At 65.3% G+C, this 55,898-nt stretch carries 52 protein-coding genes, 1 tRNA gene and 1 pseudogene (1 of these 54 running past the window's edge); 23 read left to right on the forward strand and 31 right to left on the reverse strand.

Annotation, left to right across the window (positions count from 1 at the left end; genetic code table 11):
* Window positions 1-364: 364 nt before the first annotated feature.
* The 4 genes from AR540_RS24100 to speB form a co-directional block, all read right to left on the reverse strand.
* Window positions 365-1,969, reverse strand: coding sequence for a 5-guanidino-2-oxopentanoate decarboxylase (locus AR540_RS24100; RefSeq protein ID WP_059232483.1), 1,605 nt, complete (start codon window positions 1,967-1,969; stop codon window positions 365-367).
* Between the two features lie 24 nt (window positions 1,970-1,993).
* Window positions 1,994-3,373 carry a sodium:solute symporter gene (locus AR540_RS24105; protein ID WP_059232484.1) on the reverse strand — a complete coding sequence of 460 codons (1,380 nt, stop codon included), beginning with the start codon at window positions 3,371-3,373 and terminating at the stop codon, window positions 1,994-1,996.
* A gap of 63 nt (window positions 3,374-3,436) precedes the next feature.
* Window positions 3,437-4,939: a purine-cytosine permease family protein gene (locus tag AR540_RS24110; RefSeq protein WP_059232485.1), complete on the reverse strand. Its 1,503-nt coding sequence runs from the start codon at window positions 4,937-4,939 to the stop codon at window positions 3,437-3,439.
* Between the two features lie 182 nt (window positions 4,940-5,121).
* Window positions 5,122-6,072, reverse strand: coding sequence for an agmatinase (gene speB / locus AR540_RS24115; RefSeq protein ID WP_059232486.1), 951 nt, complete (start codon window positions 6,070-6,072; stop codon window positions 5,122-5,124).
* 136 nt (window positions 6,073-6,208) lie between these two features.
* Here speB and AR540_RS24120 point away from each other — a divergent pair, with 136 nt between their 5' ends.
* The 4 genes from AR540_RS24120 to AR540_RS25825 all read left to right on the forward strand — a co-directional run bounded on the left by AR540_RS24120 (window position 6,209) and on the right by AR540_RS25825 (window position 9,690).
* Window positions 6,209-7,108 (forward strand): LysR family transcriptional regulator, encoded by a 900-nt coding sequence (locus tag AR540_RS24120; protein WP_059232487.1) that lies wholly within the window; start codon window positions 6,209-6,211, stop codon window positions 7,106-7,108.
* Between the two features lie 108 nt (window positions 7,109-7,216).
* Window positions 7,217-8,782 (forward strand): methyl-accepting chemotaxis protein, encoded by a 1,566-nt coding sequence (locus AR540_RS24125; RefSeq protein WP_059232488.1) that lies wholly within the window; start codon window positions 7,217-7,219, stop codon window positions 8,780-8,782.
* Window positions 8,783-8,844: 62 nt separating this feature from the next.
* A complete protein-coding gene (locus AR540_RS24130; RefSeq protein WP_059232489.1) occupies window positions 8,845-9,456 on the forward strand; it encodes a tRNA-uridine aminocarboxypropyltransferase in 612 nt (203 codons plus the stop codon).
* 57 nt (window positions 9,457-9,513) lie between these two features.
* Window positions 9,514-9,690, forward strand: coding sequence for a hypothetical protein (locus AR540_RS25825; RefSeq protein ID WP_177339280.1), 177 nt, complete (start codon window positions 9,514-9,516; stop codon window positions 9,688-9,690).
* Between the two features lie 70 nt (window positions 9,691-9,760).
* Here AR540_RS25825 and AR540_RS24135 read toward each other — a convergent pair whose 3' ends face one another.
* Together AR540_RS24135 and AR540_RS24140 are read right to left on the reverse strand one after the other, a co-directional pair.
* A complete protein-coding gene (locus tag AR540_RS24135; protein ID WP_059232490.1) occupies window positions 9,761-10,159 on the reverse strand; it encodes a YbaN family protein in 399 nt (132 codons plus the stop codon).
* Between the two features lie 3 nt (window positions 10,160-10,162).
* A complete protein-coding gene (locus AR540_RS24140) occupies window positions 10,163-10,747 on the reverse strand; it encodes a UPF0149 family protein (RefSeq protein ID WP_059232491.1) in 585 nt (194 codons plus the stop codon).
* A gap of 162 nt (window positions 10,748-10,909) precedes the next feature.
* Here AR540_RS24140 and recQ point away from each other — a divergent pair, with 162 nt between their 5' ends.
* From recQ to AR540_RS24155, 3 genes are all read left to right on the forward strand, one after another.
* A complete protein-coding gene (gene recQ / locus AR540_RS24145) occupies window positions 10,910-13,048 on the forward strand; it encodes a DNA helicase RecQ (protein WP_059232492.1) in 2,139 nt (712 codons plus the stop codon).
* Between the two features lie 73 nt (window positions 13,049-13,121).
* Window positions 13,122-13,556: a MarR family transcriptional regulator gene (locus tag AR540_RS24150; protein WP_017641756.1), complete on the forward strand. Its 435-nt coding sequence runs from the start codon at window positions 13,122-13,124 to the stop codon at window positions 13,554-13,556.
* Window positions 13,557-13,794: 238 nt separating this feature from the next.
* Complete coding sequence (locus tag AR540_RS24155) at window positions 13,795-15,966, forward strand: FimV/HubP family polar landmark protein (protein ID WP_059232493.1); 2,172 nt, start codon at window positions 13,795-13,797, stop codon at window positions 15,964-15,966.
* Between the two features lie 108 nt (window positions 15,967-16,074).
* On the opposite strand, the gene AR540_RS24160 is transcribed toward AR540_RS24155, so the two are convergent.
* A complete protein-coding gene (locus AR540_RS24160; protein ID WP_059232494.1) occupies window positions 16,075-18,273 on the reverse strand; it encodes a patatin-like phospholipase family protein in 2,199 nt (732 codons plus the stop codon).
* A 70-nt stretch (window positions 18,274-18,343) separates the two neighbouring features.
* On the opposite strand from AR540_RS24160, the gene AR540_RS24165 reads away from it, so the two are divergent.
* A complete protein-coding gene (locus AR540_RS24165; RefSeq protein ID WP_059232495.1) occupies window positions 18,344-18,640 on the forward strand; it encodes a SelT/SelW/SelH family protein in 297 nt (98 codons plus the stop codon).
* 29 nt (window positions 18,641-18,669) lie between these two features.
* Here AR540_RS24165 and cspD read toward each other — a convergent pair whose 3' ends face one another.
* Window positions 18,670-18,939 carry a cold shock domain-containing protein CspD gene (gene cspD, locus AR540_RS24170; RefSeq protein ID WP_059232496.1) on the reverse strand — a complete coding sequence of 90 codons (270 nt, stop codon included), beginning with the start codon at window positions 18,937-18,939 and terminating at the stop codon, window positions 18,670-18,672.
* A gap of 222 nt (window positions 18,940-19,161) precedes the next feature.
* Here cspD and clpS point away from each other — a divergent pair, with 222 nt between their 5' ends.
* On the forward strand, window positions 19,162-19,518 hold the full coding sequence (gene clpS / locus AR540_RS24175; protein WP_059232497.1) for an ATP-dependent Clp protease adapter ClpS: 357 nt from the start codon (window positions 19,162-19,164) through the stop codon (window positions 19,516-19,518).
* 47 nt (window positions 19,519-19,565) lie between these two features.
* A complete protein-coding gene (gene clpA / locus AR540_RS24180) occupies window positions 19,566-21,836 on the forward strand; it encodes an ATP-dependent Clp protease ATP-binding subunit ClpA (RefSeq protein ID WP_059232498.1) in 2,271 nt (756 codons plus the stop codon).
* Between the two features lie 68 nt (window positions 21,837-21,904).
* On the opposite strand, the gene infA is transcribed toward clpA, so the two are convergent.
* From infA to aat, 3 genes are all read right to left on the reverse strand, one after another.
* The gene (gene infA, locus AR540_RS24185) at window positions 21,905-22,123 is read right to left on the reverse strand and encodes a translation initiation factor IF-1 (RefSeq protein ID WP_002553999.1); all 219 of its coding nucleotides are present in this window, start codon (window positions 22,121-22,123) and stop codon (window positions 21,905-21,907) included.
* 96 nt (window positions 22,124-22,219) lie between these two features.
* Window positions 22,220-22,927, reverse strand: coding sequence for an arginyltransferase (locus AR540_RS24190; protein ID WP_059232499.1), 708 nt, complete (start codon window positions 22,925-22,927; stop codon window positions 22,220-22,222).
* Window positions 22,928-22,962: 35 nt separating this feature from the next.
* Window positions 22,963-23,652, reverse strand: coding sequence for a leucyl/phenylalanyl-tRNA--protein transferase (gene aat / locus AR540_RS24195; RefSeq protein ID WP_059232500.1), 690 nt, complete (start codon window positions 23,650-23,652; stop codon window positions 22,963-22,965).
* A 257-nt stretch (window positions 23,653-23,909) separates the two neighbouring features.
* Here aat and AR540_RS24200 point away from each other — a divergent pair, with 257 nt between their 5' ends.
* From AR540_RS24200 to cysG, 5 genes are read left to right on the forward strand one after another with little or no spacing between them, the layout of a single operon-like run.
* On the forward strand, window positions 23,910-26,384 hold the full coding sequence (locus AR540_RS24200) for a DNA translocase FtsK (protein WP_059232501.1): 2,475 nt from the start codon (window positions 23,910-23,912) through the stop codon (window positions 26,382-26,384).
* A gap of 18 nt (window positions 26,385-26,402) precedes the next feature.
* Window positions 26,403-27,026 (forward strand): outer membrane lipoprotein chaperone LolA, encoded by a 624-nt coding sequence (gene lolA, locus AR540_RS24205; RefSeq protein WP_059232502.1) that lies wholly within the window; start codon window positions 26,403-26,405, stop codon window positions 27,024-27,026.
* 9 nt (window positions 27,027-27,035) lie between these two features.
* On the forward strand, window positions 27,036-28,364 hold the full coding sequence (locus tag AR540_RS24210) for a replication-associated recombination protein A (RefSeq protein ID WP_059232503.1): 1,329 nt from the start codon (window positions 27,036-27,038) through the stop codon (window positions 28,362-28,364).
* A 47-nt stretch (window positions 28,365-28,411) separates the two neighbouring features.
* Window positions 28,412-29,689, forward strand: a complete 1,278-nt coding sequence (gene serS / locus AR540_RS24215) for a serine--tRNA ligase (RefSeq protein WP_059232504.1) — start codon at window positions 28,412-28,414, stop codon at window positions 29,687-29,689.
* Window positions 29,689-31,083 carry a siroheme synthase CysG gene (cysG, locus tag AR540_RS24220; RefSeq protein WP_059232505.1) on the forward strand — a complete coding sequence of 465 codons (1,395 nt, stop codon included), beginning with the start codon at window positions 29,689-29,691 and terminating at the stop codon, window positions 31,081-31,083. The genes serS and cysG overlap by 1 nt, the downstream gene beginning before the upstream one ends.
* Before the next feature lie 4 nt (window positions 31,084-31,087).
* Here cysG and AR540_RS24225 read toward each other — a convergent pair whose 3' ends face one another.
* The 7 genes from AR540_RS24225 to AR540_RS24255 form a co-directional block, all read right to left on the reverse strand.
* Window positions 31,088-32,089 carry a glutathione S-transferase family protein gene (locus AR540_RS24225; RefSeq protein WP_059232506.1) on the reverse strand — a complete coding sequence of 334 codons (1,002 nt, stop codon included), beginning with the start codon at window positions 32,087-32,089 and terminating at the stop codon, window positions 31,088-31,090.
* Window positions 32,090-32,153: 64 nt separating this feature from the next.
* Window positions 32,154-33,137 (reverse strand): glycosyl transferase family protein, encoded by a 984-nt coding sequence (locus AR540_RS24230; protein WP_059232507.1) that lies wholly within the window; start codon window positions 33,135-33,137, stop codon window positions 32,154-32,156.
* Window positions 33,134-33,448, reverse strand: a complete 315-nt coding sequence (locus AR540_RS24235; protein ID WP_059232508.1) for a TusE/DsrC/DsvC family sulfur relay protein — start codon at window positions 33,446-33,448, stop codon at window positions 33,134-33,136. Before AR540_RS24235 ends, AR540_RS24230 begins: the two co-directional genes overlap by 4 nt.
* A 2-nt stretch (window positions 33,449-33,450) precedes the next feature.
* The gene (gene tusB, locus AR540_RS24240; protein WP_059232509.1) at window positions 33,451-33,750 is read right to left on the reverse strand and encodes a sulfurtransferase complex subunit TusB; all 300 of its coding nucleotides are present in this window, start codon (window positions 33,748-33,750) and stop codon (window positions 33,451-33,453) included.
* Window positions 33,747-34,103, reverse strand: a complete 357-nt coding sequence (gene tusC / locus AR540_RS24245) for a sulfurtransferase complex subunit TusC (RefSeq protein WP_059232510.1) — start codon at window positions 34,101-34,103, stop codon at window positions 33,747-33,749. Before tusC ends, tusB begins: the two co-directional genes overlap by 4 nt.
* A 1-nt stretch (window position 34,104) precedes the next feature.
* Window positions 34,105-34,500 carry a sulfurtransferase complex subunit TusD gene (gene tusD, locus AR540_RS24250; RefSeq protein ID WP_059232511.1) on the reverse strand — a complete coding sequence of 132 codons (396 nt, stop codon included), beginning with the start codon at window positions 34,498-34,500 and terminating at the stop codon, window positions 34,105-34,107.
* Window positions 34,501-34,549: 49 nt separating this feature from the next.
* Window positions 34,550-35,218, reverse strand: a complete 669-nt coding sequence (locus tag AR540_RS24255) for a Bax inhibitor-1/YccA family protein (RefSeq protein WP_007162313.1) — start codon at window positions 35,216-35,218, stop codon at window positions 34,550-34,552.
* Window positions 35,219-35,345: 127 nt separating this feature from the next.
* Between AR540_RS24255 and AR540_RS24260 the strand changes: the two genes are divergently transcribed.
* A tRNA-Ser gene (locus tag AR540_RS24260) sits at window positions 35,346-35,433 on the forward strand.
* Window positions 35,434-35,938: 505 nt separating this feature from the next.
* Here AR540_RS24260 and AR540_RS25605 read toward each other — a convergent pair.
* From AR540_RS25605 to AR540_RS24270, 3 genes and pseudogenes are all read right to left on the reverse strand, one after another.
* Window positions 35,939-36,352 carry a hypothetical protein gene (locus AR540_RS25605; protein ID WP_153014307.1) on the reverse strand — a complete coding sequence of 138 codons (414 nt, stop codon included), beginning with the start codon at window positions 36,350-36,352 and terminating at the stop codon, window positions 35,939-35,941.
* A 399-nt stretch (window positions 36,353-36,751) separates the two neighbouring features.
* Complete coding sequence (locus tag AR540_RS24265; protein ID WP_059232512.1) at window positions 36,752-36,991, reverse strand: hypothetical protein; 240 nt, start codon at window positions 36,989-36,991, stop codon at window positions 36,752-36,754.
* A 38-nt stretch (window positions 36,992-37,029) separates the two neighbouring features.
* Window positions 37,030-38,175, reverse strand: a pseudogene (locus tag AR540_RS24270) (MFS transporter).
* A 173-nt stretch (window positions 38,176-38,348) separates the two neighbouring features.
* Here AR540_RS24270 and AR540_RS24275 point away from each other — a divergent pair.
* Window positions 38,349-38,984, forward strand: a complete 636-nt coding sequence (locus AR540_RS24275) for a TetR/AcrR family transcriptional regulator (protein ID WP_059232513.1) — start codon at window positions 38,349-38,351, stop codon at window positions 38,982-38,984.
* A gap of 135 nt (window positions 38,985-39,119) precedes the next feature.
* Here AR540_RS24275 and AR540_RS24280 read toward each other — a convergent pair whose 3' ends face one another.
* The 5 genes from AR540_RS24280 to AR540_RS24300 all read right to left on the reverse strand — a co-directional run bounded on the left by AR540_RS24280 (window position 39,120) and on the right by AR540_RS24300 (window position 43,842).
* Window positions 39,120-39,350, reverse strand: coding sequence for a hypothetical protein (locus AR540_RS24280; RefSeq protein WP_059232514.1), 231 nt, complete (start codon window positions 39,348-39,350; stop codon window positions 39,120-39,122).
* Between the two features lie 116 nt (window positions 39,351-39,466).
* Window positions 39,467-40,570 carry a transporter substrate-binding domain-containing protein gene (locus AR540_RS24285; RefSeq protein ID WP_153014308.1) on the reverse strand — a complete coding sequence of 368 codons (1,104 nt, stop codon included), beginning with the start codon at window positions 40,568-40,570 and terminating at the stop codon, window positions 39,467-39,469.
* A gap of 192 nt (window positions 40,571-40,762) precedes the next feature.
* On the reverse strand, window positions 40,763-41,662 hold the full coding sequence (folE2, locus tag AR540_RS24290) for a GTP cyclohydrolase FolE2 (protein WP_059232516.1): 900 nt from the start codon (window positions 41,660-41,662) through the stop codon (window positions 40,763-40,765).
* 14 nt (window positions 41,663-41,676) lie between these two features.
* Window positions 41,677-42,906, reverse strand: coding sequence for a zinc metallochaperone GTPase ZigA (gene zigA, locus AR540_RS24295; protein WP_059232517.1), 1,230 nt, complete (start codon window positions 42,904-42,906; stop codon window positions 41,677-41,679).
* 201 nt (window positions 42,907-43,107) lie between these two features.
* Entirely contained in the window at window positions 43,108-43,842 is a 735-nt protein-coding gene (locus tag AR540_RS24300) for an SDR family NAD(P)-dependent oxidoreductase (RefSeq protein ID WP_059232518.1), read from the reverse strand.
* Window positions 43,843-44,053: 211 nt separating this feature from the next.
* Between AR540_RS24300 and AR540_RS24305 the strand changes: the two genes are divergently transcribed.
* The 5 genes from AR540_RS24305 (at window position 44,054) to AR540_RS24325 (ending at window position 48,983) form a co-directional block, all read left to right on the forward strand.
* The gene (locus AR540_RS24305) at window positions 44,054-45,301 is read left to right on the forward strand and encodes a dienelactone hydrolase family protein (RefSeq protein ID WP_059232519.1); all 1,248 of its coding nucleotides are present in this window, start codon (window positions 44,054-44,056) and stop codon (window positions 45,299-45,301) included.
* Between the two features lie 4 nt (window positions 45,302-45,305).
* Window positions 45,306-46,100: an SDR family oxidoreductase gene (locus AR540_RS24310; RefSeq protein ID WP_059232520.1), complete on the forward strand. Its 795-nt coding sequence runs from the start codon at window positions 45,306-45,308 to the stop codon at window positions 46,098-46,100.
* A gap of 76 nt (window positions 46,101-46,176) precedes the next feature.
* A complete protein-coding gene (locus tag AR540_RS24315; protein ID WP_059232521.1) occupies window positions 46,177-47,415 on the forward strand; it encodes a styrene monooxygenase/indole monooxygenase family protein in 1,239 nt (412 codons plus the stop codon).
* 10 nt (window positions 47,416-47,425) lie between these two features.
* Window positions 47,426-47,953 (forward strand): flavin reductase family protein, encoded by a 528-nt coding sequence (locus AR540_RS24320; RefSeq protein ID WP_059232522.1) that lies wholly within the window; start codon window positions 47,426-47,428, stop codon window positions 47,951-47,953.
* Between the two features lie 97 nt (window positions 47,954-48,050).
* Window positions 48,051-48,983: a SphA family protein gene (locus AR540_RS24325; protein ID WP_059232523.1), complete on the forward strand. Its 933-nt coding sequence runs from the start codon at window positions 48,051-48,053 to the stop codon at window positions 48,981-48,983.
* A 932-nt stretch (window positions 48,984-49,915) separates the two neighbouring features.
* Here the strand turns inward: AR540_RS24325 and antC are convergent.
* The 3 genes from antC to antA are packed head-to-tail and all read right to left on the reverse strand — an operon-like array spanning window position 49,916 to window position 52,837.
* Complete coding sequence (gene antC / locus AR540_RS24330) at window positions 49,916-50,950, reverse strand: anthranilate 1,2-dioxygenase electron transfer component AntC (protein ID WP_059232524.1); 1,035 nt, start codon at window positions 50,948-50,950, stop codon at window positions 49,916-49,918.
* 10 nt (window positions 50,951-50,960) lie between these two features.
* A complete protein-coding gene (gene antB, locus AR540_RS24335; protein ID WP_059232525.1) occupies window positions 50,961-51,452 on the reverse strand; it encodes an anthranilate 1,2-dioxygenase small subunit in 492 nt (163 codons plus the stop codon).
* The gene (gene antA / locus AR540_RS24340; protein WP_059232526.1) at window positions 51,449-52,837 is read right to left on the reverse strand and encodes an anthranilate 1,2-dioxygenase large subunit; all 1,389 of its coding nucleotides are present in this window, start codon (window positions 52,835-52,837) and stop codon (window positions 51,449-51,451) included. The genes antB and antA overlap by 4 nt, the downstream gene beginning before the upstream one ends.
* A gap of 180 nt (window positions 52,838-53,017) precedes the next feature.
* Here antA and AR540_RS24345 point away from each other — a divergent pair, with 180 nt between their 5' ends.
* Entirely contained in the window at window positions 53,018-53,995 is a 978-nt protein-coding gene (locus AR540_RS24345; RefSeq protein ID WP_059232527.1) for an AraC family transcriptional regulator, read from the forward strand.
* Here the strand turns inward: AR540_RS24345 and AR540_RS24350 are convergent.
* Together AR540_RS24350 and AR540_RS24355 are read right to left on the reverse strand one after the other, a co-directional pair.
* Entirely contained in the window at window positions 53,988-55,022 is a 1,035-nt protein-coding gene (locus AR540_RS24350) for an AraC family transcriptional regulator (protein ID WP_059232528.1), read from the reverse strand. The two genes, AR540_RS24345 and AR540_RS24350, sit on opposite strands and share 8 nt — an antisense overlap.
* Window positions 55,023-55,376: 354 nt before the next feature.
* Window positions 55,377-55,898: the end of a UvrD-helicase domain-containing protein gene (locus AR540_RS24355; RefSeq protein WP_059232529.1), read on the reverse strand. Its footprint extends 1,374 nt past the window's final position; 522 of the gene's 1,896 nt are visible here — the last part of the coding sequence; the start codon falls outside the window, past its right edge; the stop codon is at window positions 55,377-55,379.

Raw genomic sequence — 55,898 nt, forward strand, 5'->3', positions numbered from 1 at the left:
ACGGCAGGAGCCGTACCGGTGAAAAGGCAGCTGGCCGCTGCAGCGACCTAGCCTGGATGGACCGGCCGGAGCCGAGCCGCGTTCGAGCGCAGCGGGTGCGGTGTCGCCCCGGGAAAAACCCAGTGCAGCGGTGGCACCGGCGCCGTTTGCCGGCAGTTCACCGGCAGGTCTTCCATCCCTTCTGGAGACCGCCGCTGTCCATCCTGCCGCGGTTGCCGGCCTTCGATTCGAGCCTACCAGGTGCCGACCCAGGACCTGCGCATCGACCTGGCGCGGATGCCGATGCGTCCCGCCAGTGGCCTGATCCTGAGCGATGTCCAGCAGGTGCAGCGCACCCATGGTCCGCTCGGCTAGGCCGAATCCGTCAGGCCGGGACGAAGGGTGGCTCTTCGCAAATCTCGATCAGCAGCGGCCGGTCGTCCGGAGCGTCGGTGAGCAGCGCCTGCAGATGATCCAGGTCGCGGGCGCGCTCGGCCAGGCAGCCGAAGGCCCGCGCCAGGGCGAGGAAATCCGGGGTGACCAGATCGACCCCCAGCGGGGTGATGTCCCGGCGCTCCATGTAGCGGCGGATCTCGCCATAGCCTTGGTTGTTCCACAGCAGGATGACGACGCCGATCCGCGCCTCCACGGCGCTCGCCAGTTCGCTCAGGGTGAACAGCAGCCCGCCGTCGCCCACCAGGCACACCACCGGCCTCGTCGGTTCGGCCAACCGGGCGCCCAGGGCAGCCGGCAGGCCATAACCCAGGGTACCGTAGCCGGTGGAGGCGTTGAACCAGCGCCGTGGCCCGTCCAGCTCCACCAGGTGGTTGCCGGCGTAGACGGTCTGGGTCGAGTCGCCGACGTAGCGGGCGTCGGGGAGGGCGCTTCGCACGCGGTCGAACAGCGCGCGGAAGTGCGTCCAGTTGGCTAGTTCTTCCGCCAAGGCCGCCTGGGCCGCAGCGGTGCGTTGGGCGCCCGGACTGGTCGGATCAAGTCCACGGGCCGGCAGGCGCGCGAGCAGACCGCGCAGCGCGGCCTGGGCATCGCCCACCAGCCCCAGCCAGGGCTGGTGGTTGGCCACCAGCATGCGTGGGTCCAGGTCGATGCGGATCAGGTCGCCGGTCAGGCGGAAGCCGCCGTCGAAGACCACGTCGTAATCGGTCTCGCCCAGTTCGGTACCCACCGCCAGGATGACGTCCGCCTGCTGGGCCAGCTCCCGTATCGGCGGCAGCGCCTGGTTGCTGCCCAGCGCCAGGGGGTGGCCGGGTGGCAACAGGCCCTTGGCATTGATGGTGGTGGCGGTGGGGGAGTCCAGGGCGGCGGCCAGGTCGCGTACTTCGGTAGCCGCCCGCTGGCAGCCGCCGCCGATCAGTAACAGGGGACGCTCGGCGCTTCGCAGGCGCCCGGCGGCGCGGTCGAGCAGGGTGGCGGCCGGTTCCGGTCGCGCCAGTGTGGGCTTGGGCAGCACCCTCAGGTGTTCGGCCGGCGCGGTGATGATGTCCAGCGGCATTTCCAGATGGACCGGCCGCGGCCGCTCGCCCTCGAACACCGCGAAGGCCCGGGCCAGCACCGCGGGCAGGCCGTCGACGTCCAGCAGGGTATGGCTGAAGACGGTCACCCCGGCGGTCAGGTTGCGCTGGTTGGGCAGTTCATGGAGATAGCCGGCGCCATGGCCGAGGCGGGCACGCTCGTTGACGCTGGAGATCACCAGCATGGGGACCGAATCGGCGTAGGCCTGGGCCATGGCGGTGAGGATGTTGGTCAGCCCCGGTCCGCTGATGACGAAGCACACTCCGGGCCGGCCACTGGCGCGGGCATAGCCGTCGGCCATGAAACCGGCGCCCTGCTCATGGCGCGGGGTGATGTGGCGGATGCCGCTGCCGGGCAGGCCGCGGTAGAGCTCCACGGTGTGCACCCCGGGGATGCCGAAGACGGTATCCACGCCCCAGGCGGCCAGTTGGTGGACCAGGTATTCGCCACAGGTGGTCATGCGTTCGTTCTCCTTGGGCGTCGATCAGACGGGCCGGACGGCCACGCGGGCTCTGGGGGCGAGCAGGCTCACCAGGACGAAGCTGGCCAGGCTCAGCCCCAGGCTGAAATAGATGGGCGTATTGGCTTCCAGGCCATCCTTGAGCATGAAGACGATGGCCGCACCGGAGCCCAGCAGCATGCTCGCCAGGGCGCCGGTCGTGGTCGCGCGCTTCCAGAGGATGGCACCGAGCAGCGGCACCAGGATGCCACCGACCAGCAGGTTGTAGGCCAGGGTCAAGGCGCCGATCACGTCGTTCACCAGCAGGGCGATGGCCAGCACCGCGAGGCCGGTGAGCCCGGTGAAGAGGCGCGCCATACCCAGCGTCGAGGCCTTGCCGCCGCGCAGTCGGGGCAGCAGGTCCTCGGTCAGGGTGGTGGAGGCGGCCAGCAGACCGGCGCTGGCGGTGGACATCATGGCGGCCAGGGCGGCGGCGATCACCAGGCCGCGGATACCATCCGGCAGCGCGGCGCGGACGATGGCGGCGAAGGCGTTGTTGGCATCGGCGAGATCCGGCAGCAGGATGCGCGCGCACATGCCGATCAGGGCGCCGACCAGGCCATAGAGGACGCAGTAGACGCCGGCCAGGCTGCCGGCCACCCGTGCCACTCGCTCGCTGCGCGCGGTGAAGACGCGCTGCCAGATGTCCTGGCCGATGAGGATGCCGAAGAAGTAGATCAGGAAGTAGGTGAGGATAGTGTCGTAGCCGATGGTGGTCAGGGCGAAGGCGCTGGCCGGCAGCTTGGCCACCAGGGCGTCCCAGCCGCCGACCCGGGTCAGGCAGAGTGGCAGCAGGACGAACATCAGGCCCACCGTCTTGATGATGAACTGGACGATGTCGGTCAGCGTCAGCGACCACATGCCACCGATGCTGGAATAGACCACCACCACGCCGCCGCCCAGCAGGATGGCGCTCCAGAACTGCAACTCGAACAGCACCTGGATCACCGTGCCGATGGCCAGGATCGATACCACGCTGATCATCAGCGCATAGACGAACATGATGGCGGCGCTGGCCTGGCGCGCCAGGGGCGTGTAGCGCCGTTCCAGCACCTGGGTCACGGTGAAGATGCGCAGCTTGAGCAGCGGCTTGGCAAGGAACAGGTTGAGCACCAGGATGCCGCCGCCGAGCATGGCGCACAGCCAGAAGCCCGACAAACCGTGGACATAGCCCAGGCGTACGGTGCCGACGGTGGCCGCACCGCCCAGCACCGTGGCGGCCATGGTACCCAGGTAGCAGGCCGGACCGAGATTGCGGCCGGCGACGAGGAATTCTTCCTGGTTGCGGGCGCGGCGCATGCCGTACCAGCCGAGCAGGAGCATGGCCAGGGCATAGGCCAGGACGACGGAAATATCCAGGATCATCGAAGGGATCTCTTGTCGGTGTGAGGAGCCGGCTCGGCCAGCCCCGGGTTGGACTGGGCGTGTTCAGGCGATGCCGGCGCGCTCCAGCGGATGATCGGCCACCCGCCGTGGCCGCCGTGCCCCGGCCGGGCCGTAGACGCTGGCGGGCTCGGGGAACGCGAGCAGTAGCGCCAGGTAGAGCAGGGCGGCGCTGCCCAGGCTGAGCGGCAGGCTCAGGTCGATGCCGCCGGCCAGTTCCCCCAGCGGCCCGACGAACTGGCCGGGCAGGTTGACGAAGGCCAGGCCGAGCAGGGCGCTGGGAATCCAGGCGCCCATGCCCCGCCAGTTCCAGCCGTGGTGAAACCAGTAGCGACCGCCGCGTTCGCCGCGGGTGAACACCTGGAGATCGTCCGGGCAGTAGAAGCCGCGGCGCACCAGCAGGCCGAGGATCATGATCACCATCCAGGGCGTGGTGCAGGTCACGATCAGCACGGCGAAGGTGGAGACGCTTTGCACCAGGTTGAAGGCGAAGCGCCCGATGAAGATGAAGGCGATGGCCGCCAGGCCGATCAGCAGGGTGGCCCGCACCCGAGTCAGCAGCCGTGGCAGCACGCTGGAGAGATCCAGCCCGGTGCCATAGAGCGCCGTGGTCCCGGTGGAGAGGCCGCCGATCACCGCCAGCAGGCACACCGGCAGGAAGTACCAGGTGGGCGCGATGGCCAGCAGGCCACCGACATAGTTGTTCTGGGCGATGTAGTCGGGGGCACGCACCGCCACCAGGGAGGCGGTGGCCAGGCCGAACAGGAAGGGGATCAGGGTGGCGGCCTGGGCGGCGATCACCGCCAGCAGGATGCGCAGGCGGGGCGTCTGTCGCGGGATATAGCGCGACCAGTCGCCGAGAAAGGCACCGAAGGATACCGGGTTGCTCATGGCCACCAGGGCGGCGCCGACGAAGGCTGCCCAGAACCCCGGCTGGCCCAGCTGCAGGTTGCCGGCGTAGGCGGCGTCGAAGCCCCCGGCGAAGGCCGGGATACCCAGCAGGAACAGCAGGCTGGCGCTGACCACGGCGATCTTGTTCACCCACAGCATGAAGCGGAAGCCGTAGAGGCAGACCGTCAGCACCAGCACGGCGAACAGGCCGTAGGCCAGGCCCAGGCTCAGGGCGTTCTCCGGCAGCCCGACCAGGCGCTGGGCACCACCTACCAGGGCATCGCCGGAACTCCACACCGACAGCGAGAAGAAGGCGATGGCGGTGAGCAGCGACAGGAAGGAGCCGACGATACGACCGTGTACGCCGAAATGGGCACCGGACGAGACCGCGTTGTTGGTGCCATTGAGGGCGCCGAACAAGCCCATGGGCGCCAGGATTAGGGCACCGCAGGCGACCCCGGCGACGATGGCCAGCACCCCGGCCTGGAACGACAGTCCGAACAGGATCGGAAAGCTCCCCAGTACGGCGGTGGCGAAGGTGTTGGCACCGCCGAAGATCAGGCGGAACAGGTCGAAGGGAGTGGCGCTACGTTCGTGGTCGGGAATCTGCTCGACCCCGAAGGTTTCGACACGGGTGATGCCGTCATGATGGTCCATGGATGACGCCTCGACACGGTTATACGCAGGCCAGGGCCGCGCTCTTGTTGTCGACGGACCGGGCGGTCCATCGGGGTGTTCGGCAGTGAAAGGACAGCGGGTGGGCGACCGTCATGGCGGGTCACCTCACCTGGGGGCCTGCTCAACGTCCGCTTGCGAGACGTCGCCTGGGCATTCCGGACTCAGCGGTAGGCCACCCCCGGCAGCACGCAGAGCATCTCGTAGAGCAGGTTGGCACCGAGCAGGGCGGTGTTGCCGGTGGTGTCGTAGGGCGGCGAGACTTCTACCAGATCGCAGCCCACCAGATCGAGGCCGCGGCAGCCGCGGATGATCTCCAGCGCCTGGATGGTGGTCAGGCCGCCGATCTCCGGGGTGCCGGTGCCTGGCGCCCAGGCGGGGTCGATGCTGTCTATGTCGTAGGACAGATACACCGGGCCGCCCCCGACCCGTTCGCGCACCTCGGCCATCAGCGGCGCCAGGGAGTTGTGCCAGCATTCCTCGGCCTGGACCACACGGAAACCCTGCTGGCGGCACCAGTCGAAGTCGTCGGCGGCGTAGCCCTGGGCACGCAGGCCGATCTGCACCACCCGGTCGCAGTCCAGCAGATCCTCCTCCACGGCGCGGCGGAAGGTGGTGCCATGGGCGATCTTCTCGCCGAACATGTGCTCGTTGACGTCGGCGTGGGCATCCACGTGCACCAGGCCGACCTTGCCGTACTTCTTCTTCAGCGCACGCAGGATGGGCAGGGTCAGGGTGTGATCGCCACCCAGGGTGAGGGGGATGACAGCGTGCTCCAGCACCCGGTCGTAGTGCTCCTCGATCAGTCGCACGGTATCCAGCAGGTTGAAGGTGTTGATGGCCACGTCGCCCAGGTCGGCGACGCTCAGCGAATCGAAGGGCGCCGCCCCCGTGGCCATGTTGTACGGACGGATCATCACCGACTCGCTGCGGATCTGCCGCGGGCCGAAGCGGGTTCCCGAGCGCAGCGAGGTGCCGATGTCCAGCGGAATGCCGATGAAGGCGGCGTCCAGGCCGGCGGCGGAGGCGAGATGGGGCAGCCGCAGCATGCTGGCGATGCCACCGAAGCGAGGCATCTCGTTGCCGCCCAGCGGCTGGTGCAGGATCTTTTCCACGGGACATCCTCTTGGTTCTGATGCCTCGATTGTGCAAAGCCCGCAGCAGGCGAAGAATCGCCAAGGGCAAAAAATCACTTCAGAAATTTCTGAACCAATGGCTAGATGGCCAGGGCGTGCCTACCGGGAGTCCTCCATGGCCAATGCTCTCCACGATATCCGCCTGCTCAAGCTGTTCGCCTGCGTGGTGCGCCACCAGGGCTTCGCCGCGGCCCAGCAGGAACTGAATCTCTCCACCTCGGCCATCAGCACCTACATGAGCCAGCTGGAAGGGCAGCTCGGCGTCACCCTCTGCCATCGTGGCCGCGGCGGCTTCGCCCTCACCAGCAAGGGCGAGCTCTTCCACCAGGAAACCTTGCGTATCCTCGGCGAGATCGAAGGCTTCGAGCGCTACGCCACCACCCTTCGGGGCGAGCTCAGCGGCACCCTCAACCTGGGCGTGCTCGACTCCCTTTCCAGCGAGCCGGCGCTGCCGCTGGCCGATGTGATCGGCAGCTACACCCACGACTATCCCGGCGTGCACCTGCACCTGGCGGTGACCAGCCCCTACGAGCTGCAGCTGGGCGTGCTGGAAGGGCGCCTGGACCTGGCCGTGGGCGCCTTCTCCGCGCGCATGAATGGCGTGGTCTACCAGCCGCTGTATCGCGAGCAGCACTGGCTCTACTGCAGCGATCGGCATCCGCTGTTCCTGGAACGGCGCGTGCCCGCCGAGATCATCACCCGCCAGCGCATGGTGCGCCGCGGCTACTGGAGCCAGGCCGAACTCGCCCGCCACGGCTTCAAGGAAAGCGCCGCTACCGTGGAAAGCATGGAAGCCCAGCTGGTGCTCATCCTCTCCGGCGCCTACATCGGCTACCTGCCGGAGCACTACGTCCACGCCTGGGTCGACCAGGGACGCCTCAAGGCACTGCAGCCCGCCACCTTCGGCTACCAGGCGCCGTTCTCGCTGATCACCCGCCGGGGTAGGGGAAAGGAGCCGCTCATCCAGAGTTTTCAGCGAATTCTTAAAGCCCAGATGCAGGACGCCGATAGGTAGTCTGACGATAACCAAGCGGTAGACGTCATCACCTGTGCAGACATTGAGCCCCCATTGAAACGGCCCATCCGCACGGAGTAGATAACCAGACAAATAAGGCACCCCGCGATGCGCACGAATTTGCCGGTCACCCAGCAAGGCCGAACCTTCAAGGAAGAAGAGCGACTCATCTCCACCACCGACCTGCAAGGCAATATCACCTACTGCAACGAGGCGTTCATCGCCATCAGTGGCTATACCCGGGAGGAGTTGATCGGCAGTCCGCACAACCTGGTGCGCCACCCCGACATGCCGCCGCCGGTGTTCGGCCACATGTGGGCGACCCTCAAGGACGGCAAGCCGTGGATGGGCATCGTCAAGAATCGCTGCAAGAACGGCGACTTCTACTGGGTCAGCGCCTATGTGACGCCTATCCTGGAGCATGGCCGAGTGATCGGCTACGAATCCGTCCGCTCGCTACCCAGCGCCGACGAAGTCCGGCGCGCTGGCGTGCTCTATGCCCGCATCAATGCCGGCAAGGCCCCCGTACCCTTGACCCGCCGCCTCGGCAGGGCGATCTCCGCCTGCTGGTCGACGGTGGCGGCCACCGGCGTCATCCTGGGCGGGCACTTCCTGCTGGACGATACCACCCAGGCGGTGCTCATCGTCGCCGCCCTGCTGGGCATCAGCGCCCACCAGCTGTATCGCCAGCGGGCCAGCATCGAGCGCATTCTCGCCGATCATCCGAAGATGTTCTCCAGCAACGTGGTCGCGCCGACCTATAGCGATCAGTGCGGCGCCCCGGCCCGTCTGGATCTGGCCCTGCACAGCGAAGCCGCGCGGCTGCAGACCGCCCTGACCCGACTGGCCGACGTCGGCGACAGCGTGCGCCTGAAGGCCCGTGAATCCTCTCAGTTGGCGCAGTCCGAAGCCGAGCTGCTGGAACAGCAGCGCCACGAGACCGACCAGTCCGCTGCCGCCATCACCCAGATGACCTCCACCATCCATGAGGTCTCGCAGAACGTCCAGGAAACCGCCCAGGCGGCCTCCAACGCCGAGAGCCTGGTGCTCTCCGGCCGGGACAAGGCCGAGGAAAGCCTCAATTCCATGCGCGAACTGGGCACCGCCGTCAGCGACATCGGCCAGGCCGTGGGTGAGCTGGCCAATTCGACCCAGAGCATCGGCAGCGTCGCCGACGTCATCACCGCCATCGCCGAACAGACCAACCTCCTGGCGCTCAACGCGGCCATCGAGGCGGCGCGGGCCGGGGAAGCCGGCCGCGGTTTCGCCGTGGTGGCCGACGAGGTCCGCTCCCTGGCCTCGCGCACCCGGGAATCCACCGAGCAGATCCACCAGATCATCGCCAACCTGCAGGCCAACGCCGACCGCGCCGTTGCCACCGCCAGCCGCGGCGAAGAGACCTCGCGCCAGAGCGAGCGCCACTCCGCCGCCGTGCGCGAGTCCCTGGAAGGCATCAGCGAATCGGTCAGCCGCATCACCGCCATGAGCCAGCAGATGGCCACCGCCGTGGAAGAGCAGAGCCACGTCTCGGAAGACATCAATCGCCAGATCAGCCGCATCGCGGAGTTGTCCGACCACAGCTCGGCCCAGGCCCTACGCGGTTCGGAGCTCAGCCGCGAACTCGAGGGCATGGCCGACTACCTGCACGATCTCACCGCGCGCTTCAATCGCTGATTCGCCGGGCGGACGGCGGCGATCCGGTATGATCGCCGCCGTCTCTCGCCGCGGAAGTACCGATGTCCCGTCCCGCCTGTACCCGCTGCCAGCGCCCCGTGCCGCTGTGCCTCTGTGCGCTGATCCCCCGTCTGCAAAGCCGTACTCGGGTGCTGTTGCTGCAGCATCCCAGTGAGCGGCGCCATCCGCTCAATACCGCGCGGCTGGCCGCACTGGGGCTGGTCAACGCCCGGCTGGAGATCGGCGAAGAGTTTCCGGAGCTGCCGCTCTGGCTGGAAGGCCAGGAGGCTCGCCTGTTGTTCCCGGGGCCGGAGGCGATCCGCCTCGATCTATTGCCTCCGTCTGCCGAGACGTGCCCACCGCGCCTGCTGGTGGTCCCCGACGGCACCTGGCGCAAGGCGCGCCTGCTGCTGCATGCCAATCCGGCCCTGGCGGCGCTGCCGAGGGTGACACTGCCACCTGGCCCACCGTCGCGCTATCGCGTCCGCAAGGCACCGGCGGCGGATGCCGTGTCGACGATCGAGGCGGTGGTGGCGGCGTTGAACATCCTGGACGCCCCGGCGCGCTTCGAGGCGCTGTTGGCCCCTTTCGAGACCCTCATCGAAGGCCAGATCACCGCCATGGGCATGGAAACCTTTGCACGCAATCACGGCATGCCAGAGCAGGACGCCTAGGGAATTCACTGGCGGTCCTGCCACTCTACCTAGGGTAGCCCGCAGAGGAGACTCGCCATGCCCAGTGTCCGCGTCCGCCAGGACCACCAATTCACGACCCTTTCGATCTTCGCCATGCCCCATGCCGGTGGCGAACCTGACCAGCCCGATCCGGCCCCCATCCAGCCCGACGAGCCGGGCGAGCCCACCGTCCCCGACCAACCACCGCCCACCCCCATGGCGGAAGCCGCCTAGAGGTTTTCCCGGCCGGCTAGAAGAAGGGGCGATCATCGCTGATCGCCCCTTCTTCTTATTTCATCGATCATCAGCACCGCGTCTTCTGCCTCAGTAGATAGACGGTCACGGCGGCGCAACTGGTGAAGGCCGCCACCCGCGCCCAGACGTAGGGCACCAGCCAGCAGGAAAAGCCCACGCTGATCCACATGGCGACGATGGCGTAGACCTTGCCCTTGAGCGGTATGCCTTCGCCTTCCAGGTAGGGCTTGACCCAAGGCCCCAGCCATCGGTGGTTGATCAACCACAGATAGAAGCGCTCCGAGCTGCGCATGAAGCAGGCCGCGGCCAGCAGCAGGAAGGGCGTGGTGGGCAGCAGCGGCAAGAAGGCGCCGATGATGCCCAGGGCGACGCTCAGCCAGCCGACGCCCAGCAGCAGGTAGCGAACCCAGCCCTTCTTCTGGCGGGGCCTGGAGCTGGCTCCTTCCATCGCTCAGTGACGCGGCTTGAGCAGCGCCGGCTTTTCTTCCGGGGAATGGCAGAGCAGGAACAGCTGGGTCAGCAGTTCCGGGATCTGCACCATCATGTCGGCGACCAGGCGACGGTCCTGGGCGATCTCGGCGAATTCGGGTTGTTCGTCGAACAGACCCGAGCCAACCATGATCGGCAGCAGCAGCTCGCTGACTTCGTCTTCCGCGTCTTCGAACCACACGGCCTCGCGGAGGAACACGCCTTCCATGAAACCGATGCACCAGCCGCGGAGCTCGGAGTCGTCCGGCTCGGGGCCGAGGTCCAGGTCGCAGGGCAGGTCGAGTTCTTCATCGCTGCCGAGGATGCGCAGGATATGCGCCTTGAGCTGCACCAGGGCCTGCTCGATGTCTGCCTGCTGGGTGGCATCGCGGTACTGCGGCGGCTCGGCGAACAGGGCGTCGATCCACTCGCGCTCGGGGACCTCTTCCGGGCAGATGGACAGGGCGGTCAGGTAGCCGTGGGCGGCTACGTAGTCGAGCGCTTCTTCGTGCAGATCGTCTGCATCGAGAAAATCGCGCAGACGGGTCAATTGTTCGGCGAAGGACATCGGCTACTTACCTCGGAAAGGATTCGAAAGGGCGGAACGGCGGGAATTGTAGACGAGCGACAGGGTAACGTCGAACGCGTCGGCACCTGGTCGGCCGATGGAAAAGGCCAGCCGCAGCGAGCCCGGCATCCGTATAATGCCCCTTCGATTCGAGGAGGTTTCATGTCAGAACCCGCGCTGCGCATCCTAAAAGACGTCTTCGGCTACGATGCCTTCCGGGGCAACCAGGCCCGGATCATCGAGCGCGTGGCGAACGGTGGCGATGCGCTGGTGCTGATGCCCACCGGCGGTGGCAAGTCCCTCTGCTACCAGGTGCCAGCCTTGCTACGACCCGGCGTGGCCGTGGTGGTCTCGCCGCTGATCGCCCTGATGGACGACCAGGTCGCTACCCTCCTGGAACTGGGCGTGTCGGCGACGGCGCTCAACTCCACCATGACCGGCGAACAGCAGCGGTCCGTCGCCGCGCAGCTGGAGCGTGGCGAAATCAAGCTGCTCTACCTCGCGCCGGAACGCCTGGTCCAGCCGCGCATGCTGGACTTCCTCAAGCGCCTGCCGATCGCCCTGTTCGCCATCGACGAAGCCCACTGCGTCTCCCAGTGGGGGCACGACTTCCGCCCCGAATACATGCAGCTCGGCCAACTGGCCGAGCACTTCCCCGGCGTGCCCCGCCTGGCGCTCACCGCCACCGCGGACTCCCGCACCCGGGAGGAGATGGCCACCCGCCTGCACCTGGAGCAGGCCGAGCGCTTTCTTTCCAGCTTCGATCGTCCCAACATCTTCTACCGCATCGTGCCCAAGGAAGCGCCGCGCAAGCAACTGCTGGCCTTTCTCGCCGAACGGCGCGGCGATGCCGGCATCGTCTACTGCATGTCGCGCAAGAAGGTGGAGGAGGTCGCCGAGCAACTCAGCAACCAGGGCTTCCCGGCCTTGCCCTATCACGCCGGCCTGCCCAACGACGTCCGCGCCGCCAACCAGAAGCGTTTCCTCAACGAGGAAGGGCTGATCATGGTCGCCACCATCGCCTTTGGCATGGGCATCGACAAGCCCAACGTGCGCTTCGTCGCCCATCTCGACCTGCCCAAGAGCCTGGAGGCCTACTACCAGGAGACCGGTCGCGCCGGTCGTGATGGCCTGCCCGCCGATGCCTGGATGGCCTACGGCCTGCAGGACGTGCTGCTGCTGCGGCAGATGATGCAGAACTCCGAGGGCGACGAGCGACACAAGCGCATCGAGCGCCACAAGCTCGAAGCCATGCTGGCGCTCTGCGAGGAAACCCGCTGCCGCCGGCAGGTGCTGCTGGCCTACTTCGATGAACACCTGCCGCAGCCCTGCGGCCATTGCGACAACTGCATCGATACGGTCGAAACCTGGGATGCCACCGAACCCGCACGGCAAGCGCTGTCGGCCATCTACCGCAGCGGTCAGCGCTATGGGGTAGGGCACCTGGTCGACATCCTGCTCGGTCGCGAGACCGAGAAGATCGTCAGCCTCGGCCACCAGCGCCTGGCCGTGTTCGGTCTGGGCAAGGCCCGCGGCGAAGACGAGTGGCGCACCCTGTTCCGCCAACTGGTCGCCCGTGGCCTGGCCGAGGTGGACGTCGACGGCTTCGGCGGCCTGCGCCTGACCGAGAGCTGTCGGCCATTGCTGCGTGGCGAGGTCAGCATCGAATTGCGCCGTGATCCCAAACCCCAGCGTGGCCGGGGCGCGAGCAGCGGGTCTTCCGCCAGTGCCGCCAGTCAGCTGGTGCGTGCCGACGAGCGCGAGCAATGGGAGGTGTTGCGTACGCTCCGGCGCAAGCTGGCCGAGGAGCATTCGGTCCCGCCCTATGTCATCTTCCCCGATGCCACCTTGCTGGAGATGCTGCGTAGCCAGCCGCGCTCGCTCGACGAGATGAGCCGGGTCAGCGGCGTCGGGGCGCGCAAGCTCGAACGCTACGGTCAGGCCTTCCTCGATGCCCTGACCGGCGGCGCGGCCGCGCCGGCGCCAGTGGTCGACGTCCGCCACGAGGTCCTGACCCTGGTACGCGCCGGTATGACGCCGGAACAGGCCGCGCGCCAGCTCGATTGCTCGGAAAAGAATGTCTATGCACTATTGGCCGAGGCGATCGCCCAGCAGCAGATCGCCCTGGAGCAGGCGCTGGACTTGCCCGAGGACCTGCTGGCCGAGATCCAGGACGTCTTCCTCGAAGACGACGGCGAATTGCCGCCGGTGGCGCAGATCGCCAGTCGTTTCGAAGGGCGCGTCGCCGTGGGCGCGCTCTACTGCGTGCGGGCCGCCCTGCAGGCGGAATTGGCCGACTAGCGCGGCGCAGCGGTTGCCCCCGCGTGCCTACAACCAGAATAATGAGAAAATCCAAGCACAAGGTTTAGCCTGAATGACTACCGATCCACACCTGTTCGGCCGCCAGATTTTCCATGTCTCCCGTGCCTGGCGGGCAGAGCTCGATCGCCGCCTGAGCCACCTGGGACTGTCCCAGGCGCGCTGGCAGGTGTTGCTGAACCTGGCACGGATGAAAGGCGTCCAGCCCACCCAGCGCGAACTCGCCCAGAGCATCAGCATCGAGGGGCCGACCCTGGCCCGCCTGCTGGATGGCCTGGAGAAGCAGGGCCTGGTGAAGCGGCTGGCAGTCACCGAAGACCGTCGCGCCAAACGCATCATGCTGACCCAGGAAGCCGGTCCGCTGATCGAGAAGATCGAAACCATCGCCGAAGCCCTGCGCAAGGAACTGCTCAGCGGCCTGGACGACGAAGAGATCGCCATCTGCCAGCAGGTACACCAGCGCGTGCTCGCCAACCTGGAGCGTGGCTGACCGCCGCTCGGCGGCACGCCGACCCTCCGCACAACCGCTTATCCCATCCGTCGGTGCGGGACAGGGCGTCTGGCACCGAGTCTGACGCGCTACCCCGGGCGGGACGTCGTTTTTCGTTCACGACCGGCGGTTTGCCGTCTGTCGGTATCGATGCTACGTTCCAGCGTAGCGGGGGCGCTTTTTGTGAGCTGCCGCGCTAAAACACCGGTTTCTTCGAATACCTGACGCAGCGGTATCCATGGTCGCGAAACGCCGTCCCCTTGCCTTGTTCATCCTGTCGGCCGCGATGCTGACCACTACTCCTCAAGCGGCGCTGGCGCTCGGCCTCGGTGGTATCACCCTGCAGTCTTCGCTCAACGAACCCCTGCGCGCACGGATCGAGCTGGTCAATATCGGCGATGCCGAGCCCGGGGACTTCCATATCCATCTGGCGCCCAACGATGCCTTCGCCCGGGCCGGTGTCGATCGTACCCAGTTCATGGACGACCTGGTATTCACCCCCCACCTGCGTACCGCGGCCGGCAGCTACATCGAGGTCACCTCGCGGCGCTCATTGGTCGAACCCTACCTGGGCTTCATCGTTCAGCTGGAGCAACCCGGCGGCAAGCAGTTGCGCGAATTCACCCTGCTGGTCGATCCGCCGCGCAGTGGGGGCGTGCCCACCAGCGTGGCAAGCACCGCACCGGCCCGCGCCGTTGCACCGGCCCGCGCCACGGCGGCACCCGCCACGCCGACGCCGCCCAGGGCGCCGGCCGCGCCCCAGCTATCCGGGCTCGCGCCCACGCCCGGCCTCACTGCCGGTGCGGGCATCTATCAGACGCGTCCCAAGGACACCCTCTGGAGCATCGCCAAGCGGCTGGGGCCCATGGCCAACCGTTCGGCCGAGCAACTGATGGCCGATCTGTTCGCCCTCAACCCCGCATCCTTTTCCAACAACGATCCGCGGCGACTCAAGGCTGGCCAGGTCCTGCGACTACCGGCTGGCGTCAGCGAGCCCGTGGTCGAGCAACCCGTTGCGACCAAGTCCGCCCCCAGACCCGCTCCCGCGCCTGTGGTGACGCCGGCGCTGCCGGCCGCGCCAACCGCGAGTGCGCCCCCGCCTGCATCACCACCGCCCGCGGTACCCGCCCCGGCGGCCTCCAGCGTGCCCAGCACCGCCGCGGCCGCGCCACCGCCTGCGGTAACCGGCGAAGATGCCAAGCCGCTGCTCGTCACCCAGGACCTGGGACGTCAGGTAGGGGACCTGGAAGGCCAGCTCAACCAGCTGCAGTCGCGCTACGACACCCTGCTGGAGCAGAAGGAAGCACTCATCGCCCAACTGCAGGAGGAGCGCGATGGCCTGCAACAGCAGCTCAAGCAGGCGCGTTCGGTAGCCTTGGTGCCGGCGGTCCCAGCCACCGCGCCCGTCACGTCCGCGGCACCGCCGAATCAGGCGACCTCTAGCGCACCTGCGGCGGCGGGTGCTGCCGAAGAGGAGGGACTGTTTTCCCTGCGCACCCTGGTGCTGGCCGGTTCCGCGGCCGTGCTGGCGCTGGCTGGCGTGCTCTGGTGGCGACGTCGGCGCACCGTTGAGGTCGTGGCGGTCGCTGAGGAGGATGAAGTCCAACGTGCCGAGCCGCTTCCCGCGCCGGTGCTGATGGCGACCCAGGCCGACTCCCTGCGACCCAAGGCCGTCGCCGCCCCGGCGCCGGCGCCGGTCGACGACCATGCCGGGCGCGCGGAGATCTACATCGCCTACGGCCGCTACGGTCAGGCGCGGGAGGTGCTGGAAAGCGGTCTCGCCGAAGACGATCGCCGCCAGGACCTGCGTCTGCTGCTGCTGCGCGTCCTCGCCACCCTGGGCGAGGCCCAGGCGTTCAATCAGCACGAACAGCGATTCCTCGCCCTCGGTGGGGCAGCGGCCAGTCTCGCCGTCCTCCACGCCCAGTTTCCTGGAATCTCTGCCGCGCCGGTGGAGGAGCTGGAGGACGAAGACCTGGAACTACCCGACTTCGATGCTCCGGCCAGCGAATGGTCCGCCGAGTTGCAGTTCCAGGAGCCAGCGCATCCGGCACCGGTGAGCGAAGAGCATTACGATCTGGACCTGGCCGATCTCAGCCTGGACGAAGCCATTGCCCTCACCGAAGAGCTGGATGCCGATTCCGGCTGGAAGCCGGTCGGCGCCACCGAGGTGGTGGTGCAGGACGACTTCCCCGATGGCTTGGGGGAATTGCCGGCGGTCTTCGAGCTTGATCTGAGTCTCGACGAGCACTTCATGGACGACGACATCGCCCGTCGCTTCGCCGAGGCGGAAGCCTGCCTCGATCAGGGCAACGTCCATCAGGCGGCCTCGCTGCTGCAGGAAATCGTCAGCGAGGGAACCGATAGCCAGCGCGAGCGTGCCGAGATCCTATTGTCGCGCCTCGCCTGATAGGCTCGCCAACCCTGGCCCCGGTCAGGCGCAATCGAACGTTTCCGGACCGCAGGCGCCCGAGCCCCGGGCACCTAATGGCCTGCTTCTGCGCATTGCCGATCCAGCTCAGAAGCTATTGCCCAGGTTGATGTAGAAGGCGTGCTGGCCCTGGTCGCTCAAGCCATAGGTGAACTTGAGCGGTCCCAATGGCGTGTCCAGGCCCAGGAACAGACTGGCGGCGCTGATGTTGCCGCTGTCATAGTCGTCGTCTCGGTTCCAGATCCGTCCCTGTTCCAGGCTACCGCCCAGGTAGAGCGGCGTATCCAGCGGAAACAGCGAGCGCTGGGTGAGCTGGTGGTAGTAGATCAGGCGCGCCAGGCCGTAGTTCTGCCCCGAGAGCGCGTCCTGCCGATAGCCGGAAAGCTGCCAGGCACCGCCCAGCAGGAAGCTGCTGGTCACCACGTTGGTGTCGTTGTCGGTCGAGAGGGTGCGACCCAGGCCGCCGCCAAGTACGAAGGTGTTGTAGCCGTAGCTGACGGCCTTGTTCAGATGCAGGTCCAGCTGGCGGTAGCGGGAGTCCGAGCCCAAGGTGGGGTCGAACTGCTTGAGCGTCAGCGCCAGGTCCTGGCCTTCACGGGGGAAGTTCACGTCATCCAGGTCGTCGAAGGAATAGCGCAGCTCGTAGAAGCCCTCGGTGAAGGTTTCCTCCGGTGTCTCCCGCGGTCCGACATGGACCTTGGTGCTGCCCCAGTCATGGCCGATGCCCAGCCGCACCTCTCCCTTGTTGCCGATCTGCCGACCCAGATTGAGGCCGAAGCCATAGCGCTCCCGCCGATACTCCGCGATGGGGTCATTACGCTCCAGTTGCTCGATGTTGCGCGCCTCGCCGCCGATGTAGGGGGCGATGAAATAGCGTGAGCCCACGTCGAGCGGCTGATAGAACTCGCTGTAGAGCTCCTGGTGATCGCCGATCTGCATCCGCGTCAGCCATTCGCCACCCAGGCGGTTCAGGCCGTTGATGCGATAGCTGGCGCCGAAGTTGAAGGTACTGTCGCCGCGCAGGTCATCGGAAAGATTGAGGCCGAGTCGCAGGAAGTCCGTGCCGCTGCGCTTGCCCCGGGCGGAGATCACCAATACGTTATCGCCCGGACCGTCGCGGCGTACCCGATACTCCACCTGGTCGAAGTAGTCCAGGCCGTAGAGGGTGCTCATGTCGTCCTGCAGGCGGTCGACATTCAGGGGTTCACCCAGGCGCTGCCGGATATAGTGGCGGATCACCTCATCCTCCACCTTGGAGTCGTTCTCGATGCGAATGGCGTCGATGACCGGGGTGCGGCTGTCGGGCAGGCGGGAGGCCGCGACCGCCGAGGCGCGACCGTCCCGCGGTTCCCGGCGCAGGGTGGCCAGTTCACCTGCCATGGCCATAGTGGCGCGATAGCCCGCATCGATCAGCGCCCGCACCTCGGAGAAGTCGGCGCTGGTATAGGCGGCCAGTGGCGGCTGGATGAGCAGGTCGCCCTTGCCCAGGGTGGCCAGTTGAGCCTCGGAATTGTTGCGGGTCATCAGGGTGGTGGACTGGTTGAGCACGTCCAGTACCGTGGTCAGGTCCTTGCGCTTGAGCAGGGGCGTACCGATGTCGACCACCACGACCCGTTGCGCGCCCATGGCGCGCGCCACATCGATGGGAATATTGTCGACCATGCCGCCATCCACCAGCAGACGCCCGTCGATCTCCACCGGGGCGAACACCGCCGGGATCGACATGCTGGCGCGAATGGCGCGCGGCAGATGACCATGGTCGAAGACCACCTTCTCGCCGGTGGTGATGTCCGTCGCCACGGCGCGGAAGGGTATGGCCAGCTGGTTGAAATCCCGGGTATCGCTGGTATGGACGAACAGCTTCTCCAGCGTCATCCCCAGGTTCTGCCCCTGGATTACCCCGATGGGCAGGCCCAGGGTCCCGTCATCACGGAAACTGAGCTTCTGCTTGACCAGGAAGTCGCGATCGTCCTGCTTGCGTCGGAAGGGCACGTCCTTGCGCGGCGGCTGGTCCGACAGCACCTGCGCCCAGTCCATCTCCAGGGCGATGCGTTCCAGTTCCTCGGCGCTGTAGCCGGCGGCATAGAGCCCGCCGATCACCGCGCCCATGCTGGTGCCCGCGATGGCGTCGACCTGGATGCCTTGCTCTTCCAGCGCCTTGAGCACGCCGATATGTGCCAGCCCCCGCGCCGCGCCGCCGGACAGCACCAGACCCACCTTCGGCGGTTCGGCACTCCAGCACAGGGCGGGCAGGAGAAGACAGGCTACCAGCAGCAACAGGCGCATAGGTCGGACCACATGGCGGACGGAATCGAGGACTGCGTATTATAGGGAGCCGAGGTTTCAGGGGTGCACCGTGATCGACGTCAAACCCATCATTACCATCCAGTACTGCACCCAGTGTCAGTGGCTGCTACGTTCCGGTTGGCTGGCCCAGGAACTGCTGAGCACCTTCGGCACCGACCTGGGTGGCGTCACCCTGCTGCCGGGAACCGGAGGTGTGTTCGAGATCGCCTGTGGCGATGAGCTGCTCTGGGAGCGCAGGAGGGATGGCGGATTTCCCGATGCCCGCACGCTGAAGAACCTGGTCAGGGACAGGCTGTTTCCGGAGCGCGATCTGGGACACGGCGAAGGAAGGCGGGAAGAGCGGTGAGGGGATGGCGCCCCCGGAGGGGCGTGAGATCAGGCTTCCGTACTGATCGTGTCGCGCACGTCGACAGTGCTGGTGGTGGGGGCGGCTACGCTCACTTCTGCCGGACGTATCTCGACGGCATGTAAGCCCTTGGGCCCCTGGACGATGTTGAAGTTGACCGCCTGGCCCGCCTTCAATGTGCGGTAGCCGTCCATCTGAATGGCCGAGTAATGAGCGAATAGGTCTTCATCACTGTTTTCTGCAACGATGAAGCCATATCCTTTGGCGTTGTTGAACCATTTGACCTTGCCACTGAGCATACCGGCTCCCTCTGCAAAGGACTCCAAGCCTGGAGTATCATTCGACTACAGTTCCAGTGAATCCGCACAGGCACCACTACGACGGAACCCTTGGTACCCCTTGGGGTACAGGATGTTTGTAACACCCTTTCAGTCTTAGTCAAGGCAAGGCAACGGGTGGCTGAGACGTGGATCAAGCTCTTTTTTTCCTGCTATTCATCCCGTAATTCGGAATCGATCAGAATGCGTGCAATCGACCCCATCCGACTGGCGGCGGACGACAACGATCAACAGGACGGCGACCAAGGTGGCCTGGCGGTGCAGGAGGCAAAACCTGCATTAAAACGGCCAGCCAGATATCGCGTTCTGATGTATAACGATGACTACACCCCCATGGAATTCGTCGTCGAGGTGTTGGAACGCTACTTCAGCATGAACCGCGAAGCGGCTACCCAGGTGATGCTTACCGTGCATACCCAGGGAAAGGCGGTCTGCGGAACATTTACTCGTGACGTAGCTGAAACCAAGGCCATGCAAGTCAATCAATATGCGAGGGAGTGCAACCACCCGCTGCTGTGCGAAATCGAAATCGAAAGTTGATCTGTGCTGCTTGGGCTACTGTGCTGCTTGGGCTATGAGGTGAAGCTATGTTGAATCGTGAGCTCGAAGTCACCCTGAATCTCGCCTTCAAGGAGGCAAGGACGAAGCGTCATGAATTCATGACCGTTGAGCACCTCCTGCTGGCGCTGCTGGACAACGAAGCCGCTGCCACCGTCTTGAGAGCTTGCGGCGCCAACATCGATCGCCTGCGCCGCGATCTGTTGGAATTCATAGATTCCACCACCCCACTCATCCCGCAGCAGGATGACGAGCGCGAGACCCAGCCGACCCTCGGCTTCCAGCGCGTCCTGCAGCGCGCCGTCTTCCACGTGCAGAGCTCGGGCAAGCGCGAAGTGACAGGCGCCAACGTCCTGGTCGCCATCTTCAGCGAGCAGGAAAGCCAGGCGGTGTTCCTGCTCAAGCAGCAGAGCGTGGCGCGCATCGATGTCGTCAACTTCATCGCCCATGGCATTTCCAAGGTCCCCGGTGCAGCGCCCGAGGCCGAGCAGGATCAGGATGCCGCCGAGGACGAGGGCGCCGAGCCCAGCTCCTCCAACAATCCGCTCGAAGCCTATGCCAGCAACCTGAACGAGCAGGCTCGCCAGGGTCGTATCGATCCGCTGGTCGGCCGGGAGAACGAAGTCGAGCGCGTCGCCCAGATTCTCGCGCGTCGCCGCAAGAACAACCCGCTGCTGGTGGGCGAGGCAGGTGTCGGCAAGACCGCCATCGCCGAAGGTCTGGCCAAGCGCATCGTCGATGGCCAGGTGCCCGACCTGCTGGCCGACAGCGTGGTCTATTCCCTGGATCTCGGTGCCTTGCTGGCTGGCACCAAGTACCGCGGTGACTTCGAAAAGAGATTCAAGGCACTGCTCGCCGAGCTGAAGAAGCGCCCCCATGCGGTGCTCTTCATCGACGAGATCCACACCATCATCGGGGCCGGTGCCGCCTCGGGTGGTGTCATGGACGCCTCCAACCTGCTCAAGCCGTTGCTGTCGTCCGGCGAGATCCGTTGCATCGGCTCCACCACCTTCCAGGAGTTCCGTGGCATCTTCGAGAAGGATCGGGCGCTGGCGCGGCGTTTCCAGAAGGTCGACGTGGTCGAGCCGTCGGTGGATGACACCTACGGCATCCTGCGGGGCCTCAAGGGGCGCTTCGAGCAGCACCACCACATCGAGTACACCGACGAGGCGTTGCGTGCTGCTGCAGAGCTGGCAGCCCGCTACATCAACGACCGGCACATGCCCGACAAGGCCATCGACGTCATCGACGAGGCCGGTGCCTACCAGCGCCTGCAGCCCGAGGATCGTCGTGCCGAACGCATCGATGTCCAGCAGGTGGAAGACATCGTCGCCAAGATCGCGCGGATTCCCCCGAAAACCGTTAACAGCTCCGACAAGGAACTGCTGCGCAATCTGGAGCGGGATCTCAAGTTGACGGTCTTCGGTCAGGACCTGGCCATCGAGTCGCTGTCCACGGCCATCAAGCTATCCCGTGCGGGGCTCAAGTCGCCGGACAAACCGGTCGGTTCCTTCCTCTTCGCCGGTCCCACCGGTGTCGGCAAGACCGAGGTGGCGCGTCAGCTGGCCAAGGCCATGGGCGTGGAGCTGGTGCGCTTCGACATGTCCGAGTACATGGAGCGCCATACCGTGTCGCGCCTGATCGGTGCTCCTCCCGGCTATGTCGGCTTCGACCAGGGTGGTCTGCTGACCGAGGCCATCACCAAGACGCCGCACTGTGTGCTGCTGCTCGACGAGATCGAGAAGGCGCACCCCGAGGTGTTCAACCTGCTGTTGCAGGTCATGGATCATGGCACCCTGACGGATAACAATGGGCGCAAGGCCGATTTCCGTAATGTCATTCTCATCCTCACCACCAATGCCGGCGCGGAAACGGCTTCCCGGGCGTCCATTGGCTTCACTCTGCAGGATCACACCTCCGATGCCATGGAAGTGATCAAGAAGAGCTTCACGCCGGAATTCCGCAATCGCCTGGATACCATCATCCAATTCGGCCGCCTCAGCACCGAAGTCATCAAGAGCATCGTCGACAAGTTCCTCACCGAACTCCAGGCGCAGCTCGAGGACAAGCGCGTGCAGCTGGAGGTCAGCGATGCGGCCCGAGGTTGGCTGGCGGAGCGCGGTTACGACGTGCAGATGGGGGCTCGTCCCATGGCTCGACTCATCCAGGACAAGATCAAGCGGCCTCTGGCCGAGCAGATCCTGTTCGGGGAGCTGGCCGACCATGGTGGCATCGTGCATATCGATGCAGTGGATGGCGAGCTGGAGTTCGAGTTCGAGACCACGGCGGAACCTGCCTAAGGGCAGGTTTTACACCTGTACATGAAAAAAGCCCGGCATTGCCGGGCTTTTTCCGTGAACGGATTCGCTTAGCGGGCGCGGTAGGTGATCCGGCCTTTGCTGAGATCGTAAGGCGTCAGCTCCACGCGAACCTTGTCGCCGGTCAGGATGCGGATGTAGTTCTTACGCATCTTTCCGGAGATGTGCGCGGTGACGACGTGCCCATTTTCCAACTCCACGCGAAACATGGTGTTGGGCAGGGTGTCGACGACAGTACCTTCCATTTCGAAGCTGTCTTCTTTCGACATATGTAGAAAAGCCCTCGGTGACAAAGATTGGCCCAGAGCAGTCCGGGCGGAAAAAGGCCCATATTCTGACAGAAATTCAGGAAAAGCGCTATTTCGTCAGGCCAGGGCGACCCAGCGCTGATTGACGAACAGCTCGATGGGGCGATACTCGGTTTTATAGGACATCTTGCGACACCCTTTGATCCAGTAACCGAGGTACACGGCGTCCAGCCCCAGGCGGCGGGTTTCGGCGATCTGCCAGAGGATGCCGAAGACGCCAAGGCTGCGCTTCTCCTCGTTGGGATCGTAGAAGGTATAGACCGCCGACATGCCGTTGGGCAGCACGTCGGTGACGGCGATACCGATCAGGCGATCTTCCACGCGCATCTCGTAGAAGAAGGCGTAGGGCAGGTTGCTGACCAGGAAGGTGGAGAATTGGCCACGACTCGGCGGGAACATGTCGCCGTCGGCGTGCCTCTCGCTGATGTAGCGGGCGTAGAGCTGGTAGCGCTCTTCGGTGAAGCCGGGGGCGCAACGGGTGACCTTGATATCGAGATTGCGCTTGAGGACGCGATTCTGTTTGCGGCTGGGGCGGAAGCGCGCGACGGGGATGCGCGCGGGGACACAGGCCTTGCAGAGTTGGCAGTGGGGGCGGTAGAGGTGATCGCCGCTGCGCCGGAAACCCAGCTCGGAAAGTTCGGCGTAGATCTGGCCGTTCATGGGCTGCGAGGGGTCGAGAAACAGCGTGGTCGCCTGCTCGTTGGGCAGGTAACTGCAAGCGTGAGGCTGGGTTGCATAGAACTTGAGTCTCGCCAGCTCGGTCATGTCGAACCTCTACATAAGCCTAGCCTGAGTGTAAGTCACCCGGGAAAGGTAGGCCAGGCGGCCGTGCTGGCCTGGTCCAGGTATTTGGCCAGGTATTCGGCAAAGCGTTCCCGGGACAGGCTGCTGGCACCCAGGCTGGCCAGATGCGCGGTCGGCATCTGGCAGTCGACCAGTACGAAGCCCCAGGCGGCGAGATCCTTCACCAGGGTGACGAAGCCTATCTTGGAGGCATTGTCCACCTGGCTGAACATGGATTCGCCGAAGAACAACTTGCCCATGGCGATGCCGTAGAGCCCCCCCACCAGTTGCTCGCCCGCCCAGACTTCCACGGAGTGCGCCCAGCCCTGGGCGTGCAGCTCACGATAGGCCAGGCGCATCGGTGCGGTGATCCAGGTACCGTCCGCGTCGCGTCGGGGGCCGGCGCAGGCCTCGATGACCTGATCGAACGCCTGGTCGTAGGTCACGCGCAGCTCGGTCTTGCGCAGGGTCTTCGCCAGGCTGCGGGAGATGTGCAGGTCGGGTGGGAAAAGCACCGTGCGCGGGTCGGGAGACCACCAGAGGATGGGTTGGCCGGCCTGATACCAGGGGAAGCAACCATGCCGATAGGCCTTGACCAGGCGCGCCGCGCTCAGGTCGCCACCGATGGCCAGCAGCCCGTTGGGTTCGCGCAGGGCCACCTCCAGCGGTGGGAAGTCGGGGCTTTCACGGGTCAGCCATTTCACCATGGTAGGGGAGGGCGCCTTCTGATGCATGGGGCGAAAGGGACGGGACGAGTGCGTATCAGACTCAAGAAATCGTCATAACTCTTTGTCAGGACAACGAAAGAATGCTCCAATGTTGTGCCTGAAGGCGGTTCCGGTACTGCCGTCCGCTATCGTGCCATGTTTCGTCTCGGGACTGTAGAACCCGGGCCCGGGCGATCTAGAATGGCGCACTGTTTTTTGATTCACGGTCACACGTTCCGTGTGCGGGAAAAGCGCGCTTGAAGCAATCCAGTTCTGCCAGCCACGTCAATCATTGGCGTGAGCATCTGCATTATCGTCTCAAGGAGGTGGTGCTCATCGCGCTGGCCGCCTTGTGCCTCTATCTGCTCATGGCTCTGTTGAGCTACGACCCCTCCGATCCGGGCTGGACCCACACCAGCCGCATCGATCAGGTCCACAACACCGCCGGCCGCGCCGGCGCCTGGCTGGCCGACGTGCTGTTCATGGCGCTGGGCTATTTCGCCTTCGTCTTCCCCGTGTTGCTGGCGGTCAAGACCTGGCAGATCTTCCGCAAGCGTCATCTGCCCTGGGAATGGAGTGGCTGGCTGTTCTCCTGGCGGCTCACCGGCCTGGTATTGCTGGTTATCTCCGGTTCGGTACTGGCCTACATCCATTTCCATGCGGCTGCCGGCCTGCCGGCGTCCGCTGGCGGTGCCCTGGGTGAAAGTCTCGGCCAGCTGTCGGTCACGGCGCTCAACGTCCAGGGCAGTACGCTGCTGTTCCTGGCGCTGTTCCTGCTCGGCCTGACGGTGTTCACCGACCTGTCCTGGTTCAAGGTGATGGATTTCACTGGCAAGGTGGTGCTCGACCTGCTGGACCTGGTGCAGGGCGGTTTCAGCCGTCTGGCGGGTGGCCGCCGCGCGGCGCCGGCGCTGGATGCCTTCGACGAGCAGGAAGCGGTCGCACCGCCGCTCGCGCGCAAGCCCAGGACCCGCGAGACCCCGCTCCCCGTCGCCGACGAGGATCTGGACGACCTGCTCGACATTGCTCCACCGCCGCGCGTGGAACGTGCCGCGCCGCGCATCGAGATGCCGACACCCAGCCGTGTCACCGCCGAGACGGCCGCGCCTGCGTCGCTGGCCGCTGCTCCCGTCGTCGCGGCCAGCGTGGCCACGCCCGCACCGCCGCCACGCAAGAGCGTTCCCCTGCCTACCGCGGCATCCGCGGCGGTGGTACGGGTGGACGCCGATCTGGAAGGGACCATACCGCCCCTGTCGATCCTCGATCGTGCCGAGAAGAAGCAGCAGAGCTACTCGCCGGAATTCCTCGAGAACATGTCGCGGCTGCTGGAGGTCAAGCTCAAGGAGTTCGGCGTCGAGGTGACCGTGGAAAGCGTACATCCCGGTCCGGTCATCACCCGCTTCGAGATCCAGCCGGCGGCGGGCGTCAAGGTCAGTCGCATTTCCAACCTGGCGAAGGACCTCGCGCGTTCGCTCGCGGTGTTCAGCGTCCGAGTGGTTGAAGTCATTCCGGGCAAGACCACCGTAGGGATCGAGATCCCCAACGAGGACCGCCAGATCGTGCGCTTCTCCGAGGTGCTCGAATCCGTGGAATACGCAGCGGCGAAGTCGCCGGTCACCCTGGCGCTGGGTCACGACATCGGCGGCAAGCCGGTCATCACCGACCTCGCCAAGATGCCGCACCTGCTGGTGGCCGGTACCACGGGCTCCGGTAAGTCGGTGGGCGTGAACGCCATGCTGCTGTCCATCCTGTTCAAGTCGAGCCCGGAAGACGCGCGACTGATCATGATCGATCCGAAGATGCTGGAACTCTCGATCTACGAGGGGATTCCGCACCTGCTCTGCCCGGTGGTCACCGACATGAAGGAAGCCGCCAACGCCCTGCGCTGGAGCGTGGCGGAGATGGAACGGCGCTACAAGCTGATGGCCGCCATGGGCGTACGGAACCTGGCCGGCTTCAACCGCAAGGTGAAGGATGCCGAGGAAGCCGGTACCCCGCTGACCGATCCGCTCTATCGTCGCGAAAGCATGGACGACGAGGCGCCGTTGTTGAAGACGCTGCCGACCATCGTGGTGGTGGTGGACGAATTCGCCGACATGATGATGATCGTCGGCAAGAAGGTGGAAGAGCTGATCGCGCGGATCGCCCAGAAGGCGCGGGCAGCCGGTATCCATCTGATCCTGGCCACTCAGCGGCCCTCGGTGGACGTCATCACCGGCCTGATCAAGGCCAACATTCCCACCCGCATGGCCTTCCAAGTGTCCAGCAAGATCGATTCCCGGACCATTCTCGACCAGGGCGGTGCCGAACAGCTGCTCGGTCACGGTGACATGCTCTATCTGCCGCCGGGAACCGGCCTGCCGATTCGCGTCCATGGCGCCTTCGTTTCCGACGAAGAAGTCCATCGCGTCGTCGAGGCCTGGAAGGAGCGAGGTGCACCCGACTACATCGAGGATATCCTCAGCGGTCCGGACGAGGGCGGCGGTGCAGGCTTCGAAGGCGGCGGTGGCGAAGGCGGGGAGAGCGACGAGGACGATCCGCTCTATGACGAAGCGGTGCGCTTCGTCACCGAGAGTCGCCGAGCTTCCATCTCCGCGGTCCAGCGCAAGCTCAAGATCGGTTACAACCGGGCGGCACGTATGATCGAAACCATGGAAATGGCTGGTGTCGTATCGCCCATGAACACCAACGGCTCGCGCGAGGTCATAGCGCCTGCTCCGGTGAGAGACTGACATTCCATGAGGACCTCGATGCACAAGCTGCGTTGCTTCGCCCTGGTGGCCCTGGCTGCCGTTAGCTTTTCCGCCCATGCCGATCAGGCCTCGGTGAGTCGGCTGTCGGAACTGCTCGACAAGGCCCAGACCCTGACCGCCCGTTTCTCGCAGCTGACCCTGGATGGCTCGGGCACCCGCCTGCAGGAAACCGCGGGCAACATGAGCCTGAAGCGCCCCGGGTTGTTCCGCTGGCACTCCGATGCGCCCCAGGAGCAGTTGCTGGTGTCGGACGGCAAGCAGGTCTGGCTGTACGACCCGGACCTGGAACAGGTCACCATCCGCAAGCTGGACCTGCGCCTGACCCAGACGCCGGCCCTGCTGCTGTCGGGTGACATCTCCAAGATCGAGAGCAGCTTCGACGTCACCAGCAAGGACGCCGGCAACGTCGTCGACTTCGTGCTCAAGCCCAAGACCAAGGACAGCCTGTTCGACAGCCTGCGGCTGTCCTTCCGCAACGGCGTGATCAACGACATGCAGTTGATCGATGGCGCCGGGCAGCGGACCAACATCCTCTTCTTCAACGTCAAGCTCAACGAGCCGGTGGCCGCGTCCCAGTTCACCTTCCAGGTGCCCAAGGGAGCCGACGTCATCCAGGAGTGATAGCACCCCATGGATCTCTTCAGCACCGCACCCGTCGGGCAGCCCTTGGCTGCCCGCATGCGTCCCGAGACCCTCGATGAGTATGCGGGGCAGCAGCACCTGTTGGCCCGCGGCAAGCCCCTGCGCGAGGCCCTGGAGCAGGGCGCGCTGCACTCGATGATCTTCTGGGGGCCGCCAGGGGTGGGCAAGACCACCCTGGCGCGGCTGCTGGCCCAGGTCTCCGATGCCCACTTCGAAACGCTCTCGGCGGTGCTCTCCGGGGTCAAGGAGATCCGCCATGCGGTGGAGGTGGCCAAGCAGCAGGCTGCCCAGTACCGCCGACGCACGATCCTCTTCGTCGACGAGGTGCATCGCTTCAACAAGTCGCAGCAGGATGCCTTCCTGCCCTACGTCGAGGACGGCACCCTGATCTTCATCGGGGCGACCACCGAGAATCCCTCCTTCGAGCTCAATAACGCGCTGCTCTCGCGGGCGCGGGTCTATGTGCTCAAGAGCCTGGACGACGAGGCTCTCGGCGGTCTGGCGCGCCGCGCCCTGACCAGCGCCAAGGGCCTGGGGGAGCGGCATCTGAGTCTACCCGACGACGCCCTGACCCTGCTGCTGGCTGCCGCCGACGGCGATGGCCGGCGGCTGCTCAACCTGCTGGAGAACGCCGCGGACCTGGCCGAGGACGGCGGCGCGTTGGACGCCGAGCTGTTCCAAAGCCTGCTGGGCGACCAGCGTCGACGCTTCGACAAGGGCGGCGAGGCCTTCTACGACCAGATTTCCGCGCTGCACAAGTCGGTACGGGGTTCGAGTCCGGATGGTGCGCTCTACTGGTTCGCGCGGATGATCGACGGTGGCTGCGATCCGCTGTACATCGCCCGGCGCGTGGTGCGCATGGCCAGTGAGGACATCGGCAACGCCGATCCCCGCGCCCTCAGCCTCTGCCTGGATGCCTGGGATGTCCAGGAGCGCCTGGGCAACCCCGAAGGCGAGCTGGCCATCGCCCAGGCGCTGGTCTACCTGGCCTGCGCGCCCAAGAGCAACGCCGTCTACCTGGGCTACAAGGCCGCCCTGGCCGATGTGCGCCAGAACGGCTCGCGCGAGGTGCCGCTGCACCTGCGCAATGCCCCGACCAAGCTGATGAAGAACCTTGGCTACGGCGACGAGTACCGCTACGCCCATGACGAGCCGGAAGCCTATGCCGCGGGCGAGGACTACTTTCCCGAGGAGCTCGAGCCGCGCCGCTACTATGATCCGGTTCCCCGTGGGCTGGAGCTGAAGATCCGCGATAAACTGCAGCACCTGGCGGATCTCGACCGATCCAGCCCGCGCCAGCGCCGGCGGCGTTCCTGACCCTGCGCCCGCGCTGCTGCCCCCATTCCTAAGCAAGAGACACGGACATGCTTGATTCGAAACTGGTTCGCACCCAAACCCAGGAGGTGGCCGCACGTCTGGCGACCCGCGGCTACGTCCTCGACGTCGGTCTGGTGGAGTCGCTGGAGGCTCGTCGCAAGGAGGTGCAGACCCGCACCGAGACCCTGCAGGCCGAGCGCAATGCCCGCTCCAAGGGGATTGGCCAGGCCAAGGCCCGCGGTGAAGACATCGCGCCGCTGCTGGCCGAGGTCGATCGGATGGGTAGCGAACTGGAAGAAGCCAAGCGCGAGCTCGACAGCGTCCAAGGCGAACTGGACGCCCTGCTGCTGGGCCTGCCCAACCTGCCCGATGCCTCGGTGCCGGTCGGCAAGGACGAAGACGACAACGTCGAGGTACGTCGCTGGGGTACCCCCCGGGACTTCGATTTCGACATCAAGGACCACGTCGCCCTGGGCGAGGCCCATGGCTGGCTGGATTTCGAAACCGCCGCGCGTTTCTCCGGCGCCCGCTTCGCCGTGATGCGTGGCCCCATCGCCCGCCTGCATCGTGCCCTGGCGCAGTTCATGCTCAACCTGCACACCGGCGAGCATGACTACGAAGAGACCTACACTCCCTACCTGGTGCAGGCCGAGACCCTGCAGGGTACCGGCCAGCTGCCCAAGTTCGAGGAAGACCTGTTCAAGATCGGCCGCGAGGGCGAGAGTGATCTCTACCTGATCCCCACCGCCGAGGTGACCCTGACCAATCTGGTGGCCGGCCAGATCCTCGACGCCAAGCGCCTGCCGTTGAAGTTTACTGCCCACACGCCCTGCTTCCGCAGCGAAGCCGGTGCCTCGGGTCGCGACACCCGCGGCATGATCCGCCAGCATCAGTTCGACAAGGTGGAGATGGTCCATATCGTCGAGCCGAGCACCTCCTTCCAGGCCTTGGAAGAACTGACCGGCCACGCCGAGACCGTGCTGCAGCGCCTGGAGCTGCCCTACCGGGTGCTGTCGCTGTGCACCGGCGACATGGGCTTTGGCGCCACCAAGACCTACGACCTGGAAGTCTGGGTGCCGAGCCAGGGCAAGTACCGTGAGATCTCGTCCTGCTCCAACTGCGGTGACTTCCAGGCGCGCCGCATGCAGGCGCGCTACCGCAACGCCGACGGCAAGCCCGAGCTGGTGCACACCCTCAACGGTTCCGGTCTGGCCGTGGGTCGTACCCTGGTCGCCGTGCTGGAGAACTACCAGCAGGCCGACGGCAGCATCCGCGTGCCCGAAGTGCTCCAGCCCTACATGGGTGGGATCGAGGTCATCGGCTGATGGATTACCTGCCGCTCTTCCACAAGCTCGACGGCCGGCCGGTGCTGGTGATCGGCGGCGGCGACATCGCCCTGCGCAAGAGCGTGCTGCTGGCCGAGGCCGGGGCTCGCATCACCCTGGTGGCGCCGGAGATCGAGCCGGAGGTGCGCGCCTTCGTCGAGGCGAAGGGTGGCAGTTGCCGGGTCCAACGCTACGCGGCGGATCTGCTCGCCGGGCATTGCCTGGTGATCGCCGCTACCGACGATGACGAGGTCAACGAAAGGGTGTCCCACGACGCCCAGGCGATGGGGCTGCCGGTCAACGCGGTGGATGCGCCCAAGCTGTGCACCGTGATCTTCCCCGCCATCGTCGATCGTTCCCCGCTGGTGATCGCCATTTCCAGCGGCGGCGACGCTCCGGTGCTGGCACGTCTGGTGCGGGCCAAGCTTGAAAGCTGGATTCCGGCGACCTACGGCCAACTGGCGCAATTGGCCCAACGCTTCCGCGCCCGAGTAAAGGCACGCTTTGCCGATCTGCAGGCACGCCGCATCTTCTGGGAGGAGGTGTTCCAGGGGGAGGTCGCCGAGAAGGTCTTCTCCGGCCAACCCCAGGCGGCCGAGCAGTTGCTCGAGGCCAAGCTGGCCAGTGAGGCGGAAGCCTTCCGGGGCGAAGTCTATCTGGTCGGCGCCGGTCCCGGTGATCCCGATTTGCTGACCTTTCGCGCCTTGCGCCTGATGCAACAGGCCGACGTGGTGCTCTACGACCGCCTGGTGGCTCCGACCATCCTCGACATGTGCCGTCGCGATGCTGATCGCATCTATGTCGGCAAGCGCCGCGCCGAGCATGCGGTGCCCCAGGAAGACCTCAATCGACTGCTGGTCAAGCTGGCCCAGGAGGGCAAGCGGGTGCTGCGGCTCAAGGGCGGCGATCCCTTCATCTTCGGTCGGGGTGGCGAAGAAATCGAGGAACTCGCGGCCGAAGGCATCCCCTTCCAGGTGGTGCCCGGGATCACCGCGGCCAGTGGTTGCGCGGCCTATGCCGGCATTCCCTTGACCCATAGGGATCATGCCCAATCGGTGCGTTTCGTCACCGGTCATCTCAAGGATGGCTCGGCCGATCTACCCTGGCCGGATCTGGTAGCGCCAGGGCAGACCTTGGTGTTCTACATGGGTCTGGTCGGACTACCGACCATCTGCGAGCAGCTCATCGTCCATGGCAAGAATCCGGCGACGCCGGCTGCCCTGGTGCAGCAGGGCACCACCAGCAATCAGCGGGTATTCACCGGTACCCTGCAGGATCTGCCGCGGTTGGTCGCCCAGCATGAGGTGCACGCACCGACGTTGGTGATCGTCGGCGAAGTGGTCGCGCTAAGAGAGAAGCTGGCCTGGTTCGAAGGCGCTCAAACGACGGCCTGATTCCTCAGGCCGCTCCCTTGATCCCGGCGCCATGCAAGGCGTCTCGCCCGTGGGGACGGTCCAGCTCCAGGGCCGGTCCCTTCGGCACGATACCGGTCGGATTGATCTGCGCGTGACTGCCGTAGTAGTGATGCTTGATATGTTGGAAATCCACGGTCTCGGCAATCCCCGGCCACTGGTAGAGCTCGCGCAGCCAGCCCTGTAGTGCTGGATAGTCGCGAATGCGCCGCAGGTTGCACTTGAAGTGGCCGTGGTAGACGGCGTCGAAGCGAATCAGGGTGGTGAACAGACGCCAGTCGGCTTCGGTCAGCCAGTCGCCGGTGAGATAGCGCTGGGTGTGCAGCAGCCTTTCCAGGTCGTCCAGGGTGGCGAAAACCTCGTCGAACGCTTCTTCATAGGCGCCCTGGGTTGTCGCGAAGCCGGCACGGTAGACGCCGTTGTTGACGGTAGGATAGATGCGCTCGTTCAACTCATCGATACGCGCGCGCAACGCCTCGGGATAGAGATCCAGGCGGTTGCCGGTCAGCTCATCGAAGGCGCCGTTGAACATGCGGATGATCTCGGCGGATTCGTTGCTGACGATACGCTCTTCCTGGCGATCCCAGAGCACCGGGACGGTCACCCGGCCGGTGTAGTCCGCCTGGTCGCGCTGATAGAGCTGGTAGAGGCGCTCGAGGTGATAGAGGTCGTCACCACTGGAGCCATTCGCCGGATCGAAGGTCCAGCCTTCCTCGCGCATCAGCCAGCTCACCACCGAGACGCCGATCAGCGACTCCAGCCCCTTGAGCTTGCGATAGATCAGTGTGCGGTGGGCCCAGGGGCAAGCGAGGGACACGTAGAGATGATAGCGACCGGCTTCCGGTGGGTAGCGCTCGGCACCTTCAGGGATGGGCTGCTGCGGACGCGCGACCCAGTCGCGGCGCTGGGCTTCTTCCCGCTTGAAATGGCCATCTTTGCCGTTGTCGTACCAACGGTCCTGCCACTGTCCGTCGACCAATAACCCCATGTCGTGATCCTCGTTGCGATGGGCTTAGGAACCCTGGCGCAGCTCCGGGGTTCCTGTCGCTCGGTCAGAGCGTGCGATTACGGGCCTCCCAGAGACGTTCGGCGGCGCTTTGCGCGCTTGCCTGGTCCTGTCCGAGCGCACGCAGGGCCACGGCCAGGGTGGCAATGACCGCCAGACGGCCATAGGCATCCTCTGTTTCGCCGCGCCAGGTAGCGGCCAGCAGAGCCGGGTCGAGCTGCTCGGGCTTGACCTGGCGACGCTCGGTCAGCGCCGGCCAGCTCTCGTCCCAGGCTTCACCGCCGCAGGTCCCGTAGAGATGGGCGATGACGTCGGGATTACGCTCGACCTCACCACCTTCCCCCTTGATGACGATGCTGTCGTCGCCCAGCAGCCGACTGGCCTCACGATGTACCTCCTGATACCCCGGATGGAAGATGCTCTGCAGGATGCAGCGCGCGCCGCTGGGGTTGAGCAGCCTAACCAGCGAGTGGATCGGCGAGCGCAGGCCGAGCTGGGCCTTGAGGTCGATCATCCGCTGCAGTGCTGGCATCCAGGCGGCCAGCGGCAGGAAGGCCGGCTGGCCTTGGTCGAGCAGGGCGCCGACGCTTTGCCAGTCCTGGGCCGTCTGCAGGCCGAGATCTGCCAGGCACTGCTCGGTGTAGAGCCTCCCCGCCGTGTGAGTGCCGCCGCCGTGCATGACGACACGAACGCCACTGGCCGCCAGGCACTTCACGGCCAGCAGGTACCAGGGCAGATGTCGCTTCTTGCCCGCATAGGAGGGCCAGTCGAGATCGACGGCGAAGCTCGGGCGCTGTAACCGCGCGCGCACGGCGCGGGTGAAGCCGGCCAGTTCTTCGGCGCTTTCTTCCTTGTGCCGGAGCAGCATGAGGAAGGCGCCGAGCTGGACGTCTTCGACCTGGCCATCGAGGATGAGCCCCATGGCCGCTTCGGCCTCGGTCTCGGTCAGGCTGCGAGCGCCGCGCTTACCCTTACCCAGGGCCCGGACATAGACGGCGAAGGGGTGTTCTTCGGGCGTGGTGAAGGTCATAGGCAATTATCCGGTTTCGGCAGGCCGGCGAGTTTGGCGCCGAGCTTGGCCGGCGCCCCCTTGAACAGCAGATTGAGTTGCAGGCTGGTGCCCAGCTCCGGGCCCAGCGTTTGGGCAATGTACTTGATCAACGGCCGGTTGGCCGGCGACAGCTGGAACTGGGCATAGAAATCACGCAGCGCCTGGAGTACCTGCCAATGGCGCTCGGTCAGTTCGATGCCTTCCTTGAGCGCCAGTTGCTGGGCGACCTCCGGGCTCCATTGGGAGAGATCGCGGAGGTAGCCTTCGGGGTCGAGGTCGATAGAGGGCATGCTCAGGTCCAACTGATGACCTTGGCGCAGGCCACGCTCAGGTCGACGAAAGAGGGGTAGTCGATCAGGGTTGCCTGATGTGCCGGCTGCAGCCGCCGCGCCTGGACGTCTTCCGCCAGGGCATAGAGGAGGACGGTGCTAGGCAACTGGGCCAAGGCTTCGACAGCGAAGCTACCCGGGCGCAGGGCCTCGACGGCGCCACCGGTGAGCAGGACGACATCCTCGCCACGCACCACCGCGAGACCTTCCAAGGCCGCGGGGTCGGTCAAAGGCGAGCGGGAAAACAGGTGCAGAGTGGTCAAATGGAAATCACCTGATCATGGTCATGGATCAACGCTGCCAGGGCATCGGGCGCCAGCGGCGTCACCCAGGCAGGCAGTTGCTCTGGCGTGATGCCCAGGCGCTGTAGTGCCGCGGCCTCCGCATAGATGGCTTCGACGCCAAACAATGGCAGGGCGGATAGGTTGGCGCTCAAGTCCTTCTGCTCCAGCGTGGCGCTGTCGACGGCCAGCAGTTGGGTCACGCCTGGGCCGGCGAACAGCAAGGCCAGAGGCAATTCGAAGGCGCCACCGGCAAGGACGATATCCAGGGCTTCGCGTGGGGCTAAGCCGCCAAGCGCTGGCTGCCGGGTGATGACGAGGGTGCTCTTGGCCATCTCAATCACCTCCGAAACAGAGCAGGCGGTCAGCGTCCTGAATGGCTTCATGCAACTGGCCGAGGCCCGAGAGCTGCCAGGGCGCGCGCACGTTGATCGCGCCGTCACGCTCGTAGCGGCGGGCTTCGTTCTCATCCAGCAAGCCACGCTTGAGGGCGGCGGCGATGCAGACCACGGCATCGATCTGGTAGCGCTCGATCAGCTCACGCCAGCGCCCGGGCAGGTCCAGCTCGTCCTGACCACTGACCGTGGCATGGGAAGCGTTATGGACGCCGTCGCGGTAGAGGAAGAGGCGCGAGACTTCGTGCCCCCCGGCCAGCAGGGCTTCGCAGAAGCGCAGGGCCCGGCGAGCCGCAGGCGCCTGGGGAGGAGAAAGGACAACGATGGCAAATTTCATGGATGTAAAAAGGCCCGCCGAAGCGGGCCTTTTTGGCTACCGCTGATGATCAATCGTTGTTGCTGGCGAATCCGAAGATCTGCAGCAAGCTGATGAACATATTGTAGATCGAGACGTACAGGGTGATGGTAGCCATGATGTAGTTGTCTTCACCACCGTGCACGATGGCGCTGGTCTGGAACAGGATGGCCGCGGCCGCGAACAGCACGAAGCCCGCGCTGATGGCCAGTTGCAGGCCGCTGATCTGGACGAAGAACGACAGTACCACGGCGCCCAGCAGGATCCAGAAGCCCGCCATCAGGAAGCCACTGAGGAAGCTCATGTCCTTGCGGCTGATCAGGGCGTAGGCCGACAGACCGAAGAAGGCCAGGGCGGTCATGCCCGCGGCGGAGGCGATCACGCTGCCACCGTTGGGCAGGCCCAGGTACATGTTCAGGATCGGACCCAGGGTATAGCCCATGAAGCCGGTGAGGGCGAAGGTGCTGACCAGACCCCAGCCGCTGTCACGCGTCTTCACGGTCAGGAAGAACAGGCCGTAGAAGCCGATCAGGACCACGAAGATGTTGGGGTAGGGTAGCCGCATCTGCTGCGAGACGAAGGCGACCAGGCCGCTGAACGCCAGGGTCATGGCCAGCAGGGCGTAGGTGTTGCGCAATACACGGCTGACGTCCCGCGGTTGCGCGATGGCAGGGTTGTAGGCGTATTGACGCTCGTTCATGGTGTACTCCAAAGCTCAGTTAACGGTGTGATGTACCGTACGACCCCGAAGATAGCAAATGTTGCTTAAGGATCGCTTGCGACTGTTTGACAGTGTGTTGCCATCAGGTACTATGCGCCCCTCCTACGGAAGTGTGGCCGAGTGGTTTAAGGCAGCGGTCTTGAAAACCGCCGACTCGCAAGGGTCCCAGAGTTCGAATCTCTGCGCTTCCGCCATCTTCGAAGCCCCGTCCTTACGGGGCTTTTTGCTATCTGTAGGGCCGAATTTCAAGGGCCGCTGGACGGCTAAAAGGCCAGGTGTTTCGAAGCTACCTTGGAGCGGTTCAGAAATTCGGCCAAAGGCCTGGGGCTGGCGATCGCGCCAACGCGCGGATAGTCCCGCAAGTGGTGTCATTCACAACGCGTCCCTGCTGCTGGCTGCGTGCGAAGCGAGGATTTCGAAGGCTGCTTCCCGCCGGATATCACGGAACCAAGGCGCCAGTTGTGCATCCTCGGCTTCCAATGCTGCGTCCTTCGTCAAGCATATTGGCGCTGGCCAGGCCGGGCCTATTGGTCTCGGTGATGCGTAGCGGCAAGACGTAAGCTTTCGATGGTATTCAGCCAAACCATTCTAGCGCAGGCGTAGGTCATGCTGACATGAAGGCAGTCCTCCCAGGCCGGAGATGCAATGCCTGCTCCCTCCCAGACCCGAACAGGATAGCGGCAGCAGTACTGACAATATCTATTCACTCTCAGGCTTTGAGCTGATCAGCAGACCCAGCAGTACTAAAGCCACAAGCATAGGTATGCCTACGAAAACGGGTATGAACGAAAAACCGCTAGGCAAAAAGCAGAAGATCATTAGTAATGCACCATATCCCAAAAAGAGCCCTGCAATAGCTCGTCGCCACCAGACGGGTGGAACGTCTGATCTGAGAAAGTGGTAGTAGAGCTGCCATGAGCTGATGATTCCTGCCCAGCCTGCTGCTAGCGCGAGAAGCATGACTATCGAAGCGGTTGTGGAGTTACGAATAGGATGATTTAAGGCGGATATCAACCACGCCATGCCTAATGCAGTGAAGTAAATGGCCGTCAGTGTCGCCGGCACCATGGCTAGTAAACCGAGCGTTCGCAGCAATACGGTCTTGATCGACATCCGTCTTCGTCCTGAAGCATTCCGCGGGAATCATGCACGTCTTTTTATCACGAGCGAATCCTTCGCTCAGCAACGCCCCCTTTACATAGCTTCAGCGAACAGACGCGGACCTTTTCCTGCTGAGCCTAGGCGAGTTGGTTGTTGCGAGGCGGATGGCGACGTCGGACCGGGACATGCCAAGGGGCCGACGCAATACGCCTATGCCAGTCAGGCCCATTGACCTAGTAGTCGATGAGTTTGTGCGACGTAGCTACGCCGCTACCCTGCCGAAGGCAAACCGGAGCTCTAGCTCAACAGGGTTTGCTCCAGACCCCGGCCTTCGCGATGCCCGGGTGTCCACTGGACGTTTGCTGGCCTGGGCTGGATCCAGCAAACTCTACCGATCAGCCTTGTGCAGGTTCATCCCGACATGGCGTTCCGTGGATCGATCTTCGCCATTCTCGCGACTGGCAGGTGCCGAACACGCTCGCCAGACTGCCCGGCGCCGACCGCCTTGGCGAGGCGGTCGGCGCGGGCGGCGGACGTGGCGTAGGTAACGGTCATCTGCAGGCCCGCCCCGACGACGCGACCGACGATGGCGGCACCGATATCGCGACTGCCGTCGAGGACCAGCACCCTTTGGCTGCGGGGAGTTGTCATGGTGGAAACTCCGGTCTCTAGATAAAGAAAATCAGCGCTCAGTGGCCGAGGACGGGTGATTCCGCCGCGCGGGTGCCGGCGGGAAAGCCATGGCGGTGGGCAGCGCTGGCGATGGCGAGAGCGGCCAGGGAGAGGGCGAGCGCGGCCCAGATCAGGGCGTGCGGCCCGAGGGCGTCCAGCAGCACGCCGCCGAGGATTCCGCCGCCGGCGATGGCGCTGTTCCAGGTCACCACGTTCATGGCCAGGGCCGCATCAGCGCCCGTACCCGCGGTATCGGCCAGGGCGGTCTGCAACAGGGTCGCGGCACCACCGAACGTCAGTCCCCAGCCGAAGACGCCCAGGTACTGCACCGTCACCGAATCGTGGCCCAGCCCCAGGATCAGCGAAATCGCGGCGAAGCTAGCCAGGCTCACCAGGACGGCCCGACGCAGGCTGTGATCGACGATACGACCGGTTATCTAGATACCCAGCAAGGACGCCGCGCCGAAGGTAAGTAGTATCAGGTCAACGCGATCACCAAGGCCGGCCTGGGCCACGAAGGGTGCGATGTAGGTGTAGAGAACGTTATGTGCCAGCATCCAGGTGAATACCACGCCCAGGATGGCGCGGATGCCGGGGGTGTTGAATACCTGGCGAAGGGGTAGCCGCTGGCCTTCGGTTTGCCCGGGATAGTTGGGCACCTTAGCCACCACCCAGACGATCAGGCCCAGGGTGAGCGCGGACATGGCGGCGAAGGCCAGGCGCCAGCCAAGCAGACCGCCTAGCCAGGTTCCCAGAGGTACGCCAAGGGAAAGGGCGACCGGGGTACCGATCATGGCGATGGCCATGGCGCGGCCCTGGAGTCGCGGTACCACCATGCGACGGGCGTAGCCCGCCAGCAGGCTCCACGCGAGCCCGGCCGCGGCACCGGCGGCGAAGCGGGCGATCAGCGTCAGCACATAGCTGGAGGACAGCGCGGTGAGGGTATTGAACAGCAGGAAGCCCAGGATGGTCGCGAGTAGCACGCGGCGGCGGCGCCAGCGTGCGGTCGCAAGAGTGAGGGGGATTGCCGCCAGCAACGAGCCGGCGGCATAGGCGGTCACCGATTGTCCCGCCAGCGCATGGGAGACAGCGAGGCCTCGGGCGATCTCGGGAAGCAGTCCTGCCGGCAGGGTCTCGGTCATGATGCAGATGAAGCCGGTCATGGCAAGGGCCAGCAAAGCGGCCACGGGAAGCCGCTCGGGGTTGGGGGGCGACGTCACGACGGAATCTCCTTAGATATGTACTGTTCGATACATATCTAAGCAGTCGATGTGCGCCATGGTCAATGATTCCTGTATCGTTTAGTATATAAAGCTGGTTATCGAGGAGAGCAGTCATGGCTCAGTTGGGGCGCCCCAGGTCATTCGATCGTACTCAGGCCGTCGACGAGGCGATGCTGCTGTTCTGGCGATACGGCTACGAAGCGACGTCCCTGAGTCGGCTGAAGGCGGCCATTGGCGGCGGTATCACCGCGCCCAGTTTCTATGCGGCCTTCGGTTCGAAGGAGGAACTATTCAAGGAGGTAGTCGCGCGCTATATGGCCACCCATGGGCGGGTGAACGATCCCCTGTTCGACGAGGCGCTGGCGCCCAGGGAGGCGGTCGAGGCGGCGCTTACACAGTCGGCGCGCATGCAATGTGACGAGCACTTGCCCAAAGGCTGCCTGGTCGCGCTTGGAACCCTGGGTTGCTATGCGGAGGAAGAATCCAGCATTCCGCTGCCGCTGCGGCAAGCCCGTGCCAGAACCCGCGAAGGCCTGCTTTCTTGCATCAGGCGAGGTATCGCGCGGGGAGACCTCGCGGAAGGTACGGATGCGGATGCGCTAGCGGCGCTGTTCGAAGGCTTTCTGTTGGGTCTCTCGCCCATGGCGCGGGACGGCGTCGAACTGGCCGTCATCGAGGGTGCCATCGCCCAGGCCGTGAAGCTATGGGATATCAATGCGCGGAAAAGCGAGAGCCATCATCAAGCTTAACGGCGAGGTGACTCCGACTTTCAGATGGCGACCGTTGGCTGGGACTCTGCAGCGCAGATCCTGCGCTGCTCGTCGGGGGCTACGGTCGAAGGTTTTTGCCGAGCTCACGCCCAAGGGGCGGGCTGCCAGGATCAACTACAGCGCCTTCTTGTATTCCTTATCCAGCTTCTTGTCCTCGCGGTGCCGCTCCTTGTCGAGGTGGTTGTCGGTGCGGTCGGCTTCCTTGCCGTCGTGATTGAGGTCCTTGCGGACATCGCGCCCATCCTGGCGCAGGCTTTTTTCCGTCGGGCTTTCCGCCAGCGCCGGGCCGGCGACCAGGGTGCTCAGCAGGACCGTAATGACTGCAGCAGTGAGAGGCGACTTCATCGAAAGGTTCTCCTGGTATATCTGTCCTAGAGCGGTTTTTAAGACAATGCCACGCATCAGTAAAGCCTGAAGCTTGCCTGGACGACGCTGTCCGCTGACAGGCGGTCAGTGGAGCCTCACTTGTCGGCACCGAAGTATTGGGTGCGCAACTTGCTCGCGGTCTGGTCTTCTTCCAGGGACAGCAGGGCCACGGTCACGTCGTGGGTGAGGGGGCTGTCCAGCGGCAGGGCGAAGGCGTATTTGCGCGGCTCGAAGATCTTGCCGACCACCTGGATGGGGAGGGTCGGATGCTGTTGGTCGAAGTACTCCAGCGTGGCGGCGTCGTCGACCACGGCGTCGATCTCCTGGGCGGTCAAGGCGCTCACTGCCTGGTCCAGGTCGGTGAAGGCGCGATAGTCGAGGCCGAGGCGGGCGATGTGGTCCTCGGAGAGGCTGCCGGCCTCGACACCGATGCGCTTGCCGGGCAGGTCGCCCAGACCGCTGATGCGGCTGGTGATGCTGTTGACCGTCATGACGCTGGTGACGGTGGAGGTCACATAGGCCATCACCGCCACGCTACAGGCCATCCAGAGGGCGGCGAGTACGGTGCCCAGGCTGCCGAAGAGATTCTTGTGCGAGGTCTTGCCGGTCGTGGTCACCGCCATGACGTGGTAGAAGCTGATCGCCAGGCCCGGCCACCATTGGGGTGGAAATTCCTTGTCGAGTCGGCGCTCCACCAGGGTGAGCAGCAAGGTGATGAGTAGCAGCCCGGCACCGAGCCAGGCATAGCTCGTGAGATAGCCGAGTTTGTGCAGGTCATGCAGCAGACTCAGCGGACCGATCTGACGTTCCTCGTTGACCAGGATACGCAGGCCGCCGTTGAACCAGGGTTGGGTGAAGCTCAATTGCTGGGCGCGTTCCGCAGTGACGAAGACGTTGGCGACGGCGATGTCGATGCGCCCGCTACGGGCGGAGCCCAGCAGCTCGGGAAGGGAGGCGGCGCGGACGAATTCGGTCTTGCGCCCGAGCTTGGCCCCGACCGCGTTCCACAGGTTCACCGCCAGGCCGCTGTAGCCATAGGGGCCGGTCATGACGAAGGGCGCGGTGACATAGACGCCGACCCGTAGCGGCGGTGTGGCGACGGGGTCCGCAGCGCGGGCCGAGTCCAGGGCGAGCAGCAGGCCGAGCAACCCCAGCCAGAGGGTTCGACGGGAAAACGTCCATTTAGCGAAGGTGAACACGGGCGATCCGCCTGGGGCCTGGTGGTGAGGAATGGCTGCCGTTGACGCCTGTTCCGCTGCTGGCGGAGAGGTGTACTGGCGCTACGCCTGGCTATCGGCTGGGTTTTACCGGGCTTGAGGTGGTGCGGGGCTATCTGAATCCATTCCTGAACGTCTTTGCCGTGAAGCAGCTGCGTCGAGCGTCCGTGGGGATTAGCCCTTCTTCGTGCCGGCCCAGGCGGCCGCGTCGTGGGGGTGCAGGCTTTCCAGATGGCGGACGTGGATGTTCAGGTTGCGGTAGCTATCGCGCAAGGCCAGCAGCAGGCGGCGGGCGGCGTCTTCGACGAACATCAGGTTGCTGCCGTTGAGGGCGGCGAACGCCTGTTCATCGGCGCGTTTGACGGCGGTTTGGACCGGAGTGCCCAGGGCGGTCTCGCAGTGGTCGATCAGGGGCAGCAGATCGAGGGTGGGCGCGGTTGGCGAGAGGTCTATGCTGACCCGCGCCAGGCTGCGCTGACTGTGGGGCGTCGCCAGTGTGGCGTGCTGGCGCAGCCAGGTGGCGACTTCCGCCGGGCTCAAGGCATCTTCAGCGCCATGGTCGTCCAGGAAGGCTCGTTCGATCAGTTGGCGGGACAGGGACGCGGAGCAGGGGCAGGTGGACGAGTAGGCGATCTCGACTCTGGCACTGAGCTGGAAGACGCCATTGATCAGGCTGGCGTCGAGGCGTACGGGATAGCGTTTCCAGCCGCTGAGTCCGGGTGTCACCAGCGCCGGGCGGCGGACCAGCAGGGCGAAGTCCAGGCGCAGGCGGGCGGCGCGGGAGTCGCAACTGCGGTGGCTGGTGATCATGTCGGCCAGCAGCGCGCGCAGGCGCTCGGGCGTGAGCGGTTCGACCAGGCGATCCAGCAACTGGTAGAGCCGTGACATATGGATACCCTTGGCGGTGGCCGAGGGCAGGTCGACCTGGATGTCGGCGCTGGCCGGCCAGAGGTCGTTGGCCTCGTATTCGGCGAGGCGGATGGGCAGGTCGATGCCCTGCATGCCGACCCAGTCGAGGGCGGCGGGCAGGGTGGCGGTCTCGCTGAGGGAGACGTCGGGCAGTATGGCGTTCATTGGCAGGGTTCGGTTCAGTGGGGGTCGGAGGCCTGGGGCCAGTCGCTGAAGGGGTTGTGCAGCGTCACCCAGGCCTTGGGACCGGCGGCGAGTTCGTGGTCGGTGAGCAGGCAGGCGTCCAGGCGGGCGCGCAGGGCGGCTTCGTCCATGTCCATGCCGATCAGCACCAGTTCCTGGCGGGCATCGCCCACGCCTTCGTGCCATTTCTCCCGGATGATGGCGACCGTCTCCTCATCGTCTGGCCATTGCTCGAGCGGTATCGCGGCCCACCAGCGGCCCGCCACGCCGTGACGGGCGACGGCGCCTGCCTGGGACCAGGTGCCGGCGTGGGCCGGGTGGCTGGCCAGCCAGAAATAGCCCTTGGAACGCACCACGCCTGGCCACTCCTGCTCGACCAGGGCGAAGAAGCGCTCGGGATGGAAGGGGCGGCGCGCCTGGTAGACGAAGCTGGAGATACCGTATTCCTCGGTCTCGGGCGTGTGTTCGCCACGCAATTCCTGTAGCCAGCCGGGGGCCTTGGCGGCTTCGTCGAAGTCGAACAGGCCGGTTTGCAGCACGCGCTCCAAGGGGACTGCGCCAAAGCTAGCCAACTCCAACCGGGCACGGGGATTGAGGCTGCGCAGGATGGCCAGCAGGCGTTCGCGGTCCGCGGGTTCGATCAGGTCCAGCTTGTTCACCACCAGGACGTCGCAGAATTCGATCTGCTCGATCAGCAGGTCGACCACAGTGCGTTCGTCTTCTTCGCCGAGGGACTCGCCACGCGATTGCAGGGAGTCGCTGGAGGCGTAGTCGCGCAGGAAGTTGAAGGCATCCACCACGGTGACCAGGGTATCGAGCTGGGCGACGTCGCCCAGGCAGCGGCCATCTTCGCCGGCGAAGGTGAAGGTCTCGGCCACGGGCAGCGGCTCGGAGATGCCGGTGGATTCGATCACCAGTTGATCGAAGCGACCGTCGCGGGCAAGGCGTTCCACTTCCAGCAGCAGGTCTTCGCGCAGGGTGCAGCAGATGCAGCCGTTGCTCATCTCCACCAGTTTTTCCTCGGTGCGCGACAGCTCGGCGCCACCGTCGCGGACCAGGGCGGCGTCGATATTGACTTCGGACATGTCGTTGACGATGACCGCCACCCGGCGACCCTCGCGGTTGTTGAGGATGTGATTGAGCAGGGTGGTCTTGCCGGCGCCGAGAAAGCCGGAGAGCACGGTGACGGGGAGTTTCTTGCTAGGGAGGACGGTTTGGGCGGTCATGGCTGTCACGGTTGAGGAGCGATGGAAGGAAATGCATTCCCTGTAGTAGGAGTAAAGGGGAATGCATAAATATGTTATAACATAACATTTTGGGTCGATAAATACGACCTCGCGAGATCACCCTTGGAAGGCCTGGACGCTGGTTGCGACCAGGGGCCTGATCCCAGGCGTTTGGTCCGCTGGCGGCGGGAACGTGCTCCGTCAGACGTGCTGCCCGCCGTTGATATGGATCTCGGCGCCATTGATGTAGCAGGAGCGTTCGCTGCAGAGGAAGTAGATGGTCTCGGCGACTTCGTCGGGGGTACCCAGGCGTTTGAGGGGGACTTCGGCTTCCACCAGGCCGTCGGTACCTGGCGAGAGGATGGAGGTGGCTATCTCTCCGGGCGCGATGGCATTGGCGCGCACGCCGCGTGGGCCGAATTCGTGGGCCAGTTCGCGGGTGAGAGCGGCCAGGCCTGCCTTGGATGCCGCATAGGCCACGCCGGCGAAGGGATGGACCCGCGAGCCGGCGATGGAGGTGACGTTGACGATGCTGCCCTGAGCCGCTTCCAGTTCCGGCAGCAGCGCGCGGGCGAGCAGGGCGGTGGAGACCAGGTTGACGTTGAGCACATGGGTCCAGGTCTCGGCATCGGACGCGAGTACGCCGAGGCGACTGCCATCGGCGCCCTTGGGCGAGATGCCGGCGTTGTTGACCAGGGCGTGCAGCTTGCCACTGGGCAAGCGTTCGCGAACGGTGGCAACCAAACGGTCGATCTGGGTGAGGTCGGCCAGGTCGGCCTGGATATGGGCGTCACGCGCTTGCGGCCAGCCGCATTCTTCGGAGAAGGGGTGCCGGGACACGGTAAGCAGGCGCCACCCGAGGTTGCTAAACAGCTTGACCGTGGCGTGGCCGATACCGCGGCTAGCGCCGGTGAGCAGCATGGTGCGTTGCGTCATGAAGGCTCCTGACGAGGGCGAGCGACGCCTCACTATGGCCCAAGCCAGGACGGCGCGGCAATCGGGCGGCGCTCAGGGGGAGCGCGCACGTTATGCCCTGGCCTGCTGAATTAGCTGCGTCGAGGGGATGGTCGCGGCAGTCTGCGGACAGCTTGCCTGGCTCCTCGCGCCGAAGATGGCTCCAGCCCTGAGCAACCTGGAGTCTCTCGCGATGACCGGATCCTTCATTCAAGTGCCGACCCCCGCCGGCCCCTTCGCTGCCTACTTCGCACCCTCCCTCGACGGTCGCGGCCCGGGCATCGTCCTGTGCCAGGAGATCTTCGGCGTCAACGCAGCCATGCGCGCCGTGGCCGATCAACTGGCCGAGGAAGGCTACAGCGTGCTGGTGCCCGATCTCTATTGGCGCCAGGAACCACGTATCGAACTGGGCTACACCCCCGAGGATTTCGACAAGGCTTTCGGTCATTACCAGGCCTTCGACGAGAATCTGGGGGTGGTGGACATCGGTGCCGCCCTCGACCATTTGCGCACCCTGCCCGAAGTGAGCGAAGCCGGCCTCGGCGTGGTGGGCTACTGCCTGGGCGGCAAGCTGGCCTACCTGGCCGCCTGCCGGCTGCCCGCGGTGGCCTGTGCCGTCGGCTACTACGGGGTCGGCATCGAGAAGGCCCTGGGGGAACTGGAAGGGCTGCGCGGGCGACTGGTGCTGCATTTCGCCGAAGCCGACCAGTTCTGTCCGGCGCCAGCGCGGGAGGCCATCCTGGCGGCCCTGGCCGAGCGGCCCGGTACGGAGGGTTACGTCTATCCGGGTGTCGACCATGCCTTCGCCCGCCCCGCCGGCCACCACTACCACAAGCCGGCCGCCCTGCTGGCCCACGAGCGCACCATCGCCGCGCTGCGCCGGACCATCGGTCCGGACTACAACCTCTCGGCGTTGTGGGAAGAACATATCCGCCACGAATTCGATACCCGCGACGTGCCGGCGACCATGGCCACCATGGTGCCCGAGCCCTACGTCAACCATATCCCGACCATGACCGGCGGAGTCGGCTATCGCGAACTGGCGCGTTTCTATCGCTACCACTTCGTGCATGGCAACCCCAAGGACATGCAGCTCACGCCGATCTCGCGCACCGTAGGCGCCTCGCAGATCGTCGACGAGTTCATCATGAGCTTCACCCACGACGAGGCCATCGACTGGATGCTGCCCGGGGTGGCGCCGACCGGCCGCCATGTCGAGATCCCCATGCTGGGGGTGGTGAAGTTCCGCGGGCCCAAGCTCTACCACGAGCACATCTATTGGGACCAGGCCAGCGTGCTGGTGCAGATCGGCTTGCTCGATCCCAAGGGCCTGCCGGTGGCAGGCGCCGAGACGGTACACAAGCTGCTCGACGAGACCCTGCCGTCCAACACCCTGATGCCGAGCTGGGCTTCCAGTGCCGGCAAATCCATCGAGGAGTGAGGCCATGAGTCTGCATTCCCTCGAAGGCAAGGTGGCGGTCATCAGCGGCAGTGCCACCCTGATCGGCCAGGCGGTGGCCGAGGTGCTGGTCACGGCTGGCGCTCGGGTGGCGCTGCTGGACATCGACCCGAATGGCGCGGCCGGTGCCGAGGTGCTCGGCACGGCCGCCTTCTTTCAAACGGTGGATCTGACCGACGATGCGGCCCTGGCCAAGGCGGTGGCAGGGATTCACCAGCGCTTCGGCGCGGTGGATTTTCTGGTCAACCTCGCCTGCACCTATCTCGACGATGGCCAGGCCTCGTCGCGCGGCGACTGGCTCAAGGCGTTGGACGTGAACCTGGTGTCGGCGGTGATGCTGGCCCAGGCGCTGCACCCCGACCTCAAGGCTCGGCAGGGCGCAGTGGTCAACTTCACCTCCATCTCCGCCGACCACGCCCAGACCGGACGCTGGCTCTATCCGGTGTCCAAGGCGGCGCTCAAGCAGCTGACCCGCAGCATGGCCCTGGACCTGGCGCCGGACGGCATTCGCGTCAACTCGGTGTCGCCGGGCTGGACCTGGTCGCGGGTGATCGCCGAGGTCAGTGGCGGCGATCGCGCCCACGCCGACCGCGTCGCCGCCGACTTCCATCTGCTCGGCCGCCTCGGCGAGCCGGCCGAGGTGGCCCAGGTGGTCGCCTTCCTGCTGTCGCCGGCGGCGAGTTTCGTCACCGGCGCCGACTACGCCGTGGACGGTGGTTATTCGGTCATGGGGCCGGAGCGCAACCAGCCCGCCATTCCACGCCTCGCCGAACGGGAGTGATGCCATGCACAACCCCTTTTGGCGCCTGTTCAACGGCTTCACCCCCACCCGTCACTCGATTCCCCGGAGAACCTCCATGCGTCGTATCGCCATCGTCGGGGCCGGCCAGGCCGGCCTGCAACTGGGCCTGGGTCTGCTCGCCCAGGGTTATCACGTCACCCTCACCACCAATCGCACCGGCGAACAGGTGCGCGCGGGCAAGGTGATGTCCAGCCAGTGCATGTTCAACACCTCGCTGCAGACCGAGCGCGACCTGGGGCTGAATTTCTGGGAAGACCAGTGCCCGGCGGTGGAGGGCGTTGGCCTGGCCGTTCCCGATCCCGTGCACCCCGACCGTCCCGCCTTCCAGTGGAGCGCCCGCCTGGAGCGCTATGCCCAGGCAGTGGACCAGCGCCTGAAGATGCCAGCCTGGATGGACGAATTCGAGCGCCGCGGTGGCGAGCTGGTGATCGAGGACGTCGGCCTGCCCGAGCTGGAAACCCTGGCCGCCAGCCATGACCTGACCCTGCTCGCCGCGGGCAAGGGCGAGGTGGTCAATCTCTTTCCCCGCGACACCGAGCGCACCGTGTTCCAGCAGCCGCAACGTGCCCTGGCGCTGACCTACGTGAAGGGCATGACGCCCATGTCGCCCTATTCGCGGGTGGCCTTCAATCTCATCCCTGGCGTGGGTGAGTACTTCGTCTTCCCGGCCCTGACCCTGAGCGGGCCCTGCGAGATCATGGTGTTCGAAGGCATTCCCGGCGGCCCCATGGACTGCTGGCAGGACGTCACCTCGCCGGAACAACATCTGGAGCGTAGCCTGGAGATCGTCCGCCGCTTCGCCCCCTGGGAAGCTGAGCGCTGCCGGAAGCTGGAACTGACCGACGCCGGCGGTGTGTTGGCCGGGCGCTTCACGCCCATGGTGCGCAAGCCGGTGCTGCGCCTGCCCTCGGGCCGGCCGGTGTTCGGCATGGCCGACGCCCTGGTGGTCAACGATCCCATCACCGGCCAGGGCTCCAACAATGCCGCCAAGTGCAGCAAGGTCTACCTGGACGCCATCCTCACCCAGGGCGCGGCGGCCTTCACCCCCGACTGGATGCACCAGACCTTCGAGCGCTATTGGGACTATGCCGGCCAGGTGGTGAAGTGGACCAACAGCCTGCTGACCCCACCGCCGCCGCACCTCCTCGACCTGCTCGGCGCCGCCAGCCAGTCCCACGCCATCGCCTCGCGCATCGTCAACGCCTTCGACGATCCCCGTCGTTTCGCCCCTTGGTGGTTCGAGGCGGAGGCCTGCCAGGGCTTCCTGCGTGAACACCTGAGCCAGGCTGCCTGAGGAGCCCACCATGACCCTAGATGCTCTGGATCTCATCGCCGCCGACCCGACCAATCCACGGGCGCTGCGCAACCTGCTGGGCCAATTCGCGACCGGTGTCACCGTGATCACCACCCGCGGCCGTGACGGGCGCAAGGTAGGCATGACCGCCAACTCCTTCTCCTCGGTGTCCCTGGAGCCGCCGCTGGTGCTCTGGAGCCTGGCGCGCCAGGCGCCGAGCCTGCCGGATTTCCTCGCCGCCAGCCACTTCGCCATCCACGTGCTGGGCAGCGAACAGCACCAGCTCTCCGGCCACTTCGCGCGGCCGGCGGAGGACAAGTTCGCCGACATCGCCCACGTCGAGGGTACCGCGGGGGTGCCGCTGCTGGAGGAGGCGGTGGCCACCCTGATCTGCCGCAACCACGTGCAGTACGAGGGCGGTGACCACCTGATCTTCCTCGGCGAGATCGAGCACTACCGACACAGCGGCGGCGAACCGCTGGTCTTCCACGCCGGCCAGTACCGGGTCGCCAGCGCGCATCCGGCGCTGGGCGCCTGAGCCCCGGCAGCCCCCGTCGATGCCTCTCGATCGGCGGGCGCTGCCCTTCCGAATCTGCCTTTCGCGAGCACGAACAGCCGTATTCAAGGAGCCTTGCATGACCCGGATTCGCTATCTTTCCCTCGCCGGCGCCCTGGTGGCCGGGACCGCCCAGGCCTATGACCTGCCGGTGGTCAACCTCGGTCTCACCAGCTTTCTCGACGGCGGCCTGCCGGCCGGCAACGGCTGGTACCTGCAACAATACTTCCAGAACTACAGCAGCGACCGGCTGGTGGATCGCAATGGCGACAAGCTGGGGCTGCCCAAGACCGAGCTGGACTACCAGGTGTCGGTGACCCAGCTCAGCTATGTGTCGGACCTGCGGCTGGGCAACGGCAACCTGGGTTTGAATATGCTGCTACCGCTGGTGACGCGGATGAAGGTCGACGACGGCCTGAACAATGCCGCGCTCAAGGACCAGGGCGGCATGGGCGATCTGCTCGTAGGACCCTTCATCCAATTCGATCCGCTGATGGGGCCGAGTGGGCCGCGCTTCGTCCAGCGCGTCGAATTGCAGGTGAACATCCCCACTGGCGAATACGACCGTGACAAGGACATCAACCCTGGCAACCACGCCTGGTCGTTCAATCCCTACTGGGCGGGCACCTATTGGTTCACCCCCGACTGGACCGTGTCGGTGCGTGCCCACTACCTCTACAACTTCAAGAACGACAAGCCGAACTACGCCTTTGGCGACGTCTCCGACATCCAGGCCGGCCAGGCGCTGCACGCCAATTTCGCCACCGAATACGCGGTCACCCCGCAACTGCGCCTGGGCATCAACGGCTACTGGCTCAAGCAGATCACCGACACCCAGGTCGACGGCCACGACGTCTCCGGGCGCCGGGAGAAGGTCTGGGCCATCGGTCCCGGCGCCATGTACAGCTTCTCCAAGAACGATCACCTGGTGGCCAACGCCTATTTCGAACAGGACGCGGAGAACCGTCCGGAGGGCAGTCGGGTGCAGGTGCGCTACATCCATCACTTCTGACCGGACGGAGTTCAGCTCCCTTCGTCCTTTTCAAGCCTGCCGGGGATGGCAGGCTTCTTTTTTTGCCCGGCATTTGGGCGGGAAGATCCCGCGTAGGTTAGGCTGGGCGCAGCGACGCCCAACAAAGGGCCCTTCCGGGCGATGCAGACGTAGCGAAAGATGATGCGGTATGACGCCTAAGGCATGGGTCATGTTGGTATTAAAAGTTTGCGCCGTCTCATTCTGAACTCCGGTCCATCGCGGCCATGGGCCGCTCCTACGGCTATAGCGTGCTTAGGGAGTTGGACATGCGGTACGCCGTTGCGACCGCTCTCGCCTCTGTAGAACTCGCGATAACCGTAGGGTGGAAAACGGCGTAGCCTTTTCCACTGGGAACTCCTGCGAGGCGTGCCCTCACCCCAACCCTCTCCCGAGGGGAGAGGGGGCTGGCTGAGCAGGCGTTCGGCCTCCTTAGCCCCGGTAAGATCCTGGCCCTCACCTTGGTAACAACTGTCTTGGGACTACCATGGCCGCGCTCGCTGTATCCGTAGGAGCGGCCGTAACGGCAGACCGCCATGGCCGCGATGGAGTGGTGACTGTCATGGGCAGCGGTAGGTTCGGCTGAGCGCAGCGAAGCCTGACAGAAAGGCCCTGCCAGGCGATCCAGGCCGAGTGGAGATCGATTGATGCTGCCGGAAGTGGGGGCTGTTGGACTTCGACGGCGGAGCCGTCTCAGACCAACCTACGACAGGGTTGAGGTGTAGGTTGGGTTGAGCGCAGCGAAGCCCAACAGAGAAGGCTTCCCCAGGCGATCAGGCCAAGCGGGGGACGCCGTTTGGTGCTGCTGGAAGAGGGGATCGTTGAGCTTCGACGGTAAAGCTGTCTCTGCCCAACCTACAAAGGCGAAGCCCGGCAGGCGAGCTGTCGGGCTTCCTGGATGAGGCTGCGCAGCGTCACCGCATGGACGCACTCTGCAAGAACTTCTCGCTGTACAACCGCGTCTCCGCCCCCAGCCCTTGCTGATCGAGCCAGGTCTTGACCGCCTCGACCATCGGCGGCGGGCCGCAGAGGTAGAGGTCGCAGGCCTGGTCGGTGAGGAAGCGCCGGTCGAAGTGCTCGGGGATATAGCCGCTCAGCCCCTGCCAGGCCGGACTCGGCTGGCTGACCACCGGCTGATAATCGAAGTCGGCGATGCGTTCGCGATAGGCCTCCAGGCGGGCGCCTTCACAGAGATCCTGTTCCTGGGTCACGCCATAGAACAGCCGCACTGGCTGGCCGCAGCCGCCGTTCTCGGCCATCTCGTCGAGCATGCCAAGGAAGGCCGACAGGCCCGTGCCACCCGCCACCAGCACCAGCGGCCGCTCCACCTGGCGCAGATAGAAGCTGCCCAGCGGGGCTTCCAGCTCCAGGGTGAGGCCCGGCTGGCAGCGCTCGCGCAGGAAGTTGCTCATCACCCCGTCCGGCAGCAGGCGGATGAGGAATTGCAGCTGATTCTGCGCATTGGGCCGGTTGGCGAAGGAGTAGGCGCGCCAGTCGTCGGTGCCGGGGATGCGCAGCCGGGCGTACTGGCCGGGCAGGAATTGCAGCTGTCGCGGCGCGGTACTGGCGTCCAGATGCAGGATGGCGGTGGTGGCCGAGACCAGCTCCACCGAGGTCACCTGGGCGGCGATGCGCTCGGGTTCTTCGGCATGACAGAGACTGGAGTCATGGTCGAAGTAGAAGGCGGCGTCGGAGGTAACCCGGGTCTGGCAGGCGAGCATCTTGCGCTGCGCCAGGTCACGTTCGCTGAGGGCTTCCTCGTCGACGTAATCCTGACTGTAGGCGCCGGCTTCGCAGCGCCCCTGGCAGGTGCCGCAGACGCCTTCGCGGCAGTCCAGCGGCAGGCTGATGCCCTGGCGCAGGGCGGCGTCCAGCAGCAGTTCGTTGGGCTTCACCGCGATGAACAGCGTCTTGCCGTCGGCAAAGCTCAGAGCGACGTTGTGGCTCATGACGGTGGCCTCAGAGGTGGTAGAAGTCGAGCACGGAGTTGATGACGTCGTTGAGCAGCAGCACCTGCTTGCGGGCGATGCGGAAGTCGCCGTCCACCTCGCGCAGGTGGTAGGTCACCTGGCCATGGAACTGCTCGGAAACGCCGTGCCGGGTGTAGAGCGTCAGCCAGCCGGCGCGTACCTCCAGCAGGCCGTCGTCACCCTGGGTGACACGGATGTTGCTGATCTGGTGCAGGGTACGCGGCAGCGGCGTGGAGGCGGCCGATTTGCCGGTGCGCAGGCGGAACACCCGGTCCTCCAGGCCGGAGCGATCGGCGTAGTAGATGTAGGAGAGACCCTGGGTGGGATCGGTCACGTACTCGTGCTCGCTGACCCACTGCGGCAGGTGGAAGACGCTGTTGGCATCGAACAGCGCCAGGTAGGAATCCCAGTCCTGGGCATCGCAGAGCGCGGCCTTGCGATAGAGGAACTGTTCCACGGCGTATTGCAGAGTGGGGTTCATGCCGACACCTCCGTCGGTTGCAGGGCTTTGTGCGCCAGGCCGTCGAGCAGGAAGCGCTGCCAGGCGCCATGCTGGTTCACATAGAGGCCTTCGTGGGTGAACTCGGTACCGGTGAGCACCGGCTGGATGCCCAGCGCCTCGCTGTTCACGGTCGGGCCGGTGGCCCAGCGATGCTGGCCGCGGGAGATGTCGTTCCAGCGTTCCAGACGCGCCTGGAAGCCACGCTGAGCCTCGCGGAACTCCACCAGGTCGTCGGGCGTGCCCATGCCGGAGACGTTGAAGAAGTCCTCGAACTGGCGGATGCGATTGGTGCGGTCTGCCGGCGCCTCGCCCTTGACGCCGATGCACTGGCTGATGATCTCGGTCTTGTTCCAGGCCAGCGGCCGCACGATGCGTAGCTGGGAGCTGATCTGGTCCATGAAGAACAGGCTGGGGTAGATGTTGAGGTTGCGCAGGCGGTGCATCATCCATTCGGCGCGGGCCTGGCCGTATTCCTCGACCAGACGCGGCATCACACTGGCGTAGCCGGGGCGCACCGTGGGGTTGGGCATGTCGCTGAACAGCAGGCTGTGCCCATTCCTGAAGGAGAACCAGCCATCGTCGGTCTCGGCATCGCCGGCGCCGAGCTTGCTGTAGTCCAGAGTGCTGCTGGCACCGCCGTTCTCGGCGTTGACCTGCTGGCGGTGCTGCACCGTGGAGACGTAGTTGTAGTGCACGGTGCTGACGTGATAACCGTCGAGGCCGTTCTCGTTCTGCAGCTTCCAGTTGCCGTCGTAGGTGTAGGTGGACTTGCCCGGCAGGATCTCCAGCTCGCCGGTGGGTGATTGGGCCACCATCATGTCGAAGAAGACCTTGGCATCGCCCAGGTAGTCTTCCAGCGAATCGCTGCCCTGGGTATCCAGGCTGACGAAGACGAAGCCCTTGTAGCTCTGGATGCGTGCCTTCTTCAGGCCGCGGGTGGCCTTGTCGAAGCCATCGGGATACTCGCCCGGCGCCTTGACCTTCACCAGTCGCCCATCGCTCTTGTAGCACCAGGCATGGAAGGGACAGGTGAAGGTGGACTGGTTGCCGCGGGCCACGCGGGTGAGGGTGGCGCCGCGGTGCTGGCAGGCGTTGATCAGCGCATGCAACTTGCCGTTGCCGTCGCGGGTGATGATCAGCGGCTGGCGCCCGGCGCGCACGGTCACGAAGTCGTGGGGCTTGGCGATCTCGCTTTCGTGGCAGGCATAGATCCAGACCTTCTCGAAGATCAGCTCCATTTCCAGCTCGAACAGCTCGGGTTCGGTGAAGAGGTCGCGGGCGATGCGATAGACGCCGTCGGTCGGACGGAAGTCCAGGCAACCTTGGATGTAGTCCTGCCATTGGGCAATGCTGCGGATGCTCATCAGGGGTGTCCTCTAGGGTGAGACTCGCCTCGATTGAAGCCCCGCCACCCCAACCCCTCTATCCGCTTTTTCGCTGATCGCTAGCCGGATTTTTTCGCTTGCCGGACTGGCCTGCACTCTGCGGATAGTGGCGGCGGCACGCGGCGTGCAGCATGAAGCCAGCCAGCGGAGAAGCCCAGCATGCAGCAGACGAATTTTGAGGTGCAGACGCACAGTGGCCAGGTCGCCGAGGCCTGCCGCTGGATGAGCGCGGTGGCCGGTCCGCATCGCCTGGAAGCCCGCAGCGGCGCTGAATTGAGTTTCCACCACCAAGGGCTGCGGCTGCCGGGCCGGGCCACGGTGCTGGGGCGGATCGGCTACGGCGCCGCGGTGCAGATCGGCATCGACGCCCTGGATGCCTACAGCCTCAGCCTGCCGCTGCAGGGGCGTCAGTCCCTGGCCAGCCGCGGCGCCCATATCCGCTCCGACAGCCAATGCGGTGTGGTGGTCTCGCCCCATGAATGGCAACGGCTGGACATGGGCGCCGACTGCCTCAAGCTGCAGGTGGTGATCCGTCGCGAAGCCCTGCAGGAGGTGGTCGAAGGCCTGTTGGGCCGCCCGCTGGAGCAGCCGCTGAGTTTCTGTAGCGACATGGAGCTGGCACGCCCCGCGGTGGCGGCCTGGTGGCAGGGCGTGCGGCAACTGCTGGAAGGCTGGAATGCTGTGCAAGCGCTCTACGGCCAGCCAGCGCTGGCCAACGACCTGGAGGTGCTGCTGCTCAAGGGCCTGCTGCTGGCCCAGCCGCACAACTATTCCGCGCTACTGACGGAAGGCGCGCAGAACGGCTATCCCGAATTCCTGTTGCGGGCACGCCGCTACCTGGAAGCCCACGCCCGAGAGAATCCCTCGCTGGACCAGCTGGAGCGAATCGCCGGGGTGTCACGCGCCAAGCTCTACGCCAGCTTCCGGCGCTATCACGGTCAGCCACCCATGGCCTATCTCAAGCGGCTGCGGCTGGAGGGGGTACGGCGCCTGCTGCTGGCGCGCCGCGGGGGTGCCAGCGTCTCGCGCATCGCCCTGGATTGGGGCTTCGAGCACCTCGGGCGCTTCGCCAGCGACTACCGCCAGGCGTTCGGCGAAACGCCGTCCCAGACCCTGGCGGGGCGCCGTCTCAATTAGCGGATAGCGCACCGCGGAAGCGGCGGGTCTCCGAAGGGGATTCGCCGTAGCGGCGCTTGTATTCCTGGGCGAAGCGACCCAGGTGGGCGAAGCCCCACTTGTAGGCGGTGTCGGTGACCGATTCGACCCGCCCGCTGCGCAGTTCCTCGTTGACCCGCTCCAGCCGCAGGTCACGCAAGTAATGCATTGGCGTGGTGCCGCAATAGGTGCGGAACCCGGCGAACAGGGTTCGCACGCTGACGCCGCCATGCTCGGCCAAGGTCTCCACGCTCAGCGGCTCGTGCAGGTGCTCGGCGATGTAGGCCTCGATACGCTTGATGAAATAGGGCGACACGTTGCGCTCGCGGGTGCCCTCAAGCTGGCCGTGCAGCGAGTGGGGCTGGCCATAGAGCAGGGCATTGAGCAGCGAGGATTCGAATTGCTTGAGCACCAGCGGCTGGTGGATCGGATGCGCCGGATCGGCGAGGCCGTCCATCAGCAGGCCGAGCAGTTGCAGGAAGTAGGCGCCGCCGGCCTGGCGTAGATCCAGGCGCGGATCGAATTGCGGCAGACGCCCCTGCTGCGGCAGATGCTGGGCACAGTGATGCTCCAGATCGGCACGCTCCAGACGCAGCACCAGCTGGGCAGCGCCGCCATACCATCTCATGCGCACCGGCATATCCGGCGACAATAGCGCCGCCAGCTGCGGCGAAGACTGGAAATCCACCGATCCACAGTGGATATCGGCGCCCCCTGTCAGCGGGATCTGGATCAGGTAGAAGTCCTGCAGGCACTGGGGATCGATGTCGACATCGGTGCCGTACTCCAGGCGATTGAGCGACAGCCGCCCGCGACTGACATGGTGCAGGCTGGCGCTGACCGCCTCACCGCGCTGGACCGGTTTCAGCTCGTGGGGCTTGAAGACCTTGCTGACGCCCTGACAGGCCGCATCCCGGTCCGCGACCAGGAATTGCAGGCTGTTCGAACAGAACAGGCTGGTCTGGCGAAAGCGTTCTCCGCTTGCGGAGGGCGTGACGTCTTGGGTCATTGTTACCTCCTTGCACACAGGCTTGGCCCCGCGCACCCTTTTGTTTCCTGCCGATTGCAGGCGGCGGATAGCGACTGCGGTCAGCGGATAATCAGTGGGCAGCGAAGCTCGTTATTGGCCAATCGCAGTCGGCCTTGGGAGGTATTTAGCAAGTGACGGGCCAAGCGAGGTGTCTGGCAAAGGGTTTCGGGCGATCAGCGAGCAGGGCTACTCGCCACCCGTGCCTGGCCCCTCGACATCCGGATATCTGAGGACTCCGCCCGAGCGGGTGGCGAATCGGGTTAGGAGATGGCGCTACATCATCTCTATGAGGCGTACGGCCAATTGCCTCCGGGATTGAGCATGCCCATTCCACTATAGCCCTGCCACCTGTGCCTGGCGGGTGAACCACAAGACCCGGCTCACCCCGCGGGTCACCGCTACATAACTCAGGCGCAAGGCTTCGTCCGCACAGGCCTCGTCATAGCTTTGTTGGAAGTGACCGCTCGCCGCATAGAGCGCATTGCGCAGCGGATGAGGCTGGAGTGGTTGGCCATCGTCCAGCACGATGGCCACTTCTGCCTGGAGGCCCTTGGCCCTATGGATGGTGCAGGTCCGTATGCCTGGCTGGCGCTCCAGCTGGCTGTTCAGCGTTTTCAGCGCGGCATTGCCGCGACTCATGATCATCACGGCGCAGCGTTCCAGCTTCTCACGTTCGCTCGCATAGCGCCTTTGTGCTTCTATTTCCGCCAGCAGCAGCGGCAGTTGCCGGTTGAGATCGAACCTCGTCGTCACCCGCACGCCATGACCTTCCGGCGTCGCCTCCCGGGCCGCCTGGGTGCGCTTGTCCTGTTTCTGCCTAACCTTGGCCAGCAGTCGTTCGCCATCCGCCACGAT

Source organism: Pseudomonas sp. EpS/L25 (assembly GCF_001512295.1).
Classification (GTDB): Bacteria; Pseudomonadota; Gammaproteobacteria; order Pseudomonadales; family Pseudomonadaceae; genus Chryseomonas.

Excerpts from the sequence above, each read along its gene's own strand:
- AR540_RS24150 (WP_017641756.1), top strand. The coding sequence starts at position 13,122 with ATGACTACCGATCCACACCTGTTCGGCCGCCAGATTTTCCATGTCTCC.
- folE2 (WP_059232516.1), bottom strand. The coding sequence starts at position 41,662 with ATGAACGCCATACTGCCCGACGTCTCCCTCAGCGAGACCGCCACCCTG.
- AR540_RS24225 (WP_059232506.1), bottom strand. The coding sequence starts at position 32,089 with ATGGGGTTATTGGTCGACGGACAGTGGCAGGACCGTTGGTACGACAAC.
- clpS (WP_059232497.1), top strand. The coding sequence starts at position 19,162 with ATGCGTGCAATCGACCCCATCCGACTGGCGGCGGACGACAACGATCAA.
- aat (WP_059232500.1), bottom strand. The coding sequence starts at position 23,652 with ATGGTGAAATGGCTGACCCGTGAAAGCCCCGACTTCCCACCGCTGGAG.
- AR540_RS24325 (WP_059232523.1), top strand. The coding sequence starts at position 48,051 with ATGACCCGGATTCGCTATCTTTCCCTCGCCGGCGCCCTGGTGGCCGGG.
- AR540_RS24105 (WP_059232484.1), bottom strand. The coding sequence starts at position 3,373 with ATGATCCTGGATATTTCCGTCGTCCTGGCCTATGCCCTGGCCATGCTC.
- AR540_RS24110 (WP_059232485.1), bottom strand. The coding sequence starts at position 4,939 with ATGGACCATCATGACGGCATCACCCGTGTCGAAACCTTCGGGGTCGAG.
- cysG (WP_059232505.1), top strand. The coding sequence starts at position 29,689 with ATGGATTACCTGCCGCTCTTCCACAAGCTCGACGGCCGGCCGGTGCTG.
- lolA (WP_059232502.1), top strand. The coding sequence starts at position 26,403 with ATGCACAAGCTGCGTTGCTTCGCCCTGGTGGCCCTGGCTGCCGTTAGC.
- serS (WP_059232504.1), top strand. The coding sequence starts at position 28,412 with ATGCTTGATTCGAAACTGGTTCGCACCCAAACCCAGGAGGTGGCCGCA.
- AR540_RS24265 (WP_059232512.1), bottom strand. The coding sequence starts at position 36,991 with ATGACAACTCCCCGCAGCCAAAGGGTGCTGGTCCTCGACGGCAGTCGC.
- AR540_RS24320 (WP_059232522.1), top strand. The coding sequence starts at position 47,426 with ATGACCCTAGATGCTCTGGATCTCATCGCCGCCGACCCGACCAATCCA.
- AR540_RS24235 (WP_059232508.1), bottom strand. The coding sequence starts at position 33,448 with ATGCCCTCTATCGACCTCGACCCCGAAGGCTACCTCCGCGATCTCTCC.
- tusD (WP_059232511.1), bottom strand. The coding sequence starts at position 34,500 with ATGAAATTTGCCATCGTTGTCCTTTCTCCTCCCCAGGCGCCTGCGGCT.
- clpA (WP_059232498.1), top strand. The coding sequence starts at position 19,566 with ATGTTGAATCGTGAGCTCGAAGTCACCCTGAATCTCGCCTTCAAGGAG.
- AR540_RS24300 (WP_059232518.1), bottom strand. The coding sequence starts at position 43,842 with ATGACGCAACGCACCATGCTGCTCACCGGCGCTAGCCGCGGTATCGGC.
- AR540_RS24160 (WP_059232494.1), bottom strand. The coding sequence starts at position 18,273 with ATGCGCCTGTTGCTGCTGGTAGCCTGTCTTCTCCTGCCCGCCCTGTGC.
- AR540_RS24310 (WP_059232520.1), top strand. The coding sequence starts at position 45,306 with ATGAGTCTGCATTCCCTCGAAGGCAAGGTGGCGGTCATCAGCGGCAGT.
- infA (WP_002553999.1), bottom strand. The coding sequence starts at position 22,123 with ATGTCGAAAGAAGACAGCTTCGAAATGGAAGGTACTGTCGTCGACACC.
- AR540_RS24135 (WP_059232490.1), bottom strand. The coding sequence starts at position 10,159 with ATGGAAGGAGCCAGCTCCAGGCCCCGCCAGAAGAAGGGCTGGGTTCGC.
- AR540_RS24120 (WP_059232487.1), top strand. The coding sequence starts at position 6,209 with ATGGCCAATGCTCTCCACGATATCCGCCTGCTCAAGCTGTTCGCCTGC.
- AR540_RS24315 (WP_059232521.1), top strand. The coding sequence starts at position 46,177 with ATGCGTCGTATCGCCATCGTCGGGGCCGGCCAGGCCGGCCTGCAACTG.
- AR540_RS24100 (WP_059232483.1), bottom strand. The coding sequence starts at position 1,969 with ATGACCACCTGTGGCGAATACCTGGTCCACCAACTGGCCGCCTGGGGC.
- AR540_RS24155 (WP_059232493.1), top strand. The coding sequence starts at position 13,795 with ATGGTCGCGAAACGCCGTCCCCTTGCCTTGTTCATCCTGTCGGCCGCG.
- antC (WP_059232524.1), bottom strand. The coding sequence starts at position 50,950 with ATGAGCCACAACGTCGCTCTGAGCTTTGCCGACGGCAAGACGCTGTTC.
- AR540_RS24140 (WP_059232491.1), bottom strand. The coding sequence starts at position 10,747 with ATGTCCTTCGCCGAACAATTGACCCGTCTGCGCGATTTTCTCGATGCA.
- AR540_RS25605 (WP_153014307.1), bottom strand. The coding sequence starts at position 36,352 with ATGTCGATCAAGACCGTATTGCTGCGAACGCTCGGTTTACTAGCCATG.
- AR540_RS24255 (WP_007162313.1), bottom strand. The coding sequence starts at position 35,218 with ATGAACGAGCGTCAATACGCCTACAACCCTGCCATCGCGCAACCGCGG.
- antA (WP_059232526.1), bottom strand. The coding sequence starts at position 52,837 with ATGAGCATCCGCAGCATTGCCCAATGGCAGGACTACATCCAAGGTTGC.
- AR540_RS24305 (WP_059232519.1), top strand. The coding sequence starts at position 44,054 with ATGACCGGATCCTTCATTCAAGTGCCGACCCCCGCCGGCCCCTTCGCT.
- antB (WP_059232525.1), bottom strand. The coding sequence starts at position 51,452 with ATGAACCCCACTCTGCAATACGCCGTGGAACAGTTCCTCTATCGCAAG.
- recQ (WP_059232492.1), top strand. The coding sequence starts at position 10,910 with ATGTCAGAACCCGCGCTGCGCATCCTAAAAGACGTCTTCGGCTACGAT.
- AR540_RS24275 (WP_059232513.1), top strand. The coding sequence starts at position 38,349 with ATGGCTCAGTTGGGGCGCCCCAGGTCATTCGATCGTACTCAGGCCGTC.
- AR540_RS24350 (WP_059232528.1), bottom strand. The coding sequence starts at position 55,022 with ATGACCCAAGACGTCACGCCCTCCGCAAGCGGAGAACGCTTTCGCCAG.
- AR540_RS24230 (WP_059232507.1), bottom strand. The coding sequence starts at position 33,137 with ATGACCTTCACCACGCCCGAAGAACACCCCTTCGCCGTCTATGTCCGG.
- zigA (WP_059232517.1), bottom strand. The coding sequence starts at position 42,906 with ATGACCGCCCAAACCGTCCTCCCTAGCAAGAAACTCCCCGTCACCGTG.
- AR540_RS24125 (WP_059232488.1), top strand. The coding sequence starts at position 7,217 with ATGCGCACGAATTTGCCGGTCACCCAGCAAGGCCGAACCTTCAAGGAA.
- AR540_RS24210 (WP_059232503.1), top strand. The coding sequence starts at position 27,036 with ATGGATCTCTTCAGCACCGCACCCGTCGGGCAGCCCTTGGCTGCCCGC.
- cspD (WP_059232496.1), bottom strand. The coding sequence starts at position 18,939 with ATGCTCAGTGGCAAGGTCAAATGGTTCAACAACGCCAAAGGATATGGC.
- AR540_RS25825 (WP_177339280.1), top strand. The coding sequence starts at position 9,514 with ATGCCCAGTGTCCGCGTCCGCCAGGACCACCAATTCACGACCCTTTCG.
- AR540_RS24280 (WP_059232514.1), bottom strand. The coding sequence starts at position 39,350 with ATGAAGTCGCCTCTCACTGCTGCAGTCATTACGGTCCTGCTGAGCACC.
- AR540_RS24190 (WP_059232499.1), bottom strand. The coding sequence starts at position 22,927 with ATGACCGAGCTGGCGAGACTCAAGTTCTATGCAACCCAGCCTCACGCT.
- tusC (WP_059232510.1), bottom strand. The coding sequence starts at position 34,103 with ATGGCCAAGAGCACCCTCGTCATCACCCGGCAGCCAGCGCTTGGCGGC.
- AR540_RS24345 (WP_059232527.1), top strand. The coding sequence starts at position 53,018 with ATGCAGCAGACGAATTTTGAGGTGCAGACGCACAGTGGCCAGGTCGCC.
- AR540_RS24130 (WP_059232489.1), top strand. The coding sequence starts at position 8,845 with ATGTCCCGTCCCGCCTGTACCCGCTGCCAGCGCCCCGTGCCGCTGTGC.